Here is a 56629-nt window from a genome sequence, read left to right as displayed (position 1 = left end):
TATACTATCTATTGCATAGTCTCTTTACACTTAATGAATGTACAATCCAGCACTCTCTATTTGCTCGCTTGCGATGTTTAACTGTTATGGCATTGGACATGATAAAGAAAGGGAATTTTTATGTTTTATAAGGTGTTTGATAGGGTGCTTGCTTGTGATGTGTGAATGGTTTTGATTGATTTCAGTTATGCTTCATAAAGATGCTGTTCGTTGCGTGTTATAATTGGGGGGCATGATCATCTTTTTACTGGTTTTGTCTTGTACTGCTGTTTGCTTTGTGGTCTTGTCTTTATTCACATCTTTATTCACAGGGGGGAAAAGTGTATAGACTGTAGTTTATGGCAGAGACGATTCGTATTATAGGCATTGATCCCGGATTGCGGCGTACAGGGTGGGGCGTTATCGATGTTGCGGGTAATCGTCTTCAGTTTATTGCAGCAGGGACCGTTTCTTCTGATGTAAAGTGTGAGCTGGCTTCCAGACTATGTCAGATCCACAAAGGTCTTTCAGAGGTTGTGCATCAATTTATGCCCCATGAAGCCGCTGTAGAACATGTGTTTGTCAACAAAGATGCTACAGCAACTTTAAAACTTGGGCAAGCGCGTGCAATTGCATTGCTGGTTCCTGCGCAAGCCAATCTTCCTGTTTTTGAATATGCGCCCAACAAAGTGAAAAAATCGGTTATTGGTGTTGGGCACGGTGCTAAAGAACAAATTCATATGATGGTAAAAGTTCTCCTCCCACGGGCTGAATTTGATAGCAGTGATGCGGCTGATGCTCTTGCTCTTGCTCTTTGTCATAGTATGCACCGTAAGAGTATTGACCGATCTTATCAGGCAAGGATGGCGGTATGATTGGGGTGGAAGCATGATTGGCAAATTAAAGGGCACTCTTGAACATATCTTTGATGATCATATCCTTCTTGATGTTCACGGTGTGGGTTATGTTGTTTTTGTTTCAAATCGGCTGCGTCCTTCTTTACCCTCTGTTGGGGAGGCGTTAAGCCTTTTTATTGAAACGCATGTTCGGGAAGACGCAATCCGCCTTTTTGGCTTTGCTACAAGAGCTGAACAGGAGTGGTTTTGTCTTCTACAAAATGTTCCTGGAGTAGGGGCGAAGGTTGCTTTGGCAATCTTGGGTACTTTATCACCAGATGAACTCGCACAGGCTATTGCCTTAAACGATGTTGCGATGATTAGTCGAGCGCCGGGCGTTGGTAAAAAAGTCAGTGAAAGAATTGTGGGTGAGTTGAAAAGTAAAACACTCCCCTTTGAACAAGCGCTCAAGACTGTTTCGGTTCCTCAGCGTGAGATGACCAATCAACCTGCGCATGATGCGCTTTCTGCGTTAATGAAGCTAGGGTTTGAGCGGGAGCATGCATCCCGTGCTCTTGCTCTTGCGATGAACGCTCTTGAGGGGGAAACTGTTTCTTCTGCTCTGCTGATCCGCCATAGTCTCAAATTGCTTTCTTCTCCTACTTAAAATCAAGGTAACAATGCATAAAGATGAAGATAAACGCCTTCTGGGTTCCGCACCCCTTCCTAACGATCCAGATCGTTCCTTAAGACCACAAGTTCTCGATGATTTTATTGGTCAAGAAGCGGCACGGGCTAATTTAAAAATATTTATTGAAGCAGCAAAAACGCGGCAAGAAGCGCTGGATCATGTTTTGTTTGTAGGACCACCGGGACTGGGAAAAACAACGCTGTCACAGATTATGGCAAAAGAATTAGGCGTTAATTTTCGCTCTACTTCAGGACCGGTCATCGCTAAAGCAGGAGATTTAGCCGCTCTCTTGACCAATCTCGAAGAACGTGATGTCTTGTTTATTGATGAAATTCATCGCTTAAATCCGGCGATTGAGGAAATTCTTTATCCAGCCATGGAAGATTATCAACTTGATTTGATCATTGGGGAGGGGCCGGCCGCACGCTCGGTGAAAATTGATCTGGCTAAATTTACTTTGGTAGCGGCAACTACACGTTTGGGGCTTTTGACCACACCGCTGAGAGACCGTTTTGGCATCCCAATTCGTCTCAATTTTTATACGATAGAAGAATTGGAATATATTGTGCAGCGTAATGCACGGCTTTTTGCCGTCAAGATCAGTGATGATGGTGCTCATGAAATTGCACGCCGAGCACGGGGGACTCCTCGTATTGCTGGGCGGCTTTTACGGCGCGTTTGTGATTTTGCTTTGGTTAAACAGGCAAAACAAATTGACCAAAAAATCGCTGATGAAGCGCTTTCCCGCCTTGAGGTCGATCATCTTGGGCTTGATCCGCTTGATCGCCGCTACTTGCTCCTGATTGCGGAAACTTTTTTAGGGGGACCGGTGGGGATTGAAACAATTGCTGCTGCTTTATCAGAACCACGCGATGCCATTGAAGATATTGTTGAACCGTATTTGCTTCAACAAGGTTTTATTCAAAGAACCGCTCGTGGACGCATTCTAACTGAAAAGGCTTGGAGCCATTTAGGGCTTTCTGCTCCTGCCTCTACAACGTCTATACAAAGGCGTTCTCAACTTTCTGATGCTCAAGACAATTCATCACTTCAGACGTCTTTATGGGATGGGGAAGATGACTAAGACATTCTCTTTAATTAAAAGAAACTATGTGAATATTTTATAGTAAGGTCATAAAATACAAGAGACGTGCTTCTTTTAGCATATTCTGACCAAAAAGGTCTTGCACGATTAAGGGGGCTTTTGCTTTTCACAACTTCAACACAAAAATGTGTTCAATCTTTTGATTGATAAACAATTTGCTATATTAGATGATTTTATGGGACATGAAGCCAATGACAGAAATAACTCCTTTTAAGAGCAATCATACAAATTCTTTTCATAATTTTCAGGTCCGCGTTTATGTTGCGGATACAGATTTTTCCGGTGTGGTTTATCATGCGCGTTATCTTGAGTTTTTTGAACGAGGACGTTCAGAGTTTTTACGGGATACCGGTTTTAATAATAAGATGTTAGCAGCAGGGGTTGAGGGGGAAAAACTGTTTTTTGTTGTGCGTCATATGGAAATTAATTTTTCAAGACCAGCTAAAATTGATAATCTTTTAGTTGTTAAAACACGTGTTACTCATATCCAAGGGGCACGCTTTTTTATGGAGCAATCTATTTTGCATGAGGCGACCACGTTGGTAACAGCCAAAGTTGAAATTGCTCTGATTAATGAGGAGGCAAAACCGCGACGTTTACCCAAAGAACTTTTTGCAAAAATGCTTGGTTAAAAGTGTTATTCATTGAACGAGCAGCTTTAGGAGAGATCAGGGGATATAAAGTAATCTACAATCTAAGATCATACATTTATCATAGCCTAAATGTTTTCCAACAAGGTCACGCGATACATCAAAAGAAAGCGCCTCTACTACAGTAGCTACAATAAATTGAAGATGATATCCCACAAAATTAAACACGCCTCATCTATGTTATGATTCAAAATCAATGTCTCATCATCTATTTTCTGCTATAAACTCAAGATATTTTCTTTCTTTTGAAGAAAGGTTCGTTGGCATAGGAAAACAGCAGAAAAGGACAAAACAAAAAAAGAAATAAAAAATGGATTAAGATTTATTTTTATAAAAATGCACATACCCAGCAAAATATTGCAATGTTGCAATAAAGTGATAATAAGCTATTAGGTCAAAAATTTTCTCAAAACACCCAAAGAGTATTTTAAGCAATTTGATTTGTTTTTTACTGGGTTGTCATTTGGCATCACAAGAGCGCATGTCCGATCCATTTTCATCCATAATACATGGCTTTATCTGTGCTTCTAAACGCAGTGAATGAGTGAGAGGTCAATGTATACAAAGCAGAAATGCATTTTTGATTTAAAGTTTTAAAAGCATATTATTTTATATGATAGATCGACTCAGAAAGGTAAATTATCACTTCTCACGGGCACAAATTCCAATAGAGTAATGAGAGTAAAATACTTTCATTTCAAATCTGTACATGTTGAAACAATTAAAATCATTTGCTTACATATCATAAGATGAGCAATATAAATCATTGAAAAATTGTAAAAATATTTTTTATAGATCATTCTCAATGCAATAACGATCAAATATCGCAAGTGAGAAAAGAGAACGAAGAAGCCTGTTTTCATGAAGTAAAGATGTGAAAAGGCTTTTTTCATGTTACAGAAGCTTTTACGTTATACCATGCCATGGTGTCAGAGAGATGATGGGCATTGAAAGGGATTAATTCACAACACAATGAGACTATATGAGACTTACACTAGATTTATGGGACTTACATTAGGGTGCATGGGTGAGGCACATTGTTGTGAGGCATTTTATGGTGGTTTATTGTCGTTTTTTTGTGTTCGAGGGTGTCCCCGTATTAAATTTGATGCAAAATGAGAGAAAAAATAGTCTGAGGTAAAGCGTAATCTTTCATGATTATAACATATTTATTTATAATGATAATTTATTGCGTTGTCATTTTCAGATAACTCTGAAACTTGTAAGATTTTTTCTTTTCAAGCTCTATTGCTGTGAATTAATAAAAAACATTTTCTTACATGTCACAAGCGGGCTTGGTGAGTGGGGACAAAAACACTTAAGATAAGGAATAAAAATGCCTCTTATGAATGTTTTCAAGTGCTAAGACTTATCACTGCATTTTAAGCTTAAAACGTGTATGAGGGTTTAGCTTTCTTTTCATGAGCGTAAAGATGGTGGTGCATAATAGATTTGATATCACGCATTTTTATATCTTTTATTTTTATAGCATTTATGGGGAAGGCTTTATCGTTATATTATTTCATAAATGCTGTTGTGAAATGAGGGGTGTGTGTGTTGAGGGATGTCTCTCGTCATCACTTTTTAAGGAAATTTAAAAAACAAGTCTTGTTTTAGCGCATGGATTTATGTGAGACTAAAGTTTTTTACTTAAATTTAGAAACTATAAAATAATCTGTTTTATAGAATTTTAAAAAATACACCTTTTATTTAGAGGGACAAAAATTATGCCGCATGGTGAACTAACGAATCCGGAAACAATTGGAATGTTGCATTTGTTTATGCAAGCGAGTTGGATCGTGAAAGGTGTTATGATCGGGTTGCTGCTCGCTTCCATTTGGAGTTGGGCAATTATTTTTGATAAAATTTTTACGTATCGGAGAATACGGCGTGAAATAAAGCAGTTTGAACGTACATTTTGGTCAGGCAAAGCGCTAGAAGATCTTTATGCATCATGTAAAAGTCAACGCACCAATAGTATATCCGCAGTTTTTATGGCGGCAATGGTTGAATGGAAAAAATCTCTTGAAAAAGGGACCCATACATCGAAAAGTTTGCAGAGCAGAATTGATAAGGCTATGGATTTGACGCTGGGGCGTGAAAGTGAAAAAATAGAATCAAAATTAAGTTTTCTTGCGACATTGGGATCTGCGGGACCCTTTATCGGACTTTTTGGAACAGTTATTGGTATTATGGAGTCTTTTCTTTCTATTTCAGCTTCTCAAAATACATCACTTGCCATTGTCGCGCCAGGGATTGCAGAAGCGCTTTTGGCAACCGCTATTGGTTTGTTTGCAGCAATTCCAGCCGTTATTGCTTATAACAAGTTGACTCATGAAAGTGCGCGCATCATTGCACAAATAGAAAATTTTGCCGATGAATTTTCAACAATTGTATCGCGGCGTATTGATGAAACACGCACAGCACCTTCCTCTTTATAAAAAGGAGCTTATCCCATGGGAATTTCTGTTGCTTCTTCTTCTCGGAAAAATAAACGTAGGCGCCATCATTCACGAAGCCAACTGATGAGTGAGATCAATGTCACTCCTTTTGTGGATGTCATGCTGGTCTTGTTGATTATCTTTATGGTCTCTGCTCCCCTTTTAGTGAACGGTGTTCCTCTAGATTTGCCTCGTAGTCAAGCAGGTCCCGTACGAGCTCAAAAAACGCCTCTTACGGTTTCACTTGACGCGCAAGGGCGTTTTGCCATTAATCAAGATTATTATGAAACGTCACAAGCACTGATTGCACACCTTAAAACTCTTCTGGAAGAAGATGCTACACAAAAAGATCAACGGGTTTTTGTGCGGGTTGCTAAAACTGTTGAATATCAACAAGTATTAAAACTGCTGGCAGATATTCAAAAAGCGGGGTTTTCTCAAGTTGCGTTAGCAAGTCTAGCACAATAAATAATAAGTGATAAAATTTCGCATACCCTGTTGTTTTTAAAATGTTTTTAAGAGAGCATAGAGTGATTAAAAATGAAAAAATATAAGTCATAAATAAGGCATAAAGAATGAACAAAGACTCCTATCATAGCATGAAACGAGGCTTGGCTTTATCCCTTGTGGTCCATGTCATTTTTCTCAGTTGGGGAGCCGTTCAGTTTACAAGCTCTGTCTCTTTACCACAACCATTGGAAGCAATTCCTATCACTCTTGCTCCTTTAGTGGACGAGTTGTCCTCTCAACAAGGATCCGTGAAGGCTCCCATCCGTGCAATTCCTGCCGTTAAACCAACTATGCAACCACAAGAGAAAGAAGATGCACGCCATATTGGAGAGGGACAAATAGATAGTCTAGCACCTTTTCAACCAAAGGAAAAACTGCGTTCTGTTGAAACAGCATCGCTACCACCAAGCAAGAACACGTCAGAAACATTTGCACCCGAACTTACAAAACCAGAATTATTAGAAGCAAAAACAGAGGATACCCCTAAGGTTGCGCCTGAGATGCCTTTGAGCACACCGGAGGATACTCCTAAGGTTGCGCCTGAGATGCCTTTGAGCACACCGGAGAATACTCCCAAGGTTGCACCTGAGATGCCTTTGAGCACGCCGGAGGATACTCCTAAGGTTGCGCCTGAGATGCCTTTGAGCACACCGGAGGATACTCCTAAGGTTGCGCCTGAGATGCCTTTGAGCACACCGGAGGATACTCCCAAGGTTGCACCTGAGATGCCTTTGAGCACGCCGGAAGATACTCCTAAGGTTGCGCCTGAGATGCCTTTGAGCACACCGGAAGATACTCCCAAGGTTGCACCTGAGATGCCTTTGAAGGCTCCGGAAGATGCGCTCAAGCCTGCGCACAAAAATGAAGAGATGATATCGCCAAAAGAATTGGCTCCAATGGTACAGAAGGTACCAGCAGAGCAGATTGTTCATCAAGCACCCAAAATTACACTTCCAGAAAAAATTTTTCTTCCACAGTTTAAACCAAAATTTGACGAAGAAGTTCCAAGGAAGAAAGGGGCTGCATTGAATCAAAAGACGCCAAAGCTTAACAAGAAAAACCAAGAGAAACAGACCATTGAAGATATTTTAGCACTGGAGGAAAATAATTTGCTCAATCGTGCGCGGTCACAAGGAGGGGGAGCAAAACGTTCTCATACACCAGAAGCTTTGGGTGCAAGAAAAAACATTGATGATACCACAAAAATGGCACAAACATTGGTCAATATTGCGGGGGGATGTATTCAACAGAAGCTTAAACTTGTGGCGCTTGGTGGCGATTTAAAAAACCGTCCCGTTGTGCGGTTGCGATTTTATTTAGATCGTGAAGGGATGGTTATGGGCGATCCTATCATTGATCCCGTAAGTGGTCTTGAGAGTCAACAAGCTATTATGATGAGGCAGGTGTATGCCGCTGTCTTTTCATGCCAACCTTATGCAGATCTCCCACGTGATCAATATGATCTATGGGGGCAAGGTTTTGACTTTAATGTTGATCCCCTCCAAGAAATAAGATGATGAATGAGAAAAAATAAATTGGCTTAACGAAAGGACACATTCCATGATGACTATAACGAGACATAAAGTTTTAGCTTGGTTTATTGTCACTTGTGGGTTGTGGCTTTCAAGTATTTCATCGGGCTATGCGCAATTGAAAGGGACTATTTCGAGCGCTGATTTTAATCCCATTCCCATTGCAATTACAGACTTTATTTCCAATGATTCGATTGGGTTGAAAATATCTGCTGTGGTGACCGCTGATCTTGAGCGGTCGGGGCTTTTTTTACCGCTTAATAAAGAAAATTTTCTTGAAAATATTTCTAATCCTAATAAACAACCGCATTTTGCGTCTTGGCAGAAAATAAAAGCGCAAGGTTTAGTTACGGGGCAAGTCATGAGAGAAATCGATGGACGTTTGAGGGTCGATTTTCGTTTATGGGATGTTTTTGGACAAAGACAATTGAAAGGACGGCGTTTTTATACCGCGACAGAACGTTGGCGGCGTGTGGCACATATGATCGCAGATGAGATCTATAGCGAGATGACAGGAGAAAGTGGTTATTTTGATACACGAATTGTTTTTATCGATGAAACAGGACCCCAAAATGCACGCATTAAACGCTTAGCAATGATGGATCAAGATGGCGCAAATTTGATTTATATGTCTGATGGAAGTGAATTGGTGCTTACACCACGGTTTTCCCCAAAAAGACAAGAAATGACCTATATGGCTTATGAGGACAATCAAGTACCTCATGTTTATCTTCAACAAATTGAAATGGGACAAAGAGAGTTGATCGGAACGTTTAATAACATGACAATTGCTCCGCGTTTTTCTTCTGATGGACAAAAGGTCATCATGAGTTTGTTACAAAATGATGGCAGTGCAAATCTTTACACCATGGATTTACGAACCCGTACAATGACGCGACTTACTACAACTTCTGCTATCGATACTTCTGCTTCTTATTCACCGGATGGAAAACAAATCGTCTTTTCCTCAGATCGTAGTGGAAAGCCGCAAATCTATAAAATGAATGCGGATGGGAGTGATATTCAGCGTATTTCTTCAAACGATGGGAGTTATTCGACACCTATTTGGTCACCACGGGGTGACTATATCGCCTTTACAAAACAATTAAGCGGACAATTTTCTATTGGTGTTATGCGCCCTGATGGACAAGGAGAACGAATTTTAACCACAGGGTTTCACAATGAAGGACCAACTTGGGCACCTAATGGTCGCGTGCTGATGTTCTTTCGCAAAAATCCCGGTATGGGACCAAAAATTTATACGATTGATATTACGGGTCGCAATGAACGACAACTCCCTACACCCAATGATGCTTCGGATCCAGCATGGTCGCCTTTGCTCAATATACAGTAAAACAAAATGCTTAAAAACAGAACATAGAAGGAATATGGTCTATACAGTCTCAAGGTTACACAATATCAGTTTACACAATATCAATTGTCTTTAATGATTTAAAAGAAGAAATTGATTATAGTGGGCATGGGGAGTTATGTAGATTTCATCCATTATCTACGGTTGTTTATCGACAATGGAATTTCCTTGGGGGAAAATGCTTAAAAAAATTCAAAACAATACCTTGAAAAAATAGAGTCGAAAATTCTGAGGTCTCTAGATTTCAACTTTTTATTCAAAGTGTCGCTATATATTTTTGACTTCCTCTTCGATCTAGTTTGCGAAGAGTCTGGACTCTTGTCAAGGGTGTTTTTCTGCTGCTCTCTGAAGTGTTTTATTTAAGTACGCTGTTGTTTTAGGTCTGAGTATTGACTGATCGGTAATAGCAAAAGGACAGATTTTTAAGATAAATGACGTTATTTTATGAAACATACGACGCCATAAAGTTAATACTATAAAGTCAAAAATTTATCCGCAACGGATTAGAGAAATATAACGGCTTTTTGTACAATACTTTGCTAAACAATCAGCTCTGGCTTTCCATTTGCTTATTTTTATTCTGTGTTTTTGTCAAAACACTGTCATTTGAGGTGTGGCGATATAGGGCATATAAACCTCCTTGAGATATTTAAGTATTTTTTTAAGTGCGTGGCGAATATTTAGGGGAGTGTGTATTTTATGAGCAGTAAGTTTCAAGTGAATTCCATGGGTGATTCGTCATAGAAATACGTCAAGAAAATCCGAATTGTTTATAGACCGGATCATCTTCATTACTTGAGGGTGGGGAGGTTAATCTTAAAGAACAAAAAGATCAAATAGAGAGGGGCTATAGGGATAATCTTTGGGGTATGTAAGAAAGGCCTGAGACTAAAGAGTTTTTTATGTTTTATTTTTTGGTGATGTTTTCTGGAATTAATGGCGGTTTTCTTGTTGCACCAATGGTTAGTCCCCGCTATTGACGCGGGGTTTTTATATGTGCGGATAAAGAGGAGAGCTGACAGATGCTTTTGAAGCCCTCATGAATGAAGAGAGGGCTTATGCAAATGGTGGGAATTATACAGATAATTTTGCCAAAATCTCATCGCTGACATCAAAATTTGCATAAACATTTTGTACATCATCATCTTCTTCTAATGTTGAAATCAGTCGCAAAACGGACAAAGCTTTTTCTTCATCTATTGGTGCAAGGGTGGTGGCTTTCCAAATCGTTTTAATCGATTCTGCTTCACCAAGTTTTGCCTCAAGAGTTTTGGAAACTTCACCAATATCTTCAAATGCGCAGGTAATATGATGTCCGGTTTCTTCTGATTGCACATCTTCGGCACCGGCTTCAATCGCTGCATCCATGATGTTATCGGCTGTTCCTGCTTCTGGCTTATAGATGATTTCACCAATCCGATTAAACATGAAACTGACCGATCCTGTTTCCCCTAAGGCTCCTCCTGATTTTGTGAAGGCAGCGCGCACATTTGAAGCGGTGCGGTTGCGGTTATCGGTTAAAGCTTCAACAATGACGGCAACGCCGCCTGGTCCATAGCCTTCATAGCGTACTTCATCATAATTTTCGACATCGGCGCCTGACGCTTTTTTAATCGCGCGTTCAATATTATCTTTCGGCATCGATTGTGCTTTGGCATTTTGAACAGCCAGCCTTAAACGTGGATTCATGGCTGGATCAGGAGCACCTTGTTTTGCTGCTACGGTAATTTCGCGTGCAAGCTTAGAAAATATTTTCGAGCGCATTGCATCTTGACGCCCTTTACGGTGCATAATATTTTTAAATTGTGAATGGCCTGCCATAGTTTTCCTTCCTATTTGAGGGCTTTCTTTCTAGTTGGATACTCTTTAGAATTTAAGACAATAAAATACGCATCCCACCAGAATAAATGTGCCACAGCATGAGGTGAAATAATCGAATAAACCCTTTATAAGAAAATTCATCTTAAAGGTAAAGACACCTTAGTTGAGGATCATTACAAGAGAGATCTCTTGTCGTTGGGAAAAAATAACGCTATAACAGAATGTAATCTCATGGCAAAATGGTTTATTCCATGCCTCGCTTTGTTTTAGGAGTGGTTGGAGAGACCTAACGTATAAAAAGTTCTAGTGCTCTTGAGTGGGCGGTAACCGGCCTCATAGGAAGAGGCGCAGAAGAGGATTTATAAAAATGGCAACGCAACTTTTGATGCCCAAAGCAACAGCTGTTTGGTTGGTTGATAATACAGCTCTTTCTTTTGATCAGATTGCAGAATTTTGTAAATTGCATGTCTTGGAAGTAAAAGCTATTGCTGATGGTGATGCGGCTTATGGTATTAAAGGTTTAGATCCGATTAGTTCTGGACAATTGACGCGCAGTGAAATTGCACGGGTGGAGGCTGATCAAAACGCACGCTTGAAAATTTCTCAATCTAGGGTGCATATTCCTGAAAAAAAACGAAAAGGGGCGCGCTATATCCCTCTTTCTCGACGCCAAGATCGTCCCAATGGTATCCTATGGTTGGTCACGAACCATCCGGAGTTGAAAGATGCACAAATTGCACGGTTGATTGGGACAACAAAAGCGACAATTGAACAAATCCGCCTTAGAACCCACTGGAATAGTGCAAATTTGGTTCCTCTTGATCCTGTAGGACTTGGTTTGTGTTCGCAAATCGATTTAGATTTTGAGCTCCAGCGTGCAGCGAAAAATCGTCCTGTTGCTGCAGAAGAAGATAGGTCGTTGCTTCCCGCTTCTGTGACGGAAAACGCTGACCTAGAGGAAAATGAGAGTGAAGATAATCTGCATAAGACTTTTGATGCTGATAAAGTTTTTGCAAAGCTGAACGCGCTGCAAAAAAATCGTCAAGATCAAGATGATGCATAAAAAGCCATGACGTATAAGGAAAACATTTCTTATGGAAATGTTAGAGGAATGGCTGGAGAGAGAAAATTTGGCAGAGACTCAAAAATAAAAATGATGACCAAAAAAATAGAAAAATTTCGTCTTCATTAGGAATTAACGGTTATTCTTGGAAATCTTTTTAAGAATTTACCTTTCTTTATGACACTCAAGGAGAAACGGACTATGCGCTCTACCAAAAAAAAACTCTCTCATTCTTTAGCTATCCTCTTTCTTTTCTCACTATGCCTGGGTGGGTGTGGCAAAAAAAATGTCGGTGCACTTAACGGTATGAATGGCGCTTATATGAATGATGCTGGTTTGAACCAGGTGTCACCAGGCTCAGGACAAGAATTTACGGTTAATGTGGGTGATCGCGTGTTTTTTGGTCTCGATTCTTCTTCACTTGATGCTGATGCTGAACGTATTTTAACGCGCCAAGCAGAATGGTTGCTTCATTATCCTTATTATTCTATTATGATCGAAGGTCATGCTGATGAGAGGGGAACACGTGAATATAACTTGGCACTTGGACAGCGCCGCGCTGTTGCTGTGCGAAACTATTTGGTATCTCTAGGTGTGTCTGAACAACGGATTCAAACAATTTCTTACGGAAAAGAAAGACCTGTAGCAGTATGTGATGATATTTCCTGTTGGAATCAAAATCGACGTGCAGTAACAACGTTGAGTGACATGAATAGTCATTAAAAAGAAGATTGTTTGTTTCAACTATTCAATGAGCTCTTAAGGGGAAAAAAGAATGTATCGTAAAATCAATTGGAAAACACTCTTTTATATGGCGGTTTTCATAGCTTGTTCTACTTCACTTGTTCAAAGTGCGGCACGAAAGGCTTCCGAATATCCTGCACATGATACAGATAAAGTTGATGCAGTTGATAAGGCTATTGATGCTGTGAAGAAAGCACCTGAAGCAGCAGATAAAGCGGCATCTAGCGTGGAGGAAAAAGCCACTGACGCTGTTGATAAGGCTATTGATGCTGTGAAGAAAGCACCTGAAGCAGCAGATAAAGCGGCATCTAGCGTGGAGGAAAAAGCTACTGACGCTGTTGATAAGGCTATTGATGCTGTGAAGACAGCACCTGAAGCAGCAGATAAAGCAGCATCTAGTGCGGAGGAAAAAGCTACTGACGCTGTTGATAAGGCTGTTGATGCTGTGAAGAAAGCACCTGAAGCAGCTGATAAAGCAGCGTCTAGTGCGGTGGAAAAAGCTACTGACACTGTTAATAAGGCTATCGATGCAGTGAAGAAAGCACCTGAAGCAGCTGATAAAGCAGCGTCTAGTGCGGTGGAAAAAGCTACTGACGCTGTTGATAAGGCTGTCGATGCAGTGAAGAAAGCACCTGAAGCAGCAGATAAAGCAGCGTCTAGTGCGGTGGAAAAAGCCACTGACACTGTTAATAAGGCTATTGATGCAGTGAAGACAGCACCTGAAGCAGCTGATAAAGCAGCGTCTAGCGTGGAGGAAAAAGCTACTGACGCTGTTGATAAGGCTGTTGATGCAGTGAAGAAAGCACCTGAAGCAGCTGATAAAGCAGCGTCTAGTGCGGTGGAAAAAGCCACTGACGCTGTTGATAAGGCTATCGATGCAGTGAAGAAAGCACCTGATGCAGCTGATAAAGCAGCATCTAGTGTAGTGGAAAAAGCCACTGACACTGTTAATAAGGCTATTGATGCTGTGAAGACAGCACCTGAAGCAGCAGATAAAGCGGCATCTAGCGTGGAGGAAAAAGCCACTGACGCTGTTGATAAGGCTATTGATGCAGTGAAGAAAGCGCCTGAAGCAGCTGATAAAGCAGCATCTAGCGCGGTGGAAAAAGCCGCTAGTGTTGTGGAGCACCAAGGGATTATTTTAGAGAATCAACAGGCTTTATTTAAAGATTATGATTTAGATAAGCTTTTGCATAAAATACGAATGGTGCTTGAGCATAACAATCTAAAAAATGTTAACAAGCAGTTTCATGGACTTTTTGATCAAAAAGCCTCTTCTGTTTATTCTTGTTCTTTTGAAAAGTCCGCTGTGGATGAAAAATCTCAGACTGTAAAAGAAGAGATGGAGCAGGACCATAGTGCAGGTGATCAGACACAGGTTGCTGCTGTGGAAGCTAAGGTGGAGAGCCATGATCATGAAAACACTAAACATTTTAAAAAAGCGCATGAAGTAAGTGCTCCAATTGAAGCATATCAGAGTGACAATCTTTCTTCTTCTAAAGCTTTGTATAAGGAAGGGTATGATTTTATTCGTTCTGCCAACTATGTTGATGCTGAAAAAAGCTTTTGCGCTTTTCAAAATCGTTACAAAAAAGATTCTTTGAGTGATGATGCTTTATTTTGGTTGGCTGAATCTTTGTTGGGACAAAAACGCTATCATGAAGCAGCGCAAGTTTATCTTACCGCATGGTATGCAGATAAAAAGAAGCTCTATACCTCTGAGATTTTGCTGAAATTAGCAAGAAGTATGGTCGCTCTTGAGCCAAATAAAGACGATTGTGCTCATTTTGTGAAAAAATCAAAACGTCAAAACACACTAGAGTCTATTTTTTGTAAACCTGCAGAATAAATAGCGAGGTCGTTTTCGGTGTGCGTTAGACTGGCAAGAAATCTCTTTAAAACATCGGATTTTATTCAATGTCAGAAGTTGATTCTTGCCGTCTCAGGGGGGAGTGATTCTTTGGCTTTGATGCTTTTGGTCAAAGAGCATTTGGAAACTCTCTCAGTTCCTCCAGAAATGATTGTTGTCACGGTTGATCATCAATTGCGTAAAGAATCGACGCGTGAAGCAGAAACTGTTGCGAAAATTTGTCGCGTTTATCACATTAAACATATCGCTGTGCGGTGGGAAGGCGAAAAACCAAAGACGCATATTGCTTCCAGTGCTCGTGTTGCACGCTATGATCTTTTGGTTAAAGAAGCACAAAAACAAGGTGCATCAGTTATTATGACGGGCCATACACTCAATGATCAGGTTGAAACCTATCAAATGCGTTATCAACGTCTCCAAAAAAATAGAGGTGCGTTGCACGGTGAAGTTGGTGCCATGCGTGATGAGGTTTATTCCAGTGGTTTTGCCGGTTCTTTGCGCGGTGAAGCCGAGGGTATACATGATGAGGATCATGCCAGAGAAACGAGAAAAAATATTGCCGAAAAAAACTATGGTCTCCTCTATGAGCGTGGTTTATCCTGTATTCCGCGTGAAGCGTTGTTGCATAGAAAAGTACGTTTGATTCGTCCACTCCTTGGTGTAAAACGCCAAACATTACGGAATTATTTACGCTTACAAGGACAAACATGGATTGATGATCCAACCAATGAAGATCGCAAATTTGAGCGTGTGCGCGTGCGTCAATCTCTTCATCCTGAAAAATTGGCTTATATTGCTCAAAAAATAAATGAAGCCGCATTGCAGCGTCGTCAACAAGCGAAAAATATCGCTGATTTGATCTTAGCGCTGGATATTACTGTTCAACATGGGCGTTGTTTCATAGCAAAGCCTGCGCTATTTTTACAGAAACATTCCAGTTTTCCTTTTGTGGTGGGGCTCTTTGCGGTGCTGATGGGAGGGGGATTTTATTTACTTCCCAATCAGAAATTAAGCATGCTTGTTCAAAAACTCTGTCTCGATTCTCCAGAAAAGAAGCGTTTTACTTATGCGGGCTCTGTTATTGAATATAACAAGCACGGAATTTCTTTGTGGCGTGAAGGGCGAAATATGAAAGAGGCTATCGTTGAGCCAGATAAAACTTTTATATGGGATGGGCGCTATCAAATCATAAATCATGGATCTGAGGCTATAAAGGTTGGAGCCGCAAATTTAGAACAGCTGAAATTTTTATTAAAAAATAGCGATTTTGAGCTTGAAAAGCCTCATTTTCCCTCTTTACAATCGCTGCTGATGATCTCAAATCACAAAGGGTATGATATTCCAGAGTTGATTTCTCAAGCAGTTGTTCATAAACATGTTATAATCAAGCGTATTATGGCACCTTTCGATTGGCTTTCTTCACGAGAAGATGCTGCCTTGGTAAATGTTGTGGAACCTTTTTTTAATATTAAGGTGAAAAGATAAAGGAAAATTACTCTAAAAGAAAATAAACAGCTTCTCATCTCTTGGCAAGGGGCTGACAAGGTTATATGTTAAGGGGAACTGTTTGAAATCTATATTTGATTAAGTGGGCTGAATATGAATTCCAATTACCGCTCTCTCCTTATTTGGGGAGTTATTGCCTTCATTTTGATTGTGTCGTTTTCTCTCTTTAATGGAGATAGTCAGCGTTCTGGTGGTGGAGAAGTCTCCTATTCTGAATTTTTGCAAAAAGTTGAGAATAATGAGTTAAAATCTGTGACCATTCAAGGTCAAAAATTAACAGGACAAACCATTGAACATAGAACTATCTCAACCTATGCTCCTCGCGATCCAGGTTTGATACAAAAATTGGAAAGCAAAAACGTTAATGTTAAAGCTGTTCCGGAAAGCTCTGGAAATAGCATTTTCCTCAATCTCCTCTTTTCCTTATTGCCTGTTATTATTATCGTGGGGGCGTGGGTCTTTTTTATGCGGCAAATGCAAAATGGATCACGCGGTGCAATGGGATTTGGGAAATCAAAAGCAAAATTGCTTAATGAAGCGCAAGGACGTGTTACCTTTAAAGATGTTGCTGGCGTTGAAGAAGCAAAGCAAGATCTTCAAGAAATTGTTGAATTTTTACGCGAACCACAAAAATTTCAACGCTTAGGGGGACGTATTCCGCGCGGTGTTTTGCTTGTTGGTCCTCCTGGAACCGGTAAAACTTTGCTAGCACGTTCTGTGGCAGGTGAAGCCAATGTGCCATTCTTTACCATTTCAGGATCTGATTTTGTTGAAATGTTTGTTGGTGTTGGGGCGAGCCGTGTGCGCGATATGTTCGAACAGGCTAAAAAAAATGCACCTTGTATTATTTTTATCGATGAAATCGATGCTGTTGGACGTCATCGGGGGGCTGGACTTGGTGGTGGAAACGATGAACGTGAACAGACCTTAAATCAGTTGCTTGTCGAGATGGATGGGTTTGAGCCCAATGAAAGTATTATTCTTATTGCCGCAACAAACCGTCCCGATGTGCTTGATCCCGCTTTGTTAAGACCAGGGCGTTTCGACCGACAAGTTGTTGTGCCAAATCCTGATGTTTCTGGGCGTGAACAAATCTTGAAAGTGCATGTGCGCAACGTGCCTTTAGCACCTAACGTTGATTTGAAAATTTTGGCAAGGGGAACACCAGGATTTTCCGGTGCAGACCTGATGAATTTGGTCAATGAAGCTGCTCTTATGGCTGCGAGCCGTAATAAAAGAGTTGTCACGATGCAAGAATTCGAAGATGCCAAAGATAAGGTGATGATGGGGGCTGAACGTCGTTCAACTGCTATGACACAAGAGGAAAAAGAACTCACTGCTTATCACGAAGCAGGGCATGCTATTGTGGCTCTTAATGTGCCAGTTGCTGATCCTGTCCACAAAGCAACAATCGTTCCAAGGGGAAGAGCATTGGGAATGGTGATGCAATTGCCTGAAGGCGACCGCTATTCCATGAGTTATCGGTGGATGATTTCTCGTTTGGCCATTATGATGGGTGGACGTGTGGCTGAAGAATTAAAGTTTGGAAAGGAAAATATCACATCCGGTGCTTCTTCTGATATTGAGCAAGCAACTAAACTAGCACGCGCAATGATCACACGGTGGGGATTTTCTGATCTGCTTGGAAATGTAGCTTATGGCGATAACCAAGATGAAGTCTTTTTGGGTCATTCTGTTGCGCGAACACAAAATGTCTCTGAAGAAACAGCGCGCATGATTGATATGGAAGTGCGTAAGCTTATTGATGATGCCTATAAAAATGCGACTAACATTTTGAAAACAAAAAGAAAAGAATGGTTTGCTTTGGCACAAGGTTTGTTGGAATATGAGACTTTAACGGGAGCTGAAATTAACGAAGTTATTGCAGGAAAGCCTCCTTCACGCACACAGAAAGATGAGAATGCTGCGCCACGGGGATCTTCTGTTCCAAAAACTGGAAAAATGAAGACAGAGACAACAGTGGAAGATGAAAAAAACGCTAACACAGCGCCTCATAAAGTAGAGATCAGTAAACTAGAGGCAGACAAAGCAGAGGGAGTTGTTGGGAAAAAAACAGCAAAATCCGGTAATGTTGAGCCTAAGGAGGCTCAGTCTAATGAAGTCCGATCGGATGAGACTGAGAAAAAAGCGCAAAGCACAAAAGGTACCACAAAATCAGTCAACCGCTCTAAAAGTAATGCTGAAAAGAAGCCCAGTACTGCGGGAGATGATAAAGAAAAATAAGAACTGCTTAATAACGCTTGAGTAACGATGTTTTAGGAAAACTTCTAAATTCTTTGAGAAAGGCGCAAGCAAAGCTTGCGCCTTTAATGTAATATTTGCAAAAATATGGAAGCAAAAAATTAAGCAAAGCTGTTGTATGATGACAGTTTTAGCAGGCGATAAGGCGAGGTGGTATTTTCCTTTACTGATTTAGCAAGGTGTGAGGTTGGCGATAGATTTCCTTACGGATTTGATAAGGTTAGAGGTTAGGTGCTGGGGTTTTTTACGGGTTTAGCAAATGTGTGAGATTATCCTTTGGTTGTGTTCAGGAGATGTGTAAAGCATTTTGAGGAGATACTATTGCTTTTATGTGTGAGGGTGTGAACATAATGGGTTGAGAGGGGTTTAGATGTGTAGATGATGAATAGGATTCTTGATTGTCTAAATGCATGAAGGTTTAGATCAATGATCTGATTTTATATGGGGAGGGGACTATTGTACCAAGGGGGCTTGTTAGGGTTTTAAAGAAAAGCCAAGGGAAGAATTATATATTAAAGGAAAGAGGCATGGTGCAAAAATATTTTGGTACAGATGGGATTCGGGGGAAAGCCAATTCATTTCCTATGACACCCGATTTTGCCATGAAGGTGGGGATGGCTGTAGGGGTTTTATTCCGCTCACAACATCAATCACGTCGTGTGGTGATTGGTAAGGATACACGATTATCTGGCTATATGTTGGAAAATGCTTTGGTTTCAGGGTTGACTTCTGCGGGGATGGAAGCTTTTTTATTGGGTCCAGTGCCAACACCTGCTGTTGCAATGCTTTGCCGCTCTTTGCGAGCGGATCTTGGGGTGATGATTTCTGCTTCTCATAATCCGTTCTATGATAATGGCATTAAACTTTTTGGTCCTGATGGTTTTAAACTTTCAGATGATATGGAAGCTAAAATTGAACAATTGATCGATACAGATCTTTCAAAGTCTTTAGCAAGTTCTGCTGAAATTGGTTATGCAAAGCGGGTTGAGGGGGATATTTATCGTTATATTGAATATGCCAAACGAACCTTGCCGCGTGATGTTCGCTTAGATGCTTTGCGTATTGTTGTGGATTGTGCCAATGGGGCTGCTTATAAAGCTGCTCCCCGTGCTTTATGGGAATTGGGGGCTGAGGTTTTTGCTATTCATGATGAGCCCAATGGTACCAATATTAATCAAAAATGTGGATCAACCGATTTAAGCTCTTTAAAACGAAAAGTGCATGAAGTGCGTGCTGATGTGGGGATTGCTCTTGATGGAGATGGAGATCGTGTTCTTATTGTTGATGAAAAAGCACAAACGGTTGATGGAGATCAGTTGATTGCTGTAATTGCTGAAAATTGGCATAAAATGGGACGATTACGGCGCAATGGTGTTGTCACAACGATTATGTCAAATCTTGGACTGGAGCGTTTCTTGCACAGTAAAGGATTGCACCTTGTAAGGACAAATGTTGGAGATCGTTATGTTGTCGATGCCATGCGCCAAAAGGGATATAATGTTGGTGGTGAGGCTTCTGGGCATATTGTGCTCAGTGATTTTGGTACAACGGGTGATGGCTTGGTGGCTGCATTGCAGATTTTAGCCTGTATGAAGGAAAGTCAAAGTCCTATGAGCCAATTGTGTAAACGGTTTGAACCTGTACCGCAAATTTTAAAAAATGTAACGATTAAAAATAAAAATGTTTTGAAAAAAAATCCGGTCAAAGCGGCCATTGATCAAGCAGAGAAGCGGTTGGGAAAAGAGGCACGGCTGGTGATCCGTGCTTCTGGAACTGAGCCGGTTATCCGCCTTATGGCTGAAGGCGATGCACGAGAAGTATTGGACACAGTCGTGACAGAGTTGATGGATGTTATTATTCATCATGATGTACGCATGGGTACTGCACTTGAGGAATCTTGAATTTTTTGAGAAAATTATCAGATTATCTTTTGATAAAGATCTTATTGTAATGTGGGATTTTGGCAATTACAAAAGTTGTGATTATTAACTATGTGAGTGATGTAATAACGGTAATGGATATTCTATCTACTAATCAATTAAATAAAAAAGAGAAAAATAGAGTTCTAATAAATATAACGCGTAGAGTGTTCTATAGTTCGTAAGATATTTAAAATATACCTTTTTTGATTTTCCTTTTTCTTTTACTTATTCGTAAACCAGTTATTATTTTAACAGAGTTTAGGGGGAGTTTATTATTGTTATTCATTCTTTTTGCTGGATATACAGCAGGGGCAGATCCTTATGAACATCAAACAGCAATGGCTATTGGTTATATCGTCGTTATGTTTCTAAGTGCAGCTGCCAATTGGGGATATGATGCGCTCCTATTACGTTTAGCTCCTCCTAATTATGAACTTATACTTTTCTAATAATGAGTAGAATAATTAGAAAGAGATGAGAATGAGCAATTTTTTCACGACAGTTCTAATGTTTATAAAGTAAAAAAAGCCCTGTGGTATAAAAATTATGAACGTTTTTTGTATCTTGTAGTGTTACACGCTATATTAATTTATGATCTTAGGATTTAAACATAAAAGAATTGAAGCTTTTTGTAATACTGGTACGACTAAAGGGGTTAGAACCGCCCATGCTCAAAAATTAAAGCGTATTCTAGGTGCTCTTGAAGTAGATGTATCGCCAAAAGATTTGAGTTATCCGTCTTTTTGATTACATCTGCTAAAAGGCGATTTCAAGGATTATTGGTCAATTACTGTAAATGGAAATTGTCGTGTAATATTTCGCTTTGATAGCATAGATGTCGAAATGGTTGATTATCTAAATTATCATCAAAAAGGAGATCTAAATAATGATGAAGAATCCTTCACATCCTGGTGAGTTATTGCGTGAAGATGTGATCAAAGAGCTTGGTTTATCCGTTAATGAAGCAGCAGAGTGGCTTGGTATATCTCGTGGAGCACTTTCTAGAGTTTTAAATGGAAAAGCCGCTATGAGTGCTAATCTTGCTATTAGGCTTGAAATGTCTGGTGTAAGCACAGCACGTGCTTGGCTTGCTATGCAAACAAACTATGATTTATCAAAAGCAATTTTTTAACAACAGTCTCATGATAAAGAACGCATAAAAGAGCTTCAAATGGTTGTTAAATTTTTGCAACAAAGACATGTGGAAGAGCAAAATAATGCGATAGCGCGGATAAAGGCAAAAGATGTGACACGGTAAGATAAGGCAATAAAATCTTGTTTCTATAGTCTGCTTGGCTATAATAAATATAAGCAAAGGAAGGTTTTATATGTTGAGTGAAGAGGAAATTAAGCTGCGTCGCTTTGCTGCTAAAAATGCATTGGCAAGCCAACGTTTAGAGGGATTAGAGCCAGATCCAAAAGTCGTTGAGCAAATGGAACGTGTTATTATTGGAGAGCTTGAAATAAGTGATATCATCAAAGATTATATGGAGCGGGTAAAACGTGGGGAAGTATAAGGGGAGCGGTGATCCTTATACTGATCATGAAACTGGTGTGATGTATAATCGGCTTGGTATTAAAGACAAAGCCACACTGCAGCGTGTAGAATCTACGATTTCTTATGTAAAATCTTTCGAATTTGTACATACTCCTATTGGTGGTAAGTTTGATCTGAATTACATGAAAGAGATTCATAGAAGACTGTTTGGTGACATATATGAATGGCGCGGGACAAGTTCGTTTAGTGGATATTGCCAAAGGCAATAGTATGTTTGCTAGTTATAATCAGATTGAAAGTTATGCACCGAAGATTACACAAAAGCTTGCAAAAGAACAGTATCTGCGTGGTCTTGGCGCTTATGACTTTAGCCAAAGGGCTGGGTATTACATGGGCGAGTTGAATGCGTTGCATCCGTTTCGAGAGGGGAATGGGCGCACTCAGCGCGAATTTATGGTGCAACTTGCTTGTGAAGCTGGTTATCGTATCAACTGGAAGGGTATTGAGCGACAAGAAATGACACGTGCGTCAATTGAAGCACATTTTGGTAATTCAGAATATCTGTCTGCACTCATCTATAAGAACCTTACCAAGTTTACAGAAAATAAAAGGGATGATGTTTCTCAAGGTATTGGCAAAAATATTGCTTTTTGCATTGATCTTAATAAAGAGTGCTTGGAACAACAAAAAGAGAAGATTGAAACCCTTTGGGATAGAGAAAAGACAGCTTTTAGCAGACTTCAAAAAGAAGAACTTGAAGTTGAGCAATCGCAAAGGGATGTTAATGCTACGTTAAAAGCAACAGAAAAAGCTCCATACCTTGCTGCTTATACGGATAACTCTAATCTAGAACAGAAGGTGCTCAGCGCTCTTAGGAATGAAAAATCTTATGTTAATATGTTTAAGGAGTTAAACAGTCGTTTAGCATTTATTTATAGAGATCCACAAGAGGCTGCGCTTAGGATTGAGCAAACGATTTTAGCAGGTAAAGGCGATAAATTATCTGATATTTTGGAAAGGGAACCTGATAGAGCAGGAGAACTGCGTGGATCAGATCGTTTTATCGATAAATTGAAGGCTACAGGAAAAGAACGAAAAGAAGCGCTTTACAATGTTCCTCTTGCTGTCTCTACTATGAGAGCGCTTCAATCCTTTTATAAGAATTCTTATGAGAGACATATGGATAGTTTTACGCGGGAGCGTGAGCGATTGAAAGTTGAAGTCCCCTCGCTTTCACAAGAAGCAGTGACTTTTATGAAAAATGTTGAAGCTGGTCGTGATAGTTATTCAAAGATACCAGAGCAGATCAATCAAGAGTTTTTAAAGCTACAAAGTGCTTTAGATAAACGTTTTGGACATGATGCCATTCATAAATATGGTTTTGATTTATCAAAAGTGGTCCCCAAAGAACAGTCTCATGATAAAGATTGCATAAAAGAGTTTCAAATGGCGGTTAAATTTTTGCAACAGAGACAACAGGAGAAAATCAACGCAATAGCGCGTGCAAGATCAATAGATATGATACGGTGAGGGCAAGGATAAAGCCTTATGCTGTATAAGCCCTATTAAGCGATATGACAAAAGAGAGGTACTCAAAAGGTGTTTAATATAGGTGTGACAAAAGATGTTGTATGTGCCTGCGTAGATAGGGCGTTAAAAAAATCCGGTGAAATATTAGCAAATTTAGGACTTACGGTGTCTGATTTCATCCGTATTGCTTTGACAAAAGTTGTTTATGAAAAGGGATTGCCATTTGATATGTATATTCCTAATGTGGAAACGCTTAAAACTTTTGAGAAAAGTGACAAGGGTTAAGAGATATGTATTGCTAAAGATAGGTAAGATTTGTTTCATCATTTGGATATTTGATATTTCTGATCATTCACTTCAAATTAGCTTTTCATTTACATCATTATCGTTATGGGTGTTTTCCGTATATTGAATGATGTATGCAAACCGTGATTGAAACGGCAGCTTATTGAATTTCTGCAAAAGAAGAAGGCATATCGCTTGAAGAATTATTTGATATTGTTTCTTTTATTGCTACTCATCCAGATGCTGGTGATTTTATGGAAGGTACGGGAGGGGAAGCCAAGGAAAGTTAGGTTTTAAAGCATAAGGGGTAAAAGTGGGAGATATAGGGTTATACCCTTTTTTGGTGGTCAAAATATTTCGGTGTTGATCGAAGATGTGTACAGTCAATTATCTTGAGGCAATTTGATAAAATCAGAGAGGAATGCGTGGAAGAAAAATTTAACTGCGCTTCTCGATGAATATCGAAAAGAATAATAATGGATAAGGCAAATAAAGCAGGACCTCTTATATTAAAAGGTGTTTGTGAAGCTTTTGTCTGAAGCTAAAGGTGAAGTGGATACGAAATTTGGTATCTATATTCCTGCAAATGTTGATGTCAAAAAAATCAGAAAAAATATTGGGTTATAGATATCATTTTCGGCACGTTGTGGTTTTTTTGTGGGGCGCATGCGTGATTGGGAATGGGGATGATATTTTTACTTCTTTTTGTTTTTTGCTTTCAATTCATTGAAAATGAACTTGAAGCTATGGTGGTAATTTAGCACGCGATGATATCCGCGGCTTATAATCGTGTTTTTAAGAAAGCTCTATTGGTATAAAAGGGGTGTGAGGGTCGCGTTTTTTTAGAAAGCATCACGGCGTTTGAAGGGGTCGTAATAGATTTCTGTTACACGAAATTTTCCTTCGAGGCGTTTGCATTGGATGATGACATCAATCATCGAGATTAATAAGCCGCGGATATCATCGCGTGCTAAATTACCACCACCGTCACTTTCTTTGACAAGAAGGGTCATTTGTTCGAAGGCTGCAAGTGCTGTTGAGGCGTGGACGGTTGTAATGGAGCCTGGGTGACCAGAGTTGACATTACGGATATAGTAAAAGGCTGTACCATCACGCAGCTCTTGTAGAAGGATTCTGTCGGGGCGCATGCGTAAGCCTGATTCAAGCAGTTCTTTTGCGCCTGCTTTTGCTAAGCCTTGGTTATCTTTTGAATAAAAAAGTTGGACTTTGTTGGCGTGCGGAACGACAAGTTCTGGCGTGTCTTCAATGGTGAGAATTCGTTCATAGTCAGGGATTTTTGCAATTAAAGCTTTGGAGAGGGTTGTTTTACCAGAACCGGTTTTGCCCGATATTAAGATATTTTGTTGTGTAATAACGGCGCGTTCTAAAAAGGTGCAAAAATCTTTAGCGATAAAGAGATCTGTTAGCTCTTTGTCTGTATCAGAGAGTTCGGATAACCGTTCTGTCATTTGTTGTGTGGGTGTGAAACTGGTGTTTTGGGCAACAGAAAACAGATTGTTTTCATGTAAACTTTCAAGAGAAAAAGTGCGTGATGAAGGTTTACGAATGGTCATGCTAATGGTATTGGCAGCAACTGCTGGAGGCATAACAATTTGTATGCGTTCGTTGTTTGGCAGTGTTGCGGAGAGAACGGGGTTTTCTACACTGATTTTTTGTGTTGTGTAGGCAGCAACAACTTTTGCAATCCCTTCTAGTTCGCTGTAGGTTAGTTCTTTTACGATGTGGGTTTGCCAACCATTGGGACCCTCAACGATTACTTCGCCGGGGCGATTGATGACAATTTCAAATAAATTTTCATCATTAAGGAAGTCATCTAAGATCTTTAATTTTGTTAAAACGATAGAGGCGCGTTCTGCATTTTTTGCTGAGGGCATAATGTGACTTTATTGGCTTAATGAAAAAAGGAATAGCTGGTAGTAGAGCGGTTTCTTTTGCTCTTTACGACTAGTTTATAGACAGATGAAAAATCGAGATCTCTTGCTACAAAGATGTTGACGAGTTCGCCTTGAAATTTTTCTAGGGTAGGGGGGATGTTGATTTGATTTTCAAGGGCAATATTGGCGGCTTCTTTTCCAGTGTTGTTTGCGCCTTCAAAACCACCGCCTCCAGCATTGTTGGCACCTGCGTTGGAATTGTTTTTTGTTTTATTTGTTAGGGCGGTTGTGGCACCATCAATAACGGTGAGTAAAAGGGAAGAGCCAAAGCGTTCCCACCAATGGGTGTTGATGTTGCCATCAAAACCGGCTCTGCCTAAACTGTCGGTTGCTGGAGAGGCAAGGGGAATGATAACACCGGTTGGGGTTTTTGCTCTTGTCCAGAGCACAAAGAGGCGAGATTGACCTTGTTTTATTCCACCGCGGTATTCTCCAACGACTTGGGTTCCTTTATCAAGCAAAACGACGCGCCCATTGTCAGAGAGGATATCACGGTTGATGATGCAGCTTGCAAAGCCTGGTTGGTCGCTGTTTAATGCCGTTTCTAAGATACAGGGGATAGAGGTTCCCATGGCAATGATAAAGTTTCTATTGCCGATGAGTTTTGCTTTTGTTTCTTCTGTTGTGGTGGGTTTTAAAAGGGTTGCAAAATTTTGTGTGTTTTGAAGGGCAGGAGAATTTTGCGCATTCGCGAGATTTTCAAGGGCATGGAATTTTTCAAGGGGGTTGAGAGTGGTGTTGACGATGTCTTTTAATTGCGATTTAGAGCCTTTGGCAAAAGCGAGAACAGGGGCGCGTCTTGCGGCATCAAGTAGTGGGTCATCTTTTTTGGGTTCTTGTGCGAGTGGTTGTGGGGGTGGTAAGGTTATTGGCGCTATGTTGGCGCGCGGGTCAGAGGGGACGAGCTCTAAAGGGGCGAGGGAATTGTGAAAGTTTTGTGCTTGTTTTTTATGAGCTTTTGCGGTGTCTTTTTGTTCTGTGGGGGTGGATAAGATGTTCCAGAGCACATAGCCGCAGATTCCTATACAGGCGATTGCGACAACTATTTTTTTGCCGGCGGTTTTGGCACTATTGTTTTTGCCATCCCCAATAGATCCGCGATCTTCGATGATTGGTTTATCACTCATGTGTTGTCCCCTTCAATTCCCGCTTATTTAAAGATCTGATGCAACTTTACGTTCAACAGATGGTGAGGTTGTTCCGGTATTTGGATTTGTGCCTTTTGGTTGATAGGCTTCGTTAAAGACGCATAGGACGTTTTTTCCCTGTCTTAGGGTGAAGCGTGCGCTAATGGCATGGACAATAACCATGTTGCCTCTTGTGGTTTTGGGAACCAGCGATTCTGTACCGTCATTGCTGACAATGTAAATGGCAGGGATTTCTTGGTTGTCTGGGAATGTAAATGTTGTGGTTTTGCCATTGTCATAAACGGAGGAGGGTTCGAGCACGCTCGATCCTTGAGCGGTGTAAGCCCAATTGCGTGGTCCGTAGGTTTCAGAAGCGTTGAAGACATTATCGATACGCTGGGCTTGTTGTTTTTCTTGTCGCATAAGGGCTGCGAGTCTTCTTTGTTCTGCTTCTTCTTGTGGGTAGCGAAATTTCACAAGGAAATATGTTTCTTGTCCAGATGAAATTTCTCCATCTTTGACCATCAGTTCAAATTGATAGGAGCGCTTTGAGCCATCAAGCTTTGTGGTGACGACTTGGAGATTGGTAATGGGTTGGACTTCCCGCGCTTTGAGGAAAAGAATATTGCCAGCGGGGGCGACTTCCCATGCAACGCTGTTGCCAATTGCCACATGGGCAATTTCTTCATTGGGAGAAAATTCTATTTGTACCGATGAGCGTATGGAGCCAATAATTTTTGTGACATTATAGGCATCATAGTTGATAAAGCGAATGCGGCTATCGCTTGGCGCACGGGTGGGAAAAATACTGGCATGGCTTATCGGTATAGGAGAAAGGGTAATAGCGATGTTAAGAATGAGAAAAAGAATTTTTTTTGTCATGATCAGTTGACCACTTCCGGATCGGTTCTATATTCATTAACAATAAACCCTAGAGGATTTATCAAACGGTTTTGGACAGAGATAGGGGCATTGATGTATTCAAAGGTAAGTGTTGCAACCCAGTGGGTGATGAATTCTTTGTTGTTGTCTTTGTCGTGAATGGTTTTGTAGTAACGCACTTGGGCGACATCGTCATTGATAAAGGAGATTGATTTTATTGTTATTGTAACGGCGGCGTGTTTATAGAGAATTTGAGGACTTTGGGGATTTCTTGCTCCATACCAGCTGGCAAATCTTTCCTGTTCTTCAGAAGAAGAGAGGAGAGAGACGGTTTGGAAATTGTGTTGTGTTTCTTCTGTGGTGAAGCCTTCACGGGAGCGGACATATTTTGCAGCAAAGTAGCGTGTGATTGCTTCGTCGACATTGGTGGGACCTTCTTTTAAGGCTTCCACAACTTCAACAATGCCGGTTGAGTTGTCCACACGGATGACAAAAGGTTCCACGGTTTTAAGGGGTGTGAGGGTGATGACCGCGAGAGAAGACATTATTGCAACAGCAACCGCGATGCCGGCAATGGCAAGCGAGGCGCGCGTGGTGCGGCGTGAGGCGAGCATGCGATCTTGATCGAACGAGCGCGCTTCAGCGATGTATTGTTCTATGTCTTTTTCTTTCATGCTTTTTGCCCGCAATTTTTGTAAGATTTGATTTCTCCATCCGTTAATTTTTGTGCCAGAAGCATTTCCAGCTTGCCTTCTTTTAGGGGTGAAGGGGTGTTGTTACTGATGATAATGGGTGTGGGCGTGGGTTTTTTCCCTTCCCAATTCCACATTGATCTGTTGAGTGGACGTTTAGAATATCCATCACACTTTGGGAGTGACTTCAGTGTGTTTGGTGAAGACACACAGCCACTGAGAAAGAGAAATGGTAAGATAATCCCAATTTTTTTAAATTCCCGCATTTGAACTTAGACCTTTGCTAATAGTGATGCTAGTTTTTTATTTTAATAGTGATGCTAATTTTTTAATGCCCTTTGCTATCGTGTTGGCTGTTGCTTTAGCAGCTTTACCTGTTAGTTGAGCCGTTGCTTTAGCAACTGGTCCTGATCCTGTAAGGGAGGCTCCCCCAGAGGCTAAAGCTGATGCGATATCAGGGAGTCTGAGGAAAAGGTGAATACCACCAATACCAACAACCAAGAACTGAATTAAAGTAGTGAAGATATTTTTAATATCTCCTGAAAAAACGTTCATTGAAATGTTAACATATAAACCACCAAGCAGCACGACTAACACATATAAAATGATGAAGTTTGCAACTTGCCCTAACCATGCTTCTGTGAATTTTCTGGTTGAGGAAAATATATAGAGGCTTATGAAGAGTGGTCCTATTGATAGGACAAGAAACAAACCCAATTTAGCAAATAATGAAACAACAAAACCGACTAGACAAAATAAGATAGCAGCAACTAGGCAGATAAAACCAGCAATCCATGTCGCAATAAACATCCCCATTTGAGTCAGACCTGTGTACTGGTTTGCTGCGTCCAAAACCTGTGCTCCAGCTTTGTTTATCATATTGTCCCATACATTTCGATCCACATGTGCTCCTTGTGTGACATTTGAAATGGCATTTGGCAGATCATGGAAAAATATCCCACTGACCCACTCATTATAAAGAGCAGCGTTTGTGGCAAGTGAAACAATGATGCCGAGTTTGAAAGTTGTCACTATAAATTCCCATAAGGGCATGGAAGAGCGCCCATAGATGATATTGTAGCCCATAAATATAATGTAAATTGTACAAGACAGCTTAAGCGGAGCACCTAAGCTTGATGAAAGATGCTTAATGGCGTTATCCATTGTCTTTGTAAGTGGCTCCATTAACATATTGTCTATTTCAGTAAATATGCCGTTGCTTTCTACTGCCATTTAGATGCTCCACTGTTCATTGTGTATTTTTATAATTTAATCATTATTTTGTTGTTGTTCAGCGCGCTCTTTTGCTTTTTGTTCTTCTTCAGCTTGCCTTTTTTGATATTCAGCTTCTCTTTTTTCAAGATCGGACATTATTTTAGCTCTAGCTTTTTTAAATGCTTCATGAAGGTTCTCTTCCGCTTGACGCTCTCTTTCTGCTGCTTTTGCTTCATACTCTTTCTGAAGTTCTAAAAATGCTAACCGCATGTTTTCACAATTTTTTGAAGTTCCTGCAAATCCACATTTCGCATCCCACTCTAGGCGTAATTTTTCATCTTTTTTAAATTCAGCGACGCTGTAAGTTTTTTCACAGCCAGCTGTGATAATTCCAGTGCCAAGTAGCAATGTTGTTATGAGAACTTTATTCATAGATATTCCCCTTCTTTCTTTCAGTTTTTGAGGTTTGAGCACAATCTTTAAATTCTGCTTGTGTTATCGGTTTTTTATAACCAGTGATGATAAATCTAGGGCAGAGACATAATGTTGCCATAAATCTATTATAAAGTGCACAAAGCTTTTTAAGTTGAGCAGCTAAAGCGCAATAGCGATGTGTAATGGTGCTATCCATTGTCTTTGTAAGGGAATGCATTACAGTATTATCTATCCAAGTAAATACACCTTTGGTTACTATTGCCATTGAGATGCTCCGCTCTTCATTATGTCTTAATGGTTATTTTGTTGTTGTTTTGCCGCGCGCTCTTTTGCTCTTCGTTCTTCTTCAGCGCGTGTTTCCGCTCTTTGTTTTTCGAGTATTTTTTGAGTATTAGCTCTCATTTTTTCAATCCAAGCTTTTTGTTCAGCTTGAAACTTTTCATCTATTTTGCGATTTTCTTCTTCAATTTTACGGCTTCTTTCTGCTGCTTTTGCTTCATATTCTTTCTGAAGTTCTAAAAATGCTAACCGCATGTTTTCACAATTTTTTGAAGTTCCTGCAAATCCACATTTCGCATCCCACTCTAGGCGTAATTTTTCATCTTTTTTAAATTCTGCGACGCTATAGGTTTTTTCACAGCCAGCGGTGATGAGCCCTGTGCAAAGTAGCAATGTTGTTATGAGAACTTTATTCATAGATATTTCCCCTTTTTCCTTTCAGTTTTACAAGTTTTGAGCACAATCTTTAAATTCTGCTTGTGTTATCGGTTTTTATAACCAGTGATGATAAATCTAGAGCACAGACATAATGTTGCCATAAATATATTATAGAATGCACAAAACTCTTTAAGTTGAGCAGCTAAAGCGCAATAGCGATGTGTAATGGTGCTATCCATTGTCTTTGTAAGGGGATCCATCAACATATTGTCTATCTTAGTGAATATGCCTTTGCTTTCTACTGCCATTGAGATGCTCCGCTCTTCATTATGTCTTAATGGTTATTTTGTTGTTCTTCTGCCGCGCGCTCTTTTGCTCTTCGTTCTTCTTCAGCGCGTTCTTTTGCTTCTTGTTCAGCTCGGAATTTTTTATTCTCTGCTCTCATTTTTTCAATCCTGGCGTCTTGTTCAGCTTTAGCTTTTTCCATTGCTTTACGATAACGTTCGTCATCTTCACGCTCTCTTTCTTCAGCTTTTGCTTCATATTCTTTCTGAAGTTCTAAAAATGCTAACCGCATGTTTTCACAATTTTTTGAAGTTCCTGCAAATCCACATTTCGCATCCCACTCTAGGCGTAATTTTTCATCTTTTTTAAATTCAGCGACGCTATAGGTTTTTTCACATCCAGCAGCGATAATTCCAGTGCCAAGTAGCAATGTTGTTATGAGAACTTTATTCATAGATATTTCCCCTTCTTTCTTTCAGTTTTACAAGTTTTGAGCACAATCTTTAAATTCTGCTTGTGTTATCGGTTTTTTATAACCAGTGATGATAAATCTAGAGCAGCGACATAATCTTGCCATAAATCTATTGTATAGTCTGTAAGGTTCTTTAAGTTGAGCAGCTAAAGCGCAATAGCGATGTGTAATGGTGCTATCCATTATTTTTGTAATGGGATTCATCAACATATTATCTATATCAGTAAAGATGCCTTTGCTTTCTACTGCCATTGAGATGCTCCGCTCTTCATTATGTCTTAATGGTTATTTTGTTGTTCTTCTGCCGCCCGCTCTTTTGCTTCTTGTTCTTCCTCAGCACGTCGTTTTGCTCTTTGTTCTTCTAATTTTTTTTTAGTATGAGCCTCCATTTTTTGAAGTCTGGCTCTCATTTCGGCTTCGGAATCTCTAATCATTTTTTGAAACTTTTCATCATCTTCACGGGCTCTTTCTGCTGCTTTTGCTTCATATTCTTTCTGAAGTTCTAAAAATGCTAACCGCATGTTTTCACAATTCTTTGAAGTTCCTGCGAATCCACATTTCGCATCCCACTCTAGGCGTAATTTTTCATCTTTTTTAAATTCTGCGACGCTATAGGTTTTTTCACAGCCAGCAGCGATAATTCCAGTGCCAAGTAGCAATGTTGTTATGAGAACTTTATTCATGATTAATGACTGTCCTGTTGTTGTTTAGCGCGCTCTTCTGCTTCTCTTTCGGCTTGTTCTTTTGCTTTTTGTTCTTCTTCAGCGCGCTCTTTTGCTTCTTGTTGTTCTTCAGCGCGTCGCTTTGCTTCTTGTTCGGCTCGGAATTTTTCATTCTCAGCTCTCATTTTTTCAATCCAAGCTTTGTGTTCAGCTTTAAATTTTTCATCTAGTTTACGGTTTTCTTCTTCAGCTTTTTTCCGACGTTCCTTTTCAAGTTCTAAAGCTGCTACTCTTAGGTTTTCACAATTTTTTGAAGTTCCTGACCATCCACATCTTGCTCCCCATTCTTCCATCAATTTTTCATTTTTTTTAAATTCTGCGACGCTGTAAGTTTTTTCACAGCCAGCTGTGATGAGCCCTGTGCAAAGCAGCAATGTTGTTACGAGAACTTTATTCATGATTTATTGTCCTGTTTCTTTTCAGATTCTTGTTTATCGTCATTTGTTGAGCCAAAGCCTCTCCATTTTTTACGGGTTTCAAATTCAGCTTGCTCTGCATTTTTACAATTTTTCGAATTCAAATCCCCTGACGTCAAACATTTCACTAATACTTCTTCCATCAGTTTTTTATTTTTTTTAAGTTCTTCTACGCTGTAGGTTTTTTCACATCCAGCTGTGATGAGCCCTGTGCAAAGTAGCAATGTTGTTATGAGAACTTTATTCATGATTAATGACTGTCCTGTTGTTTTTTGGATTCTTGTTTATCGTCATTTGTTGAGCCAAAGCCTCCCCATTTTTTACGGGTTTCAAATTCAGCTTGCTCTGCATTTTTACAATTTTTCGAATTCAAATCCCCTGACGTCAAACATTTCACTAATACTTCTTCCATCAGTTTTTTATTTTTTTTAAGTTCTTCTACGCTGTAGGTTTTTTCACAACCAGCTGTGATGAGCCCTGTGCAAAGTAGCAATGTTGTTATGATGATCTTGTTCATATTCAAGCCCCTCTTTTTTCTCGTTTATTGACCACGCAGTTTTTGGGCTAAAGCTTTGGTTCGTGCTTTAAATTCTTCTATTTCACGTCTTTCTGCCGCTTTTTCTTCTGCTTGTTGAATCATTGCGGCGGCTTGCATTTGAAGGACTTGTGTTTGGAGTTTTGCTTGTATCGCTTCTAGTTGTGCTTGAATGCCTTGAATTTTACCCGCATCTTCAGTACTTCCAAGTTCGTCAAGAAGCTTGGTAATGTTTTTTTGTGTTTCACTGGCTTCTTCGTAGACGTCTTGGCCTTTGGCTGCTTGTCCTACTACGCGCTGTTCAGCTTTTTTCACTTCCTCTGCGTAAAAAGCATCTACTGCTTCTTTTGAGTCTGCTCCGCCTGAGGGCTCTTTGTATTTAAGTTCTTCTTGCCATTTTTGCGCGTTTTTGCTGCCACCGCCGCCGCCACCGCCACCGCCACTGCCCATTGATTGTTGAAAGTGGTTGAAATCTGAAGGGAGGGCGCCACTGCTCCCTTGCTTGTTAAACATGTCTTTCAATCCCGAGATGTCAGGCTTGACATTTAAGGAGTTATATAATTGTTTCGCTTGATCGAGCTGGCTCTTTAATTGCTCAAGCTGTTGTTTGCCTTGTTGAATTTGTTGTTTTGCTTTATCAACTTGTTGCTTCAATTGTTCAAGTTGCTTTCCCCCTTGCGTAAAAGATTGTAAATCGAATGTAGGCATTTGTGCGAAGGCATTTGTTTGAAAGCCAAATGAAGCTGCATAGACGGCTGTTGCCAATAAAAGTTTTTTCATTTCTTTGACCTTTCTTGAAAAATAGGAAGCCATTTTTCTGGAGATTGTCCAACTTCATCCATAATGGTCTCTAGGAGTTCAATATTCTTGGTGGTGCCACTTAAAATGGCTATTTCATCATCAAAGCCGCGTAAATTTAGCTCTGCTACAACTGAACTTTGCCCTTGTTTGATGAGAAAACGCCGTGACTCACGGCTTAATTCTGATTGTATCAGGTTAAATTCTCTGTCCGATAATTTAAAACCTTCTACATAATCCCCATGATTGCCCTTTTGATTGGGAAAATAAATCTGTGTTGGACATTGCTCTATAATGGTGTGAGCAATGGTCGAATTGATCGCATCTTTGGGAGATTGTGTTGCAAACAACATCAAACCATTTTGTTTACGGATAGTTTTCAGCCTGTCTTGCGCAAAGGCTTTAAAGGAATCATCCTCTAAGGCTTTCCAAAATTCATCAATGACAATGATAATACGACGCCCATCAATCAGAGATAAAATCCTATGAAAAAGATACATCATCAAGGGTGGACGAATTTCATTATTGTCTAAAAAATCCGTCATGTCATAACCAATAAATTTTGCATCAATGCCAATGTCGTCATCAGGATTGTCAAAAACCCACCCTAAGGCATTGCCTTTACACCATCTTTCTAAACGGCCCGATATCCCCTCCCTGTGCGTGGTGTCAAAAAACATTTGTAAGGCCGAGATTGTCCGTTGTTCTTTTGGCAACAAGGCAAGCTGCTCAACAGCTGCCGTGATGTCTTGTCTTTCTGATTCACTGATCTTTTGATCTTCAGACGAAACAAGCTTTATAATCCATTGGCGTAAAAAAACTCTATCTGCTGGATTGTTATAGTCTAAGCCTTTTAGCGGTGCTATGCCTGTCGGTCTACCATTCTTCAAGGGCATATAAGTGCCGCCACCCGCTCTGACAAAAAGTTCTGCACCCCGATCTTTGTCAAAAAAGACCATATTGGGATCATGCTTTTGAAGTTGTGCTAAAAGAAAATTGACAATAACCGTTTTCCCAGAACCAGAGGGACCACAAACAAACGTATTGCCTAAATCACCAAAGTGAAAGTTAAAATAAAACGGTGAACCAGCAGAGGTTTTCATCAAGGCTACCGCTGGTCCCCACACATTGCCATCTATTTTCCCAACCGGAAAAGAATGAAATGGAGAAAGCGCTGCATAATTGCGGCTTGTTATTGCACCAGAGCGGGTGCGATAAGCATAATTGCCAGGCAATTGTGCCCACCAAGCTGCTGCTAACCCTAAATCTTCCCGCGCAATCACAGCCCCACCATCTGTGAGACGAGAACGCGCTTTGGCAAGATTATCCGCTAACTCTTGCGGCGTATCAGCAAAAACTGCCAATGATAAATGATGCTCCCCTAAAACAAAACGATTGGATTCAAGATCATCAAGCGCATCATCTAGCTCCATAATTTGTGAGCCCGCACGGTCTCCTGCATTGACCATTTGGTTTTGTTTGCGCCCCATAATCTGCTTGGCAATGTTTTTGCTCTTGAAAACAAAAGATTGGGTGAAGATAAACTCAAAGGGAAGGGTGAGCAAACCATCCGCCATGCCTACCCTGGTTTTTGCTGGATATTCTTTCCAACCAAACATGCCCGCAAACCGTTGTTCCGCCTCGGTGCGTATTTCTATGATCTCTTTCCCAAAAATGAGACGGTCTGAATAAACAGTCGAAGCTATCGTCCCCCATGTGAGAGGGATACGTTCACGACGACCTCCCACCAATTGGTGGATAAACTCACTTTGCTGCGAATAAATATTACCTTCATGTTCATAAAGGCTCAGTCTTTTTGCACCATAACGCTCTAAATTTTGAATAAGATCTGTGGTAATATCTTCAAGCTTGCGAATGGACTCTGCATCAACTTCTGTCTTTTCTTGCTTGGCTTTGCCTAAACGTTTGAAAAACTCCACTAATTTATCCGTTTGATCAACGTGTGGATTCCACAAAATTGAAAGATAAAGATCATTGCGATAAAGCTCCTGTGAAACCATCCGCTCGCGATATTTATCATCTAATTGCTTGGCAAATGCCGATCTGAAAGTCCCATCCGGATAAACGGTTTCACGCTTTCTGATAATATGGCTATAAAGCGCTATCCGTTCATCCGCTATGTTTTTAAACAGATTATTGAGCTGTTCGTGAAGCACATTCAGATCAATAATATCCGCTGTCTCAAAGTTAATGCCTTCAAGTTTAATAACGGACATGAGAGCGCGTGAATCCAGCGCAATGATGTGTTTATTGACATGGCGCACATAAGGAATGATCGCCTCTGGCTGCTTTTCACGTTTGCGCTCTGTTCTATTCATTATAATTCCTCATAATTACGAATTAATCGTAATGGAGAAATACTTCCCCCACCCCATAGACTCGAATTTCTGGCAAAAATAGATGTCTTTTGCCATGTCAGAAGAATACGAAATTTATTATGGTCATGCTTTAGGATTTCCTTGAATATGAAATGTAGCATCACACCAAAGGTGATAAGAAAAATATTGCCTGTCATAATGAACAACATCATCGTTCCTATCGCATTTAATCCCATAGCTTCCACCGTCACGCCCGCAATCATTGCAGGGCGTGTGCAAGCAAGAAATAACGTATCTTCTGTTAGCTTGTCGTGCTCTTTCATGGCTTTGAAAGGCTAGAGTTAAGCGAATTAAGACATAAACATTGCTGCGATTTGTGGTGCACCAAAAACAATGCCGATGCCAACACAAACAAAGAAAGCTTTACGCATTTCAACATAACCAGCAATCCATGCAAGCCCAATACCAGCAACCGCAATGGTTGCAATCGATTTTGCAATGTTTCCTGTTAAAGCTTTGACTAATTGATCAAGAGCAGTTTCAACTTTTCCAAAGTCACCTGCGGCAAATGCTGGTTCACTCAGTGCCATGAAGGCAATAAAAAGCATCAATGCTGCTGTTAACCATTTCTTTTGTGTGTTGGATAGAGTAGTTTTTTGTAAGGTATGTTCACAACTGAACAAATTATTCATGTTTTTCATGAAAAATTCCCCGCTTTATGTTTAAGTTGATCGTAAAATTAATATTCAAAATATTAATCATGAATCATATAAATGAAAAAAATAAATTTTTCTATTGATAAATTAACAATATTTAATCTTTTATTATTTAATGAACAAAAAATATAGTAATATTCAAAATGATACTTTTAAAATCTCTTAGAGCAGCGCCTAAATATATTGTCTTAATTTGTATTATTATTTGGGGATACTTTTATTTAAGTAAAAATAATGAAGAACTTACTCAAAATTCTTTTTTAAAAGGATCAGAAAAGACAATAGAAAATCCCGTTCAAAATCCGAAGTCACAATTGATAGATTATGCAAACCAACAAGATGTAAACCAACAAAATGTGGTATTGCATCCAGAACCATTGTCATCACAATTTTATGAAGAAAATGTGCCGGTTTATTCAGGTGCTATACAGGTTACAAGTGGTGTGACCTTTAAAATGATTACGCTTGTGGACGATGGATGGAGAAAAAAGATTATCCGTGATATCCGCTTATATGGTGTGGAAAGCTGTGAAATGAGGCAATTTGCCTCACGCAACGGAGTTAAGTGGCCATGTGGTGCTTTTGTTACTGCTTGGCTTGTCTCAAAAACAATCGATAAAAATGTTACTTGTCGGCAAGCACGTGTCATTCAACAGGTTCATTATGCACAATGTTTTGTGGACGGGGTTGATCTGGCACGTTTGGGGCTTGCAGAAGGGTTGATGGTGTTAACACAAGATCAGCATAATTTTCCATCTCCAGCAGACTATAAAACTCTACAATCTGCTGCTCAAAAAGCACAAAATGGCTTATGGTCGAGCAAATTTCAACAACCAGAAGATTGGCGAAGAGATCACGGGAGCTATAATCCCATTGACCATTATTGATAAAGCGTCTTTTCAAGCGCTATTTAAAAATCAAGACAATATTCCATTACAAACTTTATTAGGTAAAAGTTAATCATAATCCACACAGTCCTTGGTGGACAACTCTCATGATGAAAAATTATTGTGTTTAAAGCTCGCGTATGCATATAGGTTGCTCACTACAGCGCTATGTAAGAGCGCGTTCCCTTGGCTATACGTCATTTCGTTTTGCTTTTTAAATGAAAGGCTTTCTGCCTCTCAAACTCTTATATATTTATGAAGTAAATCATAATCGAGCTCAAAAGGCTCTCCACCAGAAAGAATAATAAAATCAGATTTTATGTCATTTATTGGATATAAAGATTCAGGAAACGCGTCATCTCTCACCATACATTCTATCGAATACGGACAATGATTGCAGCCCGCACTGCAATTTTCATTACAAATTACAATATTATCGCCCATGAAATTTCTTATTCAAGTTCATATAATCCAAGACTAATTGTTTCATGAAAATATTTTGGTATAGAGAAAGATCAGAAATTTTTTTAGCCACAAACGCTTTTATCATTGGTAAAGCTTCATCCTTTGATATAGACAGCAAATGAGAAATATAGTCTATCCGTTCTTCTAAATTGAGAGATAATCTTGGACTGGTGAAAAATGTTAAGATATCCAATTCCGGACTAGCTTCTTGACATAAATCCCAATCCACTACCATAAAAGAACTATCAGGAGTAACAATGATATTATCAGGATCTAAATCTCCATGTGATAAGATTATATTCTTGCTTAATCGATCTTGAAAGATCTTATTGATTTGATCAATAATCGCCTTTTGATGTAGCAAATCCATTTGGCTCAATGCAGTACCCCGGATAAACTCCCATTCGACTACTTCATCGCAAAGTGTTATCAAATTTGGTGCAGGATAGAGACTTTGTCGAAAAGAGCCATCCTTGATGTTTTCATTAATGCACGATGCTTCCGGATAAATTTGCCCATAGCAAAACTCTTGATGCTTGCGTTTCAAGAAATGTTGTTTTGACGATTGTGCATTTTCAGGCTGTAACCAAATGATTTCTTGCTTTTTGACAAAAATAATTAAAGCAGCCCCCCCAAAAATCACAGCCATAATCACTGCTAACCACAAATTAGCTTGCCAGAATGTTGAAAAAACATGACCGTATAAAAAACTGAATGCAAAGGATACAACAGCTGTAATAATGGCTGTAAATGATAAAACAGTCGCGATAGCTTTGGGATCAATCAGTGAATTTATAAGAAGAGACGACAGATAAGATCGATAAGCAGATTTAAAAACACATAGCAGTAAAAATCCTAATATAAGAGCCGCAATGATTTGAAATGACATGAGAAAAAAAGCAATGGTTACCATACAACCAATCATTAAGACAGGAAAAATAGGATTTTGAAACTTTGAAAAATACTTCTGAAACAATATATTGGAACTTGCTGAAAAAAAATTCCCAATGATAAAAATAATCGAAACCAAAATAGCAGGTTGAAATGGCAAAAAATCAGAAAATGCGATAGAAACAGTTCGATTGTTAACCAAAATAGCAAAAGCTGAAACTGCACTTAAAAAAATAAGAGTGAAGCGATAAGGATTTTTGACTTCTTTACCGCTGGCGCACATAACTGTGAAAATATTCGGATGAGCGTTGATATGAAAACTATCTAATCCCTTCGTCAGTTTTGAAAACATAAAAATAGCAAAAATTAATGAAAGGACTTGAAAAATCACAGGCAATGCAGGATGCACATAATAAAGTACTCCCCCTAAAAAAATAAGTACCGTTGTCACACTATAGGTAACAGCAGCCACTTCGGACTTAACGGAAAACAGTGTGCGATGCTTTGGTACTACAGAAAAGAGTAAACTATCTTCCGCACCTGAGAAACAAGCGGCTGCTGATGTAATACACAACAAATAAGTGGCGTAAGCAAAATATGCATAATTCATAAAAAGAGCTAAAAAACCGCAAAGAAAGAAAAACAGCCCAGTATAAATAATGCGTTTACTTCCATAAACATCTGATAATAAACCCAAGGGGACTTCTAAGATCAAAGGAAGCAATAAAAAATAACTACCGATTAAAACAATTTCCGCTTGCGACAAATGCAATTTTTCCGACAAAAAAAGTGGTAAAACAGCAACCACTAGAGCAGTAGACTTGCTAACACTATAAATCTTAAATTGCTTAACCTTATCCACAAAATACCTTCCCACGACATCCGCTACATGCGCCAGATTCTTTCAAAGATTTTAAAACGCTTTGAGCAGACCAATCTATTGCCTCATAATTTTGTAGATTCCCAAAAGCTTCTGAATAAAAGCGATTTTTTAAATCTCCATTAGTCCAATACCAAGGATGAAAATGGAAATAAACACATTAACGGCGACGAAACGTACGTAGAATTTTCGCCTAAGTAATAATTAATACAATTTACAAAATTTTGTGACGTCCATGAGATTTTCCTTTCTTGGAACTTTTTATCTATATAAATCTGGAGGGGGATTCTTTCCTTGATAATTCATCTCTCAAATGAAAAAGTGAGGCGTTTGGCGGAAGAGTTTTGTTTCTTAAAGCCTTAGATCGATCCTTTGTATTATTTTTTCTAGAAAAACTAAATGACGACGTATCGAGCGGCCTGAATCCGATATAATGGACATCTTTGCTTATACAAAAATCGATAAAATTAATAATATTTTCTAGAATCTCTTTGGTAACTGTCGCTCTTATTCCTATACTTTGCAGAGGTTGAAGATTCTTAACTGTTTCAATGTTTTTCCACACGCGATCAAATTTATTCGTCCCCCGTATATCATAATATCCTCCTCATATTGTTATTATGTGCCTTATTTATATTCAAGACAATTAGTATTTTGTAAAAAGTCTGAAGACTTATAACTTTATAATTGTAAAGTCAATTTAACTGTATTACGCAATATTCAGTTTGGAAAACAAATTGGCCTATACTGGTATAAATCGAAAAACTCTTTTGATCAGCTAATTTCCATTTTAATTATTAAGTTCATTCAAAAAGTATTATTCTTGATTTCAATGGTTATTTCACTTCAATCGCAATAAGAAATATGCAATGCTCTGCTTTATCAAGTAATTTTAAAAAGGTTTTTTTGGGCTGAAATAAAGAATAGTTGTTGCGTAAATCAGCTTCTCAGAAGAAAAATTTTTCAATTATTTTTCTGTTTTAATTGTAATTTTGTGAAATACTACTTGCGGTAAAATTACCTTTAAAAGAGGTTCTATTCGACGCTAAAATACAAACTTTTATTTCTTATTAAAGATACAATCATATTGATTTATAATGATAATCTAGCGTTATTCATATTGAATTAGACCCTCGAATAACGCAAGATTCTCTCATTCCAAACCTGTTTATGTTGAATCAATCAAAACCACTCGCTTGCACATAACAAGCGGGATGAGTGTGTGGATCAAATTTGTATAAGAAAGAACTAAAAATGGTTCTTATGTTTTTATCTAGAATTTGTTTTGGTAGCTTGTTTGTAAAATCTTTACCATATTGAAAATCTTTTTTTTAATATAGCTTTGGCCTTGAAACGCTTTTTTCGAGCTATGAGTCGTCGCAATAAAAGGAGACACAATGGCAAAAAAATAAAAACCCAACTGCGTTAACAGAAGGGTTTTAACAGCTTACTTGTAATCTATTTATATCTGTGTAATCATATACATTATGGATAGATTTGTTGGGATAGGTAAGGCCGCTCAAGTTTTGGGTGTTTCGATTAGCACTTTGCGCCGTTGGGAAGGTGAAGGCAAAATTATTTCTGAGCATACGGCAGGAGGACACCGCCGTTATGACCTATCTAGGCTTAGGCCTGAGCTTTTTCATTCGAGAGAACTATCACAAAGAAAAACCATTGCTTATGCGCGTGTATCGAGCCATGATCAAAAAGACGATTTAGAGCGACAAAAACAGGTTCTTGAGCTTTATTGCGCAAGCCAAGGTTGGACTTATGAACTCATCTCTGATTTAGGGTCAGGGATGAATTATCGTAAAAAGGGTCTTAAACGTTTATTGGATGCTCTCATTGAAAATGAAATTGGTCGTTTGGTTATTACGCATAAAGATCGTTTATTGCGCTTTGGTGCAGAATTGGTCTTCGCCATTTGTGAAGCCAAACAAGTTGAGGTTGTCATTCTCAATCAGGGGGAAGAAAGCAGTTTTGAAGAGGATTTAGCCAAAGATATTTTAGAAATTATTACTGTCTTTAGTGCTCGTCTTTATGGAAGTCGTTCGAGAAAAAATCAAAAGTTATTAGAGAATGTTCGTCAAGCTGTAGAGGCATCGCAATGATTGTTGCTCACAAAATAGCTCTAGACTTAAACAATAAACAACGAAGCTACATGGCTCGAGCCAGTGGTTGCGCGCGCTTTGCTTATAATTGGGCACTGAAGGAATGGCAGCAGCAATATGAAGCATGGAAGAAAGATAATAATTTACCAAAGCCTAATGACTATGCGCTACGTAGACAATTCAATTCTCTAAAACGAGAACAATTTCCATGGATGATGGAAGTTACTAAAAATGCTCCACAAATGGCAATTATTCAATTGGGTGTGGCTTTTAAGAATTTCTTTTCAGGGAGAAGCCGATATCCCACTTTTAGAAAGAAAGGAGTGCACGATCGTTTTACTTTGACCAATGATCAAATACAGTTGCAAGGTTTCAAGATAAGAATTCCCAAACTTGGTTGGGTTCGTCTGCGAGAACAATTGCGATTTCAAGGAAAGATCTTGTCAGCAACCATTAGCCGTAAAGCGGATCGGTGGTTTGTAAGTCTTAGCGTTGAAACAGATAATCAAGAGTCACTGAGCGAGAACCAAGCTATTGTTGGTCTTGATTTGGGCATCAATGCACTTGCAACGCTTTCGACAGGAGAAACCATAGGAGGCGTTAAACCTTATAAGGCTTTGCTAAATCGTTTACGGCGCTTATCACGAAGGCTAAGTCGTAAGCAAAAAGGCTCGAGCAATCGTTATAAGGAGAAACAAAAACTCGCTAAGCTTCATGCACGGATAAGTAATATCAGAACAGATCATTTGCATAAAGTTACAACAGATTTAATTCAGCGTTTTGGTACATTTTGTCTGGAAGATCTTCATGTAAAAGGCTTGCTGAAAAATAAGCATTTATCGCGTGCCCTTGCAGATCAAAGTTTTTTCGAGTTTCGCCGTCAATTGGAATATAAGGTGGCACGTTATGGTCGACAGATTGTTATTGCAGATCGTTGGTATGCGAGCAGTAAGATCTGCCATCATTGCGGATGTAAGATTGAACAATTGCCTCTTAACATACGTGAGTGGAGATGTTCTCATTGTGGTACACACCATGATCGAGACATTAATGCCGCGATTAATTTAAAAAACTTGGCGGTGAGTTCCACCGTATCAGCCTGTGGAGAGGAAGGCTCTGGCCAATGTCCTGTGACTTTGGTGAAACCAGCCTCAAAGAAGCAGAAAATCAACAGTATATTTAATCAGAAATGATCACATTTACATAAGTTTGATAGAACGGATTGGTGCGTCAAATAAAAACCTCTTACGCTGAAATGGAAGTGACACCGCTTATGTCATTGCTTTTTTCTAGAATGCAAAAAAATCATTCATATTATTGGGTGGCCGGCTAAAGCTTTGGTGGAAAAATTGCACAAAGCGATAGGTCTTTTTGAGTGGATTTTAGAAAGATTTTTAAAGCAAAAACATCAAAAACAAGATACAGGCATTTTGCTGACAAGATACACATAGAACATACAACCCCTAACTATGATTGTAATTGTAACAAAAACGAGTGTTCAGAAAAATCTGAACACACTCAAATCAATAACATGACCTTTGGTCATGAAAAAAAGGCTTATGAAAAAATAGAGAAAGGTAGAAGCGAATTATCCCTATCTTCAAAAAACACTACATTGCTTCCAATCAAATCAGAATTTTTAACGCAAGCTTTGCCTCATGTTGCTATGTTCATGAAACATGGATTGCAATCTGAAAGAGATTTAATCGGATCCATGGATTTTTTAGCGAAAATAAAGGGGATTTCTTTTCAGGAACTTGAAGAAGCTAAAGAGACTATGATGAAAAAGATGTGCTTTCTTTTATAGTAAAAGAAAGCACATTGGGGGGATTAGAGTGACAGCTTTACATATTTTACTTTGAAAAGCGGTCTTTTTTATCTTTTTTCCACAAAAAATAAGTTACAAGTCCGAGAATGGGAACTCTCAATTTGGCAAAAGGGAAATGTTGACTGAGAGCTGCAAGGCTGGAAACGGTCGCGTCTGTCATGAGTTTGTGGCGTTGTTCTTCTGTCTTTTTTTGTTGGTCATAGCGTTGATAAGCCTTGAGAACACGATTGATAATAAGACCTAATCCTGCAAGAGAAAGACAAATTAAAAACATGATACTAGCGGCGGCAAGAGGTTTCATAACAGAACATAATGCAATAAAAACGATGATACATAAAAAAAGCAAAGACATGAAGAATGAAATGCCAATAAACCCATAGCAAATTGCTTGAAGGCGTACTTGTTTGACTGTGCTTTTAAGCCCTCCACCGACAAGATGGTTTAAAAGAGGAGCGATAAACTTATGCATTGCTTAACGACGCAGTAATTGAGAAAGAATAAAACCAACCCCTGCAGCAAACAAAACGCTTTTACCAGGATTTTTGCGAACGCATTGATTCATGGTTTGTTCAAGATCACTGATTTTTTCTTTTGCTTGAGACATCATGTCTTCACCACTTTCTTTCGCTGAGTGATATAGTTTTTCCGCTTTGTCTTTGGCGGCGTTGAATTTGTTTGCACCAAGATCTGTTAGGGTTGAGGTAATCCCTGAAATTTCAGTGCGTAACGTTTCTAATTGTCCTTGTAGGTCTTTTTCTACGGCTGATTTATCGTGCTGTGTTGTTTTATTATGGGCCATGATATTTTTCCCTCTTGATTCATTATATTTGCATTGGTGTGTTCATAGTGATCATTTGCATTGGAGTGAAAATTTTCACTGCTTGAGTAACGCCAAAAGTTTTTTTTGGTTCCTTTCACTTTGTCGAATTTAAAACTGTTTTTGATAAAATAAATCTTTCCTATACAATATGCTCTGTTCGTAAAGGATTACATCGGTTGAAAATTGTCTTATGCTTTTGCAGGAATTTAGCACCATTCTTCAGTTTCTCATGGCACAGTTTTTATAAAAGTTTTTTTAAAAAGCGTGTTGAGGCTTATTTTTTGGGCTTGTGACAGATAAAAAACATGGTTATTGTGATTTTGCGGCAGAAGTAATGTCATTTTTATGCTTTTGCAGAAGAAAAAGAAAATGCTATTTCTGTTCTTTGCTCTCTATGTATTTGAGGGCTAATCGCGCTCTCCCATTATACTTTTGGTCAGTTTAAGATATTGCGATCGTTCTTTTTTAAAAAAAGGTATATTTTTATTTGGATAGAAGGTACTTTAGTGCACTGATTGTTAGAGAAGTGCATATCCTTTTCTCCAAGGATTTTATGATATTTTTGCTGCTTATTCCATGAAAGAAATTATTTTGTTGGATTTAAAAGAGCCGCTGAAATGAAAGAAGCTTTGCGATATGAGGGATTTATTCAACAGGAACGATGATAAATTATTCTTATAAATGAAAATATTATATGCAATATTTCTTGTAAGTTTATCATTTTGCCTAATTTATGCAATAAATTGATTGAGTAAGATAAACTTGTTGAATTGTTAGAGAAAAATTTCTTGAGTGATTTCTTTAGAATAAGAGAGAGCTTGTGGAATAAAACTATACTTGATTTATCAAGTTTTCTTTCTTAAGAGGAATGCGAAAGCGACGTTAAAAGGGTAGTGGCATTGTGGAACAGTGATGCTGTGCGGGGTGACGATCCAGCTCATAAATAAAGATAAGAGCACAAGAATGTGAGATAAAAATGGAATCTGAAACAGTCCCTTTAGATAAAACAGTCCCTTTAGATAATATGTCTTCTGTATTGACAGTGCATGATTTTTCTCCTCTTTCTATGTTTATGGCTGCTGATTGGGTGGTGAAAGCCGTTATCATTATTTTGTTACTTGCTTCACTTATGTCTTGGACAATTGCTTTTGTGAAAATTGTTGAGATCACTTTGGTAAAACGAAGAGTACGTCATGAACTTCAATTGGTTCTTAATGCTCAGACTCTTACGCGTTTGGCAGCTAGCTTGAAAGAAAGCAAAGGGGCTGGGGTGTTTTTTCTCAAAGAAGTTCTTAAAGAGGTGTATCTTTCTACACAACAGGTTCATTTTTCTGCTCCTGAAGGGATAAATAAAAGCTCTGGTGAAAAAACCAGTGCAGGGGAAAGTGCACAAACGATTGAAGATATTCTCTTTTATGAGGAGAGCAATCAATATGAAGATGTTTCCCGCGATGTTCGCGATGCTAAGGCTCGCGATGTTCATGAAGGTTTAAAAGAAAGGGTTCATTCACTTTTGTCACGCTGCTTGCTGGCTGCTACACGCCGTGTTGCATGTGGAAGCGCTGTTCTTGCAACTATTGGCGCAATTGCTCCCTTTGTTGGTCTTTTTGCAACTGTTTGGGGCATTATGAATTCTTTTATTGGGATTGCTCAGTCTCAAACAACGCGACTTGATGTGGTTGCTCCTGGGATTGCTGAAGCCTTATTCGCAACGGCTATTGGGCTTTTTGTGGCTATTCCCGCCGTTGTTATGTATAATAGCCTTATGCGTGCTTTGAATGGTTATCGCAATGATTTAGGTGATATCGCTGCGGCTCTTGAAAGGCTCTTGAGCCGTGAACTTGATAGACAAAGACAACAGAAAAGTCATAAAAAATGAAAGCAAGCCTTAATAATGATTGGGATATAGACGAGAGTGGGTTGCAAAGCGAAATCAATGTGACCCCTTTTATTGATGTTGTATTGGTGTTGCTTATTGTTTTTATGGTTGCTGCACCTTTGGCAACATCTGTCATTCCCGTTCAGCTTCCTTCTATAACTCAAACACCTTCAGTGGTTCAGTCTGATGAACCCCTTTATGTTACTTTGCAAAAAGATCGTTCTCTTTACATTGGTGATCATCTTGTAGAACAGGCAGCTTTAAGAGAAGCTTTGTTGAGGGAAACGACGCAAAATTTAGAGACAAAAATTTTAATCAAAGCCGATAGCGAAATTGATTATGGTACTGTCATCGATTTATTAAATCAAATACGCATGGCTGGATATAATAAAATCGGTCTTGTAGGATTGCAAAACTCTACCAATCTTACCTCAAGAGGTGAGATCAATAATAAAACAACAGGGGTAGCGGACGTTGCTGTCGATGGAGCGGGTGGTAGCGCGGGTGGTAACGTTGTGGGGCATGTGAATGCCGTAATAACGGGCACTGCGGTAAACGCTAATATTCCAGCCGATGCCCTCTGACCAGTGATAAAAATAGCCTTTGTTGCAGGAAGCAAAGCATATGACTCAAAGTCGTAGAGTGAAATTGATGAGGGTTTTGTCGTGGATTTATTAAACCCAATACGCATGAGTTTGATATTACGCAGGGGAGGCATATGCAGGGGGTTTATATATTGAATCGGTTTTTTTAGGATTAAGCACTGCTCATCTTGCTTCAAGAGGTGCGATCAAGAAAAACAGCCAAGGGTGATTGTTGTGTGTCTTAATACATTTTAAAGCCCTTTTTGCGACGGTGTTTATAAATGGTATAACGGTAAAGCTCCCGTAAAATAATAAAAAATCTATTGAACCTCACTATCTTTATGCTTAACAAAAGAGCAAGCGAGCACCATTATAGTATTTATATTTTCTCCCAATGTTGTGACAGTGCTGAGTACAAGTATTCATTATAGGTATTTTTCCATTTTTTATCTACATGCTAGCTACGTTTGGAACGTGAGAGATATACTTTTGATTGATGTAATATAAATAGATTTGCAATGAAACAATCTTACAGTATTGAGATCTCTCATTTAAGTTGAAAGACAATTCATTATTATAAATCAATATGATATATAGATTGTCGACATTATAAGCGGTGTGTGAGCTTTTAATGGTTAATGCCAATGTTTTTGTTATGGGGGAGGGGTATCCGGTGATAATGAAGTTTTGTGTAGTACAAGAAACGTAATTGAGAGATGATTGTTTAGAAGTGCGTTTAGTGAAAAAACTTTGAAAGTAGTAAACGCGCACTCCTTCTGCACTTTAAAAGCCCAAGGGGTTTTAAGTGAAAGAGTGGTTAGAATAAGTGTGTGTTATATTTTAAGGGGAGCGATTTTTTCAGAGCTTCTTAAGTATGACCCGTTGAACCGAAACCTCCTGTTTCACGGCTCTCGTTATGGCTTTGGGTATTTTGCTCTGGTTCAATAGCGCAAACTTTGACTTGGAATACGGGGGCGATGACTGTTTGGGCAATGCGCATTCCCCGTTTAAATAGAAAAGTTTTCTTGGCTCAAATTGATAAGAAGAACTTTGACTTCACTTCCGGATAATCACACTCAATCGTTCCTAGAGTATTGAGGCATGTGATGCCATGTTTTAAGGCTAAGCTAGAGCGTGGACGTATTTGTGCCTCAAAACTAGGTTGAAGGTGAAAAATAAGACCCGTTGGAATGAGTGCGCGCTGCCCTGGGGCAAGAACAAGCGTTTCTTCTTCTCCAATTGCTGCTTGTAAATCCAAGACCGGCAGAACCAGTCGTTGCGTAGTGAAGAAGTTTCCTTGTTCCAAGTGCAAGACGCTGAAGGGATAAAGTTAGGGCATGTGAAGATTGAGAAGAGACAGAGGAAGAGTAAGGATGATCGTTTAGAGGGGTGTTTGGTAAAAAAACTTTGAAAGCAAATGCGCACTCCTTCTATACTTTAAAAGCCCGAAAGACTTTCAGTGAAAGAGTAGTTAGAATAAGCGAGTGTTATATTTTGAGGGGAGTGATTTTTTCAGAGCTTCTTAAGTATGTCCCGTTGAACCGAAACCTCCTGTTCCACGGCTCTCGTTATGGCTTTGGGTATTTTGCTCTGGTTCAATAGCGCAAACTTTGACTTGGAATACGGGGGCGATGACTGTTTGGGCAATGCGCATTCCCCGTTGGATAGAAAAGTCTTCTTGGCCTAAATTGATAAGAAGAACTTTGACTTCACCACGGTAATCACTATCAATCGTTCCTGGAGTGTTGAGGCATGTGATGCCGTGCTTTAAGGCTAAGCCAGAGCGTGGGCGTATTTGTGCCTCAAAACCAGGTTGAAGGTGAAAAATGAGACCCGTTGGAATGAGTGCGCGCTGCCCTGGGGCAAGAACAAGCGTTTCTTCTTCTCTAATTGCTGCCCGTAGATCAAGACCCGCAGAACCAGCCGTTGCGTAGTGAGGAAGTTCTAAACCTTGTCCATGCTCAAGACGCTGGATCGATAAGGTTATTTGTTGTGGAGGGGGAGAAGGAAATGCATTCGAGGAAGAAGGACTCTTTTGGCTGTTCAGGTGCGTAGAAGGCATGGTCAAAGCATCTCCAAAATAGAAAAAACAAACACAACTCTAACAAAAGATTCCGTTTGAAACAAGCAGCGAAAAATCTATAGATGGGACGATGGGTTTTGCTGCTTGTTTTGTATGGGAAATGCTTATTTTTCATGCTGTTTGTTTTAAATACTACCAATGAAGATACCCGTAGCAAAAACGAGCGCTCCGCCAATAATAACTTGTAACGATGCACGCCAAAAGGGAGTTGACATGAATTTGTTCTGAATCCAGACGATGGCGCCTAGTTCGAAAAAAACAATGATAAAAGCAATAATTGTCGCTACATAAAAAGAGTTGATCAAATAGGGAAGAGTATGACCTAGTCCTCCTAATGTTGTCATAATGCCGCTGGCAATACCTCTTTTTAATGGCGAACCACGCCCTGATAATTTTCCGTCATCGTGGGCTGCTTCTGTGAAACCCATTGAAAGTCCTGCACCAATTGAAGCTGAGAGCCCTATCAAAAAAGTTTGGTGCGTGTCTCCCGTGGCAAAAGCTGCGGCAAAAATGGGGGCAAGGGTCGAGACAGAGCCATCCATTAATCCTGCAAGACCTGGTTGAATCCAAGTCAAAAGTGTTTGTCTTTGCGTTTTCGAAGGTTTTTTTATGGTGTGATTTGCCGCTATTGTTTTTGGGGATGGATGGCGGCTCTTGCCTTTCACAAGAGAAGTTTTGTCACATAACGAACCGATAGTGTTTGCACGATTATGGCAAGAAAGGCACAAAAGTTGCTTATAATTTTTAAGCTCTTGAAGCCCCATGGCGGTAAAAACCGCGGCTTCCTTAGAGGAATAAGGTTCTAGAGCTTTTGCATATTTTAAATAGAGCGCCGCATGTTGCTCTTTTAATTTGAGCGCTTTAAGCATCACGTTTTGTGCTGAACGAAAGGACAGAGCTTTACGTTGTACAAATGAAAAAAACAATTTCAACATTTTCTGTTCCTCTGCACTTTAGAATAATTCTAAAACATAAGAAAAATAAACCAAAAGTCAATCTAAAAGTTAAAAACTGACAAATTGCAAAAAGGTTGCACTGAGAAAAAAGGTGATGGGATGCTGAGAAAGTACAAGGAGATTTATCAAATGGAGACGACAGGGGTGCATGAAAGAAATAATTGCGTGAAAAAATTTAAGAGAAAATATGCTTTATTTTGCTACAGGGACGTTTCAATGGAGCATTCTAATGTATTGATGCTCGAGAATATAGGAAAGGAATAAGCTAGCATCATCATTCATTTGATGCGTTCAAAAGACTGTAACAGCTCTTGGACTTTGAAATGATTCTTTAAAAAGAGATCTTTTTCAAGGGATAAAAGCCCATTTCGCGAGGGGCCCCTGTGAAGAGTATAGAAGGGTAGAGCCGCAAAATTTCCATGAAATAATATAAACTCCATTGAGTCTTCTTAATCTTTACGCTTCATAAAAGAGCAAGCCGGCATCATCATACACCTTAGCTCCTAGTGTTGCGACAGTCTTTAGTACGGTTCATTATAGGCATGGCATTTTATTGTACAGTTTTACGCCACTTGATCCCACTTGTGGAGGTGTAAGACAGTATTCTTATGATATTTACGCGCATTTTAGCGTTGTTACAGCTTTTGCATTTAGGTGGATTTGTTAGCGTGTAACGAATTATCTTTTGTGCTGTAATTGCAGGGACAGGTTTAAGGGTGGGAGTGCATAAATGAAGAGATATTATCCATATTAAATTGTTTGAGATCACGCATAAAAATTTATGCTTTATGAAGGGGCATTTATCGCCTTGTAACTTGCCTGATATCTTGCATGAAAGCCCAAAATTCAGTAGGATTCTCTCACTTCAAAACTTCTTATATTGAAACAATTCAAATCATTTTCTTGTGGATCACAAGGAGGGGTGTGATTGCTGTGTTTTTATTTAAAGTATGGGATGAGTTGAAATGTGAGAAGTGCATAATCTCTATGCGTTAACAAACGTTTTTGATGTTTTTAAAAAAGAGCGAAATTGTGCAGATAAAAAAGGGAGCATATATGGAAAATAGTGATGGTTTGAAATTTTGGCGGCTTTCTGAAAAACTAACAATACTGCAGGCAGCGCTTTTAATAGTTGGATTAAATCCAGGAAAGTATTTGTTTGTCAACAAATTAGAACCAGAAAAAAGTGATATTTACGAAGATAACCTTTCCGTATCATCAGAGAAAACTGCTAATTTCCGTGCAGCTTATCATGCTATCGTTCAAGCGGGAAAAAGCAATCGATTAGAGATAGAATGGTCGTACTATAATTTTTCGGATTTTATAGATGCAGATTCCTCATATGTTCGCGTTGATGATTTAAAAGAATGGCTTTCATCGCGTGGTCTGTACCCTCCATTTTTTTTCCCTGAGGATGATTCTGCTGAGACTAAGGACCAAAAATATTATGCGTTTCAAGATCCAACGCATCCACGTTATGCTCCAAAGCTTGCTGCTATTGTTGCGGCATGGGAAGCGGTGAGTGAGGTTGAGGGTGGTAAAACTGTTAAAGGAACGCTTATAAAGTGGCTTAGTGACAATGCCGTTCAGTACAAGTTGGTGGATGATAATAATTTACCAAGAGAGAAGCTCATTGAGGAATTAGCGGCTGTTGCGAATTGGGAACCTACCGGAGGGGCTCCTAAGACACCTGCCAGCTCTCTTTTATCAAAAGAAAAAAAATAAAAAGATCACTAAAATTGTGCTGCTTTTTTTGATAATTTTGAAGATAATCTCTTTTTCTGGGGGAGTTTTTTACTTTTCTTCCCTAGATTATAAGTAATTGTTTTTCAATGAAAATAATTTTTATAGTGTTCCTCTGACGGTTCAGACGGGGAAAAATAGACATTTTGCGGCAGTAAAATTTACCCTGTAGTTTTCGTAACTTACCTCTCTATTTTTGTTTGATTTTTTTGGGCACTTTTAAAATCCAAATCAACTAAAATGGATTTAAATATGAGAAAAATATTTTCTTTTTTTACGGTGCGTGGAAGTGCAAAAAATCCTCAAGTAAGTGCACCGATAAATACACCGATATTGGAGCAGCCTGTTGCGGATGAGGTGGTGCGTAAATCGTTTAGAGTAGGTCTATTATCGTGTTGGTTAAAGTTTGAACTTATCGTTGTTATGGAAAAGGTCAAAACTGAGCGCCATGTGCGCTCTCCATAAAGAAATCTTGTCATCTATGAGCGAGTGAGGATTTCTCTTGAAAAATTTGCACAATAGTAAAACTGGTTAGCAAAACCCGTTCTGTGGCGCAACAAAAAGAATGTCATAAATGATTATCTCATCATAAATATGCTCTAAGAATAACCCGTGCGTGGCGAAAGTCTATGGCGTAGTCGCTATAGATTTTTGCTCCGTGTGTGATGATCAATACTCTTGTTTATCTCTTGTCAATGCAAGTGCCCATGAAAGTGATGAGAGTCTATTGCTCCACTCTGATGCTTGGTTGTTCATGTTTAGAAACGACAAGTGTATTAAATGCGATAGGGCTGATAGAGGGGAGAACGCATCCTGTAAAAAATAGGTGTGTCTTTAAAATAAAGCTGATAAACGAAATTATTTTTTTATCTACCTTTTATACGGCGAGAAAAAGGCATTCAAAGCGCAAGCATTAGCAATTTAGCAGTAAATCCCCAAATAGCTTAACATATATCGTTTTTCGGAGAAGAGGAAGAAAAGTCTATCTGCAAAAGCTATGTTAGGTCGTGTGACCGGTGAAATAATGTGGTTAGGGCAATAAACAATTGTTATTGGTGAAGAGATAGAAATCGGTTGGGTGTTGATTTCTGTTTTACTACAGAATTTTCTTTGTTATATCGTAAAAACACTATTTTGCGGTTTGGTGATATAAGTTCTGTGTTTAGCGTTATCGTTATCAATCGGTTATCATATGGTAAGTAAACTAATATTATTCAGATTACATAAGCATTATTAGCTTTCTTTACAGAAACAGATGCGTTCAAAGATGAATGGAGTATTCTGTGTAGTCTTAAAGCGTTTGAATCATTAAATGCTCTTTACTATTTTTTTCTTTTCAAAAATGCTGGCTTTTTCATCCGCTTCATCCGTATTGAGGGACGTAAATAAACAAGTTGTGAGGTCGAATATCTTTTGGTAAATTGAGCGATTGAACACTTCAAGAGCGCGAAGAACAAGGGATTGTTTGTTATGCCAAATTATGAAAATGTTTTTTTCAATCTTGGAAAGATATTCCCATTGCGGCAAATCATATAAAGTTTAAGCAACGGCAGCACGGTTTTTTGTGCAATGAAATGATAAATATGTACAACATCTCGGTAATCTCCATGGGAAACTTTACCGGATTAACAGTACGGAGAGTGCCTTCTGCTTATCCCAAATCGCAGATATTTCAAAACAACAACGGTGGAGAATGAATGTTGGATATGTTCTAGGGAAGGTTGCAAAAAATGGCTAAAAAGTTCTCAAAAAAAATACCAAAAATGACGAAAGGAGCGGTTTCCCACTCCTTCGTTCCTATCTCCCCTTTCGGGGAAGCGGCCACCATTACTGATGCCGTGTATGCTGATATAGATACACTTATTTTTCTCAAAAGTCAATACTGTAAATGCGGTAAATGTTTGAGCATCAGAGCTACAACTTTATGAAAATCTTCGCTGGATAATCTTGGAACGGTACGTGAGCAACTTAAACGACTTACAGAAACTGTTGTGACATAATTGCAGATAATCCATGCTTTTTTATTCTCTATGGGAGATTGTATTGGATACGCAGCGGGATTATTGGGTTGTGATTTCGTTGAAAAAGGTAAAACTGTCACATTTCCATATAATTTTGCATTCTTAGAAAGCACTAAAACAGGCCGCTTTTTCCAAAATTCAGGGAGTATCGAATCATGAGGAAAATCGCACCAAAAAACTTGTCTGATGCGTGGTGCCGATTTGATTCGTGGTTTTATGTGAGGTGGTTTTTTGTAAGGAGCATTTAAATCCGTTTCTCTTATATGCTCGCGCCATGCATTATGATCATGTTCCATCATAACACATGGTTCTTCAAGTTTGGTTATATCTAAGGAAATAGGTGATAGGGTAGAAGGCGCTGTGTTCTTATCTTCAGCCATAGCAGACCATTTATATTTATCGGTCCCCTCACTTATTATTTTACGGCTTTTCTATCACGGGTTTTTATCAAAATGTTGCTCATAAGTACAGAGAGGTGAAACCATAAAATGGATATATCTGCTTATTTTTGTCTTTTGTGTACAACGCTAGAGGAGGGATGTTGGTGATAGGTGGGATGTTGGTGACTCGTTGGTGTTGGTGGGTTGGTTTGGCGGTGGGTGGTTTTGGGTGGTGATTGGTGACTGGAGGGTGTTGGTTAGGGGAAAACGATTGGAGAGAACGAGTGCATGCGGTTTTGTTTCTATTTTATGATTAGAGTTTTTTATTGCTTGAAAAGAGCCCTTTTGAGGCAACATAAAAACTAATAAGCATGTAAAATAGGCTTGAGACGACATTCCAGCCGGCAAATGAAAGAAAAAGAAAGCGTGCGGATGCTTCAGAACAAGAAGGGGGATGAATGTTGTTTAATTGGTTAAGTAGCTGGTTAATGTCTGAGGTTTTTCTGACTGCGCTTAAACCACAACTGAGGGGAGCTGCCCAAAAGCCATATTCAACACCTGCATGATAAACGGCTAAAACAAGGCTGATGCACATTAAGACAAAAACACACAAAAATAAAAGTTGTATCCAAGCAGACATGCGAAAAAAATATGCCCCAAAACCTGCTAAGAGCAAAAAGGGTATGGCCCCATAATAGGGGAAACGCTCTATGAGACACAAATCGCAAGGAAGATACCCTCCAAAATATTCAAAACCAAGGGCAAGACCTATTGTAGCGGACAAACAAAAAGCGAGAAAAAAAGCCCATAAACTTTGTTCTTTTCTGCTGGGTTCAAGATGAAGGTGCTTGTATAAAAGTGGGTGAGAAGACAAAAGGCACGCCATTAAGTCTGTTCCTTATAAAAGCTTTTTGTTTAAAAAAGCTATGAAAATCCCATAAATTAAAACGAGACTAACACAACCAATGAGAATAATCCATTTGAAATGCTGTACTAGAAAATTCATTGCTTTTTGTCCAAAATGTTTAATCAGCCATGCGAGAAGATAAAAACGAGCGCCTCTAGAAAAAATACAAATAAGAATGAAAAGTTCAAGGTGTACACTCATTACACCGGCCAAAATTGTGACAATCTTGATGGGGGGAAGATGAAAAAAACCTGATGTTATCAGTAAAATGACTAGAAATTGCAGGGTTGCACTATTTTTCAGAGATTCAAAACTTTCAACCTTACCGTAAATTTCTAAAATGGGTTTGGCAAGAGTATCATAGGCAAAATGTCCGATAAACCAACCGGCAATGCCTCCTAATACAGAACAGATAGTCGCAATCAAAGCATAGTAATAAACCCGCTTTTGATGGATAAGCAGCATCGGAATATATAAAACATCTATCGGAATTGGAAAAACAGAACTTTCAATAAAGGCAATGAAACCAAGCCAGTGTGGTGCTGTACGCCGATTTGCTAAAGAAATCGTCCAAAGCTTTAATTTGTTTAATATCATGAGGCTTTCTATAAATTTAAGAGGTAAAGACTTTACAAATGAGATTGTTATAAATCCGGTAGAGAAATCCAATAAAGAAAATATTTCATAAAACAGATAAGAAAATGATATGAATTCTTAAAAAATGAGAAGTCTTCTGTTGACGAATCTGTGCTTCTTCATATAGTGCAAAAGAATAATCGACAAGTCTGTCTCTTATAGTCCTGTCTTTTATAGCAATGTGCGGGTGTGGTGGAACTGGTAGACGCGCCAGACTCAAAATCTGGTTCCGAGAGGAGTGTCGGTTCGAGTCCGACCACCCGCACCACTTCATAAATATTTTCCTTTATCCTGTTATGGCGCATCGTGTTGATTTATAAAACATGTGGAATTGATAAACAGTGTTCAATGTTTTGCATGTTGAATGAAAAACCTCGAATACCATAGGATTCTCTCATTTTAAGTCTGTTTATTTTAAATTGACCAAAATCATGTCTCTTGTACATTGCAAGCTGGATGCACTATTGTGGAATGAAATTTTACAAAAAATGAATAAAAATGCCTCTTAATAAACCGTTTCAAGGGCATCATTGGGGGGTAGGAGTGTATGATGGATGGTGCCAGCTTGTACTTTTATCTTGCACTTTTATGAAGTGTAAAGATGGTGCTCTATAGATTTTATATTCTTGTGGGTGCTGTCGCAAAATGGGCTTGAGGGTTTTGAGAGATGTTTCTTTAAAACACGCATGTGAATT

Annotated in this window: 59 protein-coding genes, 1 tRNA gene and 1 pseudogene; 31 read left to right on the top strand and 30 right to left on the bottom strand. The window is 39.2% G+C overall.

Annotated features, from left to right (window positions below; translation table 11 throughout):
- Window positions 1-338 precede the first annotated feature (338 nt).
- The 8 genes from ruvC to tolB all read left to right on the top strand — a co-directional run bounded on the left by ruvC (window position 339) and on the right by tolB (window position 9098).
- Window positions 339-854: a crossover junction endodeoxyribonuclease RuvC gene (gene ruvC, locus ACFIJK_RS03535; RefSeq protein WP_375626550.1), complete on the top strand. Its 516-nt coding sequence runs from the start codon at window positions 339-341 to the stop codon at window positions 852-854.
- 13 nt (window positions 855-867) lie between these two features.
- A complete protein-coding gene (gene ruvA, locus ACFIJK_RS03530) occupies window positions 868-1482 on the top strand; it encodes a Holliday junction branch migration protein RuvA (RefSeq protein ID WP_375626548.1) in 615 nt (204 codons plus the stop codon).
- A 13-nt stretch (window positions 1483-1495) separates the two neighbouring features.
- Window positions 1496-2590 (top strand): Holliday junction branch migration DNA helicase RuvB, encoded by a 1095-nt coding sequence (gene ruvB, locus ACFIJK_RS03525; RefSeq protein ID WP_375613207.1) that lies wholly within the window; start codon window positions 1496-1498, stop codon window positions 2588-2590.
- A 212-nt stretch (window positions 2591-2802) separates the two neighbouring features.
- On the top strand, window positions 2803-3243 hold the full coding sequence (ybgC, locus tag ACFIJK_RS03520; RefSeq protein WP_375625261.1) for a tol-pal system-associated acyl-CoA thioesterase: 441 nt from the start codon (window positions 2803-2805) through the stop codon (window positions 3241-3243).
- 1745 nt (window positions 3244-4988) lie between these two features.
- Window positions 4989-5702 (top strand): protein TolQ, encoded by a 714-nt coding sequence (gene tolQ / locus ACFIJK_RS03515; protein ID WP_375606538.1) that lies wholly within the window; start codon window positions 4989-4991, stop codon window positions 5700-5702.
- Between the two features lie 15 nt (window positions 5703-5717).
- Window positions 5718-6170, top strand: coding sequence for a protein TolR (gene tolR / locus ACFIJK_RS03510; protein WP_375625263.1), 453 nt, complete (start codon window positions 5718-5720; stop codon window positions 6168-6170).
- A gap of 107 nt (window positions 6171-6277) precedes the next feature.
- Window positions 6278-7729: a cell envelope biogenesis protein TolA gene (locus tag ACFIJK_RS03505; RefSeq protein WP_375626545.1), complete on the top strand. Its 1452-nt coding sequence runs from the start codon at window positions 6278-6280 to the stop codon at window positions 7727-7729.
- 43 nt (window positions 7730-7772) lie between these two features.
- Window positions 7773-9098 (top strand): Tol-Pal system beta propeller repeat protein TolB, encoded by a 1326-nt coding sequence (gene tolB / locus ACFIJK_RS03500; protein WP_375626543.1) that lies wholly within the window; start codon window positions 7773-7775, stop codon window positions 9096-9098.
- A 1092-nt stretch (window positions 9099-10190) separates the two neighbouring features.
- Here tolB and ACFIJK_RS03495 read toward each other — a convergent pair.
- Entirely contained in the window at window positions 10191-10937 is a 747-nt protein-coding gene (locus ACFIJK_RS03495) for a YebC/PmpR family DNA-binding transcriptional regulator (RefSeq protein WP_254492472.1), read from the bottom strand.
- 367 nt (window positions 10938-11304) lie between these two features.
- On the opposite strand from ACFIJK_RS03495, the gene ACFIJK_RS03490 reads away from it, so the two are divergent.
- From ACFIJK_RS03490 to ACFIJK_RS03425, 14 genes are all read left to right on the top strand, one after another.
- Window positions 11305-12000 carry a DUF1013 domain-containing protein gene (locus ACFIJK_RS03490; protein WP_375625266.1) on the top strand — a complete coding sequence of 232 codons (696 nt, stop codon included), beginning with the start codon at window positions 11305-11307 and terminating at the stop codon, window positions 11998-12000.
- Window positions 12001-12201: 201 nt separating this feature from the next.
- A complete protein-coding gene (gene pal, locus ACFIJK_RS03485; RefSeq protein WP_375626541.1) occupies window positions 12202-12723 on the top strand; it encodes a peptidoglycan-associated lipoprotein Pal in 522 nt (173 codons plus the stop codon).
- 52 nt (window positions 12724-12775) lie between these two features.
- Entirely contained in the window at window positions 12776-14593 is a 1818-nt protein-coding gene (locus ACFIJK_RS03480; RefSeq protein ID WP_375626539.1) for a tol-pal system protein, read from the top strand.
- An 18-nt stretch (window positions 14594-14611) separates the two neighbouring features.
- Complete coding sequence (gene tilS, locus ACFIJK_RS03475) at window positions 14612-16099, top strand: tRNA lysidine(34) synthetase TilS (protein ID WP_375626537.1); 1488 nt, start codon at window positions 14612-14614, stop codon at window positions 16097-16099.
- Window positions 16100-16213: 114 nt separating this feature from the next.
- Window positions 16214-18364, top strand: coding sequence for an ATP-dependent zinc metalloprotease FtsH (ftsH, locus tag ACFIJK_RS03470; RefSeq protein ID WP_375626535.1), 2151 nt, complete (start codon window positions 16214-16216; stop codon window positions 18362-18364).
- A 545-nt stretch (window positions 18365-18909) separates the two neighbouring features.
- Window positions 18910-20283, top strand: coding sequence for a phosphoglucosamine mutase (glmM, locus tag ACFIJK_RS03465; RefSeq protein WP_375625271.1), 1374 nt, complete (start codon window positions 18910-18912; stop codon window positions 20281-20283).
- A gap of 296 nt (window positions 20284-20579) precedes the next feature.
- Window positions 20580-20753 (top strand): hypothetical protein, encoded by a 174-nt coding sequence (locus ACFIJK_RS03460; RefSeq protein ID WP_375626533.1) that lies wholly within the window; start codon window positions 20580-20582, stop codon window positions 20751-20753.
- Window positions 20754-20895: 142 nt separating this feature from the next.
- Window positions 20896-21051: a hypothetical protein gene (locus ACFIJK_RS03455; protein WP_375626531.1), complete on the top strand. Its 156-nt coding sequence runs from the start codon at window positions 20896-20898 to the stop codon at window positions 21049-21051.
- Between the two features lie 6 nt (window positions 21052-21057).
- Complete coding sequence (locus tag ACFIJK_RS03450) at window positions 21058-21219, top strand: type II toxin-antitoxin system RelE/ParE family toxin (RefSeq protein ID WP_375626656.1); 162 nt, start codon at window positions 21058-21060, stop codon at window positions 21217-21219.
- Window positions 21191-21436, top strand: a complete 246-nt coding sequence (locus ACFIJK_RS03445; RefSeq protein ID WP_375625273.1) for a HigA family addiction module antitoxin — start codon at window positions 21191-21193, stop codon at window positions 21434-21436. Before ACFIJK_RS03450 ends, ACFIJK_RS03445 begins: the two co-directional genes overlap by 29 nt.
- A 196-nt stretch (window positions 21437-21632) precedes the next feature.
- Complete coding sequence (locus ACFIJK_RS03440) at window positions 21633-21821, top strand: antitoxin VbhA family protein (protein ID WP_375626529.1); 189 nt, start codon at window positions 21633-21635, stop codon at window positions 21819-21821.
- Window positions 21808-22071, top strand: a complete 264-nt coding sequence (locus tag ACFIJK_RS03435; protein ID WP_375625275.1) for a hypothetical protein — start codon at window positions 21808-21810, stop codon at window positions 22069-22071. Before ACFIJK_RS03440 ends, ACFIJK_RS03435 begins: the two co-directional genes overlap by 14 nt.
- On the top strand, window positions 22022-23332 hold the full coding sequence (locus ACFIJK_RS03430; RefSeq protein ID WP_375626527.1) for a Fic/DOC family protein: 1311 nt from the start codon (window positions 22022-22024) through the stop codon (window positions 23330-23332). Before ACFIJK_RS03435 ends, ACFIJK_RS03430 begins: the two co-directional genes overlap by 50 nt.
- Window positions 23333-23416: 84 nt before the next feature.
- The gene (locus ACFIJK_RS03425) at window positions 23417-23617 is read left to right on the top strand and encodes a type II toxin-antitoxin system RelB/DinJ family antitoxin (RefSeq protein ID WP_375626525.1); all 201 of its coding nucleotides are present in this window, start codon (window positions 23417-23419) and stop codon (window positions 23615-23617) included.
- Between the two features lie 842 nt (window positions 23618-24459).
- Here ACFIJK_RS03425 and virB11 read toward each other — a convergent pair.
- The 20 genes from virB11 to ACFIJK_RS03325 all read right to left on the bottom strand — a co-directional run bounded on the left by virB11 (window position 24460) and on the right by ACFIJK_RS03325 (window position 36848).
- On the bottom strand, window positions 24460-25512 hold the full coding sequence (gene virB11, locus ACFIJK_RS03420; RefSeq protein ID WP_375625278.1) for a P-type DNA transfer ATPase VirB11: 1053 nt from the start codon (window positions 25510-25512) through the stop codon (window positions 24460-24462).
- Window positions 25513-25529: 17 nt separating this feature from the next.
- Window positions 25530-26699: a type IV secretion system protein VirB10 gene (gene virB10 / locus ACFIJK_RS03415; RefSeq protein ID WP_375626522.1), complete on the bottom strand. Its 1170-nt coding sequence runs from the start codon at window positions 26697-26699 to the stop codon at window positions 25530-25532.
- Between the two features lie 27 nt (window positions 26700-26726).
- On the bottom strand, window positions 26727-27581 hold the full coding sequence (gene virB9, locus ACFIJK_RS03410) for a P-type conjugative transfer protein VirB9 (RefSeq protein WP_375625280.1): 855 nt from the start codon (window positions 27579-27581) through the stop codon (window positions 26727-26729).
- A 2-nt stretch (window positions 27582-27583) separates the two neighbouring features.
- On the bottom strand, window positions 27584-28255 hold the full coding sequence (locus ACFIJK_RS03405; protein ID WP_375626519.1) for a virB8 family protein: 672 nt from the start codon (window positions 28253-28255) through the stop codon (window positions 27584-27586).
- A complete protein-coding gene (locus ACFIJK_RS03400; RefSeq protein WP_375626517.1) occupies window positions 28252-28539 on the bottom strand; it encodes a type IV secretion protein VblB7 in 288 nt (95 codons plus the stop codon). Before ACFIJK_RS03400 ends, ACFIJK_RS03405 begins: the two co-directional genes overlap by 4 nt.
- Window positions 28540-28576: 37 nt before the next feature.
- On the bottom strand, window positions 28577-29506 hold the full coding sequence (locus tag ACFIJK_RS03395) for a type IV secretion system protein (protein WP_375626515.1): 930 nt from the start codon (window positions 29504-29506) through the stop codon (window positions 28577-28579).
- A gap of 36 nt (window positions 29507-29542) precedes the next feature.
- Complete coding sequence (locus ACFIJK_RS03390; protein ID WP_375626513.1) at window positions 29543-29920, bottom strand: EexN family lipoprotein; 378 nt, start codon at window positions 29918-29920, stop codon at window positions 29543-29545.
- Entirely contained in the window at window positions 29913-30188 is a 276-nt protein-coding gene (locus ACFIJK_RS03385) for a hypothetical protein (RefSeq protein WP_375626511.1), read from the bottom strand. Before ACFIJK_RS03385 ends, ACFIJK_RS03390 begins: the two co-directional genes overlap by 8 nt.
- A gap of 26 nt (window positions 30189-30214) precedes the next feature.
- Window positions 30215-30619, bottom strand: coding sequence for an EexN family lipoprotein (locus ACFIJK_RS03380; RefSeq protein WP_375626509.1), 405 nt, complete (start codon window positions 30617-30619; stop codon window positions 30215-30217).
- A 65-nt stretch (window positions 30620-30684) separates the two neighbouring features.
- Window positions 30685-30888, bottom strand: a complete 204-nt coding sequence (locus ACFIJK_RS03375; protein WP_375626508.1) for a hypothetical protein — start codon at window positions 30886-30888, stop codon at window positions 30685-30687.
- Window positions 30889-30914: 26 nt separating this feature from the next.
- Window positions 30915-31319 carry an EexN family lipoprotein gene (locus ACFIJK_RS03370; protein WP_375626506.1) on the bottom strand — a complete coding sequence of 135 codons (405 nt, stop codon included), beginning with the start codon at window positions 31317-31319 and terminating at the stop codon, window positions 30915-30917.
- A 27-nt stretch (window positions 31320-31346) separates the two neighbouring features.
- A complete protein-coding gene (locus ACFIJK_RS03365; RefSeq protein ID WP_375626504.1) occupies window positions 31347-31589 on the bottom strand; it encodes a hypothetical protein in 243 nt (80 codons plus the stop codon).
- Between the two features lie 26 nt (window positions 31590-31615).
- Window positions 31616-32020, bottom strand: coding sequence for an EexN family lipoprotein (locus ACFIJK_RS03360; protein ID WP_375626502.1), 405 nt, complete (start codon window positions 32018-32020; stop codon window positions 31616-31618).
- 2 nt (window positions 32021-32022) lie between these two features.
- The gene (locus ACFIJK_RS03355; RefSeq protein ID WP_375626500.1) at window positions 32023-32457 is read right to left on the bottom strand and encodes an EexN family lipoprotein; all 435 of its coding nucleotides are present in this window, start codon (window positions 32455-32457) and stop codon (window positions 32023-32025) included.
- Entirely contained in the window at window positions 32454-32723 is a 270-nt protein-coding gene (locus tag ACFIJK_RS03350; protein ID WP_375626498.1) for an EexN family lipoprotein, read from the bottom strand. The genes ACFIJK_RS03355 and ACFIJK_RS03350 overlap by 4 nt, the downstream gene beginning before the upstream one ends.
- A 2-nt stretch (window positions 32724-32725) precedes the next feature.
- On the bottom strand, window positions 32726-32992 hold the full coding sequence (locus tag ACFIJK_RS03345) for an EexN family lipoprotein (RefSeq protein WP_375626496.1): 267 nt from the start codon (window positions 32990-32992) through the stop codon (window positions 32726-32728).
- 24 nt (window positions 32993-33016) lie between these two features.
- A complete protein-coding gene (locus tag ACFIJK_RS03340; protein WP_375626494.1) occupies window positions 33017-33790 on the bottom strand; it encodes a type IV secretion system protein in 774 nt (257 codons plus the stop codon).
- On the bottom strand, window positions 33787-36147 hold the full coding sequence (locus ACFIJK_RS03335; RefSeq protein WP_375626492.1) for a VirB4 family type IV secretion/conjugal transfer ATPase: 2361 nt from the start codon (window positions 36145-36147) through the stop codon (window positions 33787-33789). The genes ACFIJK_RS03340 and ACFIJK_RS03335 overlap by 4 nt, the downstream gene beginning before the upstream one ends.
- Complete coding sequence (locus tag ACFIJK_RS03330) at window positions 36147-36470, bottom strand: type IV secretion system protein VirB3 (protein WP_015856920.1); 324 nt, start codon at window positions 36468-36470, stop codon at window positions 36147-36149. The genes ACFIJK_RS03335 and ACFIJK_RS03330 overlap by 1 nt, the downstream gene beginning before the upstream one ends.
- Window positions 36471-36497: 27 nt before the next feature.
- Window positions 36498-36848: a TrbC/VirB2 family protein gene (locus ACFIJK_RS03325; RefSeq protein ID WP_375626490.1), complete on the bottom strand. Its 351-nt coding sequence runs from the start codon at window positions 36846-36848 to the stop codon at window positions 36498-36500.
- A 158-nt stretch (window positions 36849-37006) separates the two neighbouring features.
- On the opposite strand from ACFIJK_RS03325, the gene ACFIJK_RS03320 reads away from it, so the two are divergent.
- A complete protein-coding gene (locus tag ACFIJK_RS03320) occupies window positions 37007-37750 on the top strand; it encodes a nuclease (protein WP_375626488.1) in 744 nt (247 codons plus the stop codon).
- A gap of 433 nt (window positions 37751-38183) precedes the next feature.
- Here ACFIJK_RS03320 and ACFIJK_RS03315 read toward each other — a convergent pair whose 3' ends face one another.
- The gene (locus tag ACFIJK_RS03315) at window positions 38184-39968 is read right to left on the bottom strand and encodes an MFS transporter (protein WP_375626486.1); all 1785 of its coding nucleotides are present in this window, start codon (window positions 39966-39968) and stop codon (window positions 38184-38186) included.
- Between the two features lie 1505 nt (window positions 39969-41473).
- Between ACFIJK_RS03315 and ACFIJK_RS03310 the strand changes: the two genes are divergently transcribed.
- The 3 genes from ACFIJK_RS03310 (at window position 41474) to ACFIJK_RS03300 (ending at window position 43904) form a co-directional block, all read left to right on the top strand.
- Entirely contained in the window at window positions 41474-42097 is a 624-nt protein-coding gene (locus ACFIJK_RS03310; RefSeq protein ID WP_375626484.1) for an IS607 family transposase, read from the top strand.
- Window positions 42094-43290 (top strand): RNA-guided endonuclease InsQ/TnpB family protein, encoded by a 1197-nt coding sequence (locus tag ACFIJK_RS03305; protein ID WP_375626482.1) that lies wholly within the window; start codon window positions 42094-42096, stop codon window positions 43288-43290. Before ACFIJK_RS03310 ends, ACFIJK_RS03305 begins: the two co-directional genes overlap by 4 nt.
- Window positions 43291-43472: 182 nt before the next feature.
- Window positions 43473-43904: a hypothetical protein gene (locus ACFIJK_RS03300; RefSeq protein WP_375626480.1), complete on the top strand. Its 432-nt coding sequence runs from the start codon at window positions 43473-43475 to the stop codon at window positions 43902-43904.
- 46 nt (window positions 43905-43950) lie between these two features.
- Here the strand turns inward: ACFIJK_RS03300 and ACFIJK_RS03295 are convergent, their stop codons facing one another.
- Together ACFIJK_RS03295 and ACFIJK_RS03290 are read right to left on the bottom strand one after the other, a co-directional pair.
- The gene (locus ACFIJK_RS03295) at window positions 43951-44394 is read right to left on the bottom strand and encodes a hypothetical protein (RefSeq protein WP_375626478.1); all 444 of its coding nucleotides are present in this window, start codon (window positions 44392-44394) and stop codon (window positions 43951-43953) included.
- 3 nt (window positions 44395-44397) lie between these two features.
- Complete coding sequence (locus ACFIJK_RS03290) at window positions 44398-44724, bottom strand: YqjD family protein (RefSeq protein WP_375626476.1); 327 nt, start codon at window positions 44722-44724, stop codon at window positions 44398-44400.
- A 997-nt stretch (window positions 44725-45721) separates the two neighbouring features.
- Between ACFIJK_RS03290 and ACFIJK_RS03285 the strand changes: the two genes are divergently transcribed.
- Together ACFIJK_RS03285 and ACFIJK_RS03280 are read left to right on the top strand one after the other, a co-directional pair.
- Window positions 45722-46624 carry a MotA/TolQ/ExbB proton channel family protein gene (locus ACFIJK_RS03285; RefSeq protein ID WP_375626474.1) on the top strand — a complete coding sequence of 301 codons (903 nt, stop codon included), beginning with the start codon at window positions 45722-45724 and terminating at the stop codon, window positions 46622-46624.
- Window positions 46621-47208, top strand: coding sequence for a biopolymer transporter ExbD (locus tag ACFIJK_RS03280; protein ID WP_375626472.1), 588 nt, complete (start codon window positions 46621-46623; stop codon window positions 47206-47208). Before ACFIJK_RS03285 ends, ACFIJK_RS03280 begins: the two co-directional genes overlap by 4 nt.
- 868 nt (window positions 47209-48076) lie before the next feature.
- Here ACFIJK_RS03280 and dut (ACFIJK_RS03275) read toward each other — a convergent pair.
- The 3 genes and pseudogenes from dut (ACFIJK_RS03275) to ACFIJK_RS03265 all read right to left on the bottom strand — a co-directional run bounded on the left by dut (ACFIJK_RS03275) (window position 48077) and on the right by ACFIJK_RS03265 (window position 50226).
- Window positions 48077-48466: pseudogene (gene dut / locus ACFIJK_RS03275) on the bottom strand (dUTP diphosphatase).
- Between the two features lie 264 nt (window positions 48467-48730).
- Window positions 48731-49270: a dUTP diphosphatase gene (dut, locus tag ACFIJK_RS03270; RefSeq protein WP_375625303.1), complete on the bottom strand. Its 540-nt coding sequence runs from the start codon at window positions 49268-49270 to the stop codon at window positions 48731-48733.
- A 146-nt stretch (window positions 49271-49416) separates the two neighbouring features.
- The gene (locus ACFIJK_RS03265; RefSeq protein WP_375626470.1) at window positions 49417-50226 is read right to left on the bottom strand and encodes a hypothetical protein; all 810 of its coding nucleotides are present in this window, start codon (window positions 50224-50226) and stop codon (window positions 49417-49419) included.
- Window positions 50227-51303: 1077 nt separating this feature from the next.
- On the opposite strand from ACFIJK_RS03265, the gene ACFIJK_RS03260 reads away from it, so the two are divergent.
- Both ACFIJK_RS03260 and ACFIJK_RS03255 read left to right on the top strand, forming a co-directional pair.
- The gene (locus tag ACFIJK_RS03260; RefSeq protein ID WP_375626468.1) at window positions 51304-51972 is read left to right on the top strand and encodes a hypothetical protein; all 669 of its coding nucleotides are present in this window, start codon (window positions 51304-51306) and stop codon (window positions 51970-51972) included.
- 270 nt (window positions 51973-52242) lie between these two features.
- Window positions 52243-52455 carry a hypothetical protein gene (locus ACFIJK_RS03255; protein ID WP_375626466.1) on the top strand — a complete coding sequence of 71 codons (213 nt, stop codon included), beginning with the start codon at window positions 52243-52245 and terminating at the stop codon, window positions 52453-52455.
- A gap of 1411 nt (window positions 52456-53866) precedes the next feature.
- Here ACFIJK_RS03255 and ACFIJK_RS03250 read toward each other — a convergent pair.
- From ACFIJK_RS03250 to ACFIJK_RS03240, 3 genes are all read right to left on the bottom strand, one after another.
- Window positions 53867-54391, bottom strand: coding sequence for a type II toxin-antitoxin system PemK/MazF family toxin (locus tag ACFIJK_RS03250; protein WP_375626464.1), 525 nt, complete (start codon window positions 54389-54391; stop codon window positions 53867-53869).
- 313 nt (window positions 54392-54704) lie between these two features.
- The gene (locus ACFIJK_RS03245) at window positions 54705-55277 is read right to left on the bottom strand and encodes a disulfide bond formation protein B (protein ID WP_375626462.1); all 573 of its coding nucleotides are present in this window, start codon (window positions 55275-55277) and stop codon (window positions 54705-54707) included.
- 12 nt (window positions 55278-55289) lie between these two features.
- Window positions 55290-55895, bottom strand: a complete 606-nt coding sequence (locus ACFIJK_RS03240; RefSeq protein ID WP_375625309.1) for a YqaA family protein — start codon at window positions 55893-55895, stop codon at window positions 55290-55292.
- A gap of 222 nt (window positions 55896-56117) precedes the next feature.
- Here ACFIJK_RS03240 and ACFIJK_RS03235 point away from each other — a divergent pair.
- Window positions 56118-56202 (top strand) — tRNA-Leu (locus tag ACFIJK_RS03235).
- Window positions 56203-56629 lie beyond the last annotated feature (427 nt).

Source organism: Bartonella sp. PS17NMGDW, assembly GCF_042193555.1.
In the GTDB taxonomy this organism is placed as follows: Bacteria; Pseudomonadota; Alphaproteobacteria; order Rhizobiales; family Rhizobiaceae; genus Bartonella; species Bartonella grahamii.
This window is presented reverse-complemented; position numbering and strand designations above follow the sequence as displayed.

Coding starts and splice junctions, on each gene's coding strand:
- pal (WP_375626541.1), top strand. CDS start 12,202: ATGCGCTCTACCAAAAAAAAACTCTCTCATTCTTTAGCTATCCTCTTT.
- ACFIJK_RS03350 (WP_375626498.1), bottom strand. CDS start 32,723: ATGAATAAAGTTCTCATAACAACATTGCTACTTTGCACAGGGCTCATC.
- ACFIJK_RS03495 (WP_254492472.1), bottom strand. CDS start 10,937: ATGGCAGGCCATTCACAATTTAAAAATATTATGCACCGTAAAGGGCGT.
- ACFIJK_RS03340 (WP_375626494.1), bottom strand. CDS start 33,790: ATGAAAAAACTTTTATTGGCAACAGCCGTCTATGCAGCTTCATTTGGC.
- virB9 (WP_375625280.1), bottom strand. CDS start 27,581: ATGACAAAAAAAATTCTTTTTCTCATTCTTAACATCGCTATTACCCTT.
- ACFIJK_RS03490 (WP_375625266.1), top strand. CDS start 11,305: ATGGCAACGCAACTTTTGATGCCCAAAGCAACAGCTGTTTGGTTGGTT.
- ACFIJK_RS03380 (WP_375626509.1), bottom strand. CDS start 30,619: ATGAATAAAGTTCTCATAACAACATTGCTACTTTGCACAGGGCTCATC.
- ruvC (WP_375626550.1), top strand. CDS start 339: ATGGCAGAGACGATTCGTATTATAGGCATTGATCCCGGATTGCGGCGT.
- ACFIJK_RS03445 (WP_375625273.1), top strand. CDS start 21,191: ATGATGAAGAATCCTTCACATCCTGGTGAGTTATTGCGTGAAGATGTG.
- ACFIJK_RS03440 (WP_375626529.1), top strand. CDS start 21,633: ATGTTGAGTGAAGAGGAAATTAAGCTGCGTCGCTTTGCTGCTAAAAAT.
- ACFIJK_RS03330 (WP_015856920.1), bottom strand. CDS start 36,470: ATGAAAGAGCACGACAAGCTAACAGAAGATACGTTATTTCTTGCTTGC.
- tolQ (WP_375606538.1), top strand. CDS start 4,989: ATGCCGCATGGTGAACTAACGAATCCGGAAACAATTGGAATGTTGCAT.
- ACFIJK_RS03360 (WP_375626502.1), bottom strand. CDS start 32,020: ATGAATAAAGTTCTCATAACAACATTGCTACTTGGCACTGGAATTATC.
- ACFIJK_RS03395 (WP_375626515.1), bottom strand. CDS start 29,506: ATGGCAGTAGAAAGCAACGGCATATTTACTGAAATAGACAATATGTTA.
- ACFIJK_RS03355 (WP_375626500.1), bottom strand. CDS start 32,457: ATGAATAAAGTTCTCGTAACAACATTGCTGCTTTGCACAGGGCTCATC.
- ACFIJK_RS03365 (WP_375626504.1), bottom strand. CDS start 31,589: ATGGCAGTAGAAAGCAAAGGCATCTTTACTGATATAGATAATATGTTG.
- ACFIJK_RS03285 (WP_375626474.1), top strand. CDS start 45,722: ATGGAATCTGAAACAGTCCCTTTAGATAAAACAGTCCCTTTAGATAAT.
- ruvA (WP_375626548.1), top strand. CDS start 868: ATGATTGGCAAATTAAAGGGCACTCTTGAACATATCTTTGATGATCAT.
- ACFIJK_RS03305 (WP_375626482.1), top strand. CDS start 42,094: ATGATTGTTGCTCACAAAATAGCTCTAGACTTAAACAATAAACAACGA.
- ACFIJK_RS03265 (WP_375626470.1), bottom strand. CDS start 50,226: ATGTTGAAATTGTTTTTTTCATTTGTACAACGTAAAGCTCTGTCCTTT.
- ACFIJK_RS03325 (WP_375626490.1), bottom strand. CDS start 36,848: ATGAAAAACATGAATAATTTGTTCAGTTGTGAACATACCTTACAAAAA.
- ACFIJK_RS03245 (WP_375626462.1), bottom strand. CDS start 55,277: ATGGCGTGCCTTTTGTCTTCTCACCCACTTTTATACAAGCACCTTCAT.
- ACFIJK_RS03320 (WP_375626488.1), top strand. CDS start 37,007: ATGATACTTTTAAAATCTCTTAGAGCAGCGCCTAAATATATTGTCTTA.
- tolR (WP_375625263.1), top strand. CDS start 5,718: ATGGGAATTTCTGTTGCTTCTTCTTCTCGGAAAAATAAACGTAGGCGC.
- glmM (WP_375625271.1), top strand. CDS start 18,910: ATGGTGCAAAAATATTTTGGTACAGATGGGATTCGGGGGAAAGCCAAT.
- ACFIJK_RS03430 (WP_375626527.1), top strand. CDS start 22,022: ATGAATGGCGCGGGACAAGTTCGTTTAGTGGATATTGCCAAAGGCAAT.
- ACFIJK_RS03290 (WP_375626476.1), bottom strand. CDS start 44,724: ATGGCCCATAATAAAACAACACAGCACGATAAATCAGCCGTAGAAAAA.
- ACFIJK_RS03505 (WP_375626545.1), top strand. CDS start 6,278: ATGAACAAAGACTCCTATCATAGCATGAAACGAGGCTTGGCTTTATCC.
- virB10 (WP_375626522.1), bottom strand. CDS start 26,699: ATGAGTGATAAACCAATCATCGAAGATCGCGGATCTATTGGGGATGGC.
- ACFIJK_RS03400 (WP_375626517.1), bottom strand. CDS start 28,539: ATGCGGGAATTTAAAAAAATTGGGATTATCTTACCATTTCTCTTTCTC.
- ACFIJK_RS03240 (WP_375625309.1), bottom strand. CDS start 55,895: ATGATATTAAACAAATTAAAGCTTTGGACGATTTCTTTAGCAAATCGG.
- ACFIJK_RS03385 (WP_375626511.1), bottom strand. CDS start 30,188: ATGGCAATAGTAACCAAAGGTGTATTTACTTGGATAGATAATACTGTA.
- ruvB (WP_375613207.1), top strand. CDS start 1,496: ATGCATAAAGATGAAGATAAACGCCTTCTGGGTTCCGCACCCCTTCCT.
- ACFIJK_RS03295 (WP_375626478.1), bottom strand. CDS start 44,394: ATGCATAAGTTTATCGCTCCTCTTTTAAACCATCTTGTCGGTGGAGGG.
- dut (WP_375625303.1), bottom strand. CDS start 49,270: ATGCCTTCTACGCACCTGAACAGCCAAAAGAGTCCTTCTTCCTCGAAT.
- ACFIJK_RS03405 (WP_375626519.1), bottom strand. CDS start 28,255: ATGAAAGAAAAAGACATAGAACAATACATCGCTGAAGCGCGCTCGTTC.
- virB11 (WP_375625278.1), bottom strand. CDS start 25,512: ATGCCCTCAGCAAAAAATGCAGAACGCGCCTCTATCGTTTTAACAAAA.
- ACFIJK_RS03310 (WP_375626484.1), top strand. CDS start 41,474: ATGGATAGATTTGTTGGGATAGGTAAGGCCGCTCAAGTTTTGGGTGTT.
- ACFIJK_RS03390 (WP_375626513.1), bottom strand. CDS start 29,920: ATGAATAAAGTTCTCATAACAACATTGCTACTTGGCACTGGAATTATC.
- ACFIJK_RS03375 (WP_375626508.1), bottom strand. CDS start 30,888: ATGGCAGTAGAAAGCAAAGGCATATTCACTAAGATAGACAATATGTTG.
- ACFIJK_RS03280 (WP_375626472.1), top strand. CDS start 46,621: ATGAAAGCAAGCCTTAATAATGATTGGGATATAGACGAGAGTGGGTTG.
- ftsH (WP_375626535.1), top strand. CDS start 16,214: ATGAATTCCAATTACCGCTCTCTCCTTATTTGGGGAGTTATTGCCTTC.
- ACFIJK_RS03370 (WP_375626506.1), bottom strand. CDS start 31,319: ATGAATAAAGTTCTCATAACAACATTGCTACTTGGCACTGGAATTATC.
- ACFIJK_RS03335 (WP_375626492.1), bottom strand. CDS start 36,147: ATGAATAGAACAGAGCGCAAACGTGAAAAGCAGCCAGAGGCGATCATT.
- ACFIJK_RS03480 (WP_375626539.1), top strand. CDS start 12,776: ATGTATCGTAAAATCAATTGGAAAACACTCTTTTATATGGCGGTTTTC.
- ACFIJK_RS03260 (WP_375626468.1), top strand. CDS start 51,304: ATGGAAAATAGTGATGGTTTGAAATTTTGGCGGCTTTCTGAAAAACTA.
- ybgC (WP_375625261.1), top strand. CDS start 2,803: ATGACAGAAATAACTCCTTTTAAGAGCAATCATACAAATTCTTTTCAT.
- ACFIJK_RS03345 (WP_375626496.1), bottom strand. CDS start 32,992: ATGAACAAGATCATCATAACAACATTGCTACTTTGCACAGGGCTCATC.
- ACFIJK_RS03455 (WP_375626531.1), top strand. CDS start 20,896: ATGATCTTAGGATTTAAACATAAAAGAATTGAAGCTTTTTGTAATACT.
- tolB (WP_375626543.1), top strand. CDS start 7,773: ATGATGACTATAACGAGACATAAAGTTTTAGCTTGGTTTATTGTCACT.
- ACFIJK_RS03255 (WP_375626466.1), top strand. CDS start 52,243: ATGAGAAAAATATTTTCTTTTTTTACGGTGCGTGGAAGTGCAAAAAAT.
- ACFIJK_RS03250 (WP_375626464.1), bottom strand. CDS start 54,391: ATGGCTGAAGATAAGAACACAGCGCCTTCTACCCTATCACCTATTTCC.